The 41,469-nt window shown below is 62.8% G+C and carries 39 protein-coding genes and 1 pseudogene; 16 read left to right on the top strand and 24 right to left on the bottom strand.

What is annotated here, in order from left to right:
• Positions 1 to 951 precede the first annotated feature (951 nt).
• From ACIP6G_RS11155 to ACIP6G_RS11140, 4 genes are all read left to right on the top strand, one after another.
• Positions 952 to 1,188 (top strand): hypothetical protein, encoded by a 237-nt coding sequence (locus ACIP6G_RS11155; RefSeq protein ID WP_105658704.1) that lies wholly within the window; start codon positions 952 to 954, stop codon positions 1,186 to 1,188.
• Positions 1,189 to 1,334: 146 nt separating this feature from the next.
• Entirely contained in the window at positions 1,335 to 2,432 is a 1,098-nt protein-coding gene (locus ACIP6G_RS11150) for a fatty acid desaturase family protein (RefSeq protein ID WP_400290078.1), read from the top strand.
• Between the two features lie 464 nt (positions 2,433 to 2,896).
• Positions 2,897 to 3,100, top strand: coding sequence for a cold-shock protein (locus tag ACIP6G_RS11145; RefSeq protein ID WP_105658961.1), 204 nt, complete (start codon positions 2,897 to 2,899; stop codon positions 3,098 to 3,100).
• Positions 3,101 to 3,808: 708 nt separating this feature from the next.
• Positions 3,809 to 4,243 (top strand): hypothetical protein, encoded by a 435-nt coding sequence (locus tag ACIP6G_RS11140; protein ID WP_400290076.1) that lies wholly within the window; start codon positions 3,809 to 3,811, stop codon positions 4,241 to 4,243.
• A gap of 107 nt (positions 4,244 to 4,350) precedes the next feature.
• Here the strand turns inward: ACIP6G_RS11140 and ACIP6G_RS11135 are convergent, their stop codons facing one another.
• The gene (locus ACIP6G_RS11135; protein WP_365946669.1) at positions 4,351 to 5,313 is read right to left on the bottom strand and encodes a cation diffusion facilitator family transporter; all 963 of its coding nucleotides are present in this window, start codon (positions 5,311 to 5,313) and stop codon (positions 4,351 to 4,353) included.
• Entirely contained in the window at positions 5,310 to 5,741 is a 432-nt protein-coding gene (locus tag ACIP6G_RS11130) for a transporter substrate-binding domain-containing protein (protein ID WP_365946668.1), read from the bottom strand. The genes ACIP6G_RS11135 and ACIP6G_RS11130 overlap by 4 nt, the downstream gene beginning before the upstream one ends.
• A gap of 350 nt (positions 5,742 to 6,091) precedes the next feature.
• Between ACIP6G_RS11130 and ACIP6G_RS11125 the strand changes: the two genes are divergently transcribed.
• Positions 6,092 to 7,312, top strand: a complete 1,221-nt coding sequence (locus ACIP6G_RS11125; RefSeq protein WP_400290073.1) for a CynX/NimT family MFS transporter — start codon at positions 6,092 to 6,094, stop codon at positions 7,310 to 7,312.
• Between the two features lie 75 nt (positions 7,313 to 7,387).
• Here ACIP6G_RS11125 and ACIP6G_RS11120 read toward each other — a convergent pair whose 3' ends face one another.
• The 3 genes from ACIP6G_RS11120 to ACIP6G_RS11110 form a co-directional block, all read right to left on the bottom strand.
• Positions 7,388 to 8,431: a hemolysin family protein gene (locus ACIP6G_RS11120; RefSeq protein ID WP_400290071.1), complete on the bottom strand. Its 1,044-nt coding sequence runs from the start codon at positions 8,429 to 8,431 to the stop codon at positions 7,388 to 7,390.
• Positions 8,428 to 9,774, bottom strand: a complete 1,347-nt coding sequence (locus ACIP6G_RS11115; RefSeq protein ID WP_332502756.1) for a hemolysin family protein — start codon at positions 9,772 to 9,774, stop codon at positions 8,428 to 8,430. The genes ACIP6G_RS11120 and ACIP6G_RS11115 overlap by 4 nt, the downstream gene beginning before the upstream one ends.
• Before the next feature lie 139 nt (positions 9,775 to 9,913).
• Positions 9,914 to 10,429: a hypothetical protein gene (locus ACIP6G_RS11110; protein WP_400290069.1), complete on the bottom strand. Its 516-nt coding sequence runs from the start codon at positions 10,427 to 10,429 to the stop codon at positions 9,914 to 9,916.
• Positions 10,430 to 10,454: 25 nt separating this feature from the next.
• Between ACIP6G_RS11110 and ACIP6G_RS11105 the strand changes: the two genes are divergently transcribed.
• Complete coding sequence (locus ACIP6G_RS11105) at positions 10,455 to 11,687, top strand: glutaminase (RefSeq protein WP_332595309.1); 1,233 nt, start codon at positions 10,455 to 10,457, stop codon at positions 11,685 to 11,687.
• Positions 11,688 to 11,697: 10 nt separating this feature from the next.
• On the opposite strand, the gene ACIP6G_RS11100 is transcribed toward ACIP6G_RS11105, so the two are convergent.
• Complete coding sequence (locus ACIP6G_RS11100; protein WP_400290067.1) at positions 11,698 to 13,584, bottom strand: glycerophosphoryl diester phosphodiesterase membrane domain-containing protein; 1,887 nt, start codon at positions 13,582 to 13,584, stop codon at positions 11,698 to 11,700.
• A gap of 178 nt (positions 13,585 to 13,762) precedes the next feature.
• On the opposite strand from ACIP6G_RS11100, the pseudogene ACIP6G_RS11095 reads away from it, so the two are divergent.
• Positions 13,763 to 14,023: pseudogene (locus ACIP6G_RS11095) on the top strand (GlsB/YeaQ/YmgE family stress response membrane protein).
• Positions 14,024 to 14,111: 88 nt separating this feature from the next.
• Here ACIP6G_RS11095 and ACIP6G_RS11090 read toward each other — a convergent pair.
• Together ACIP6G_RS11090 and ACIP6G_RS11085 are read right to left on the bottom strand one after the other, a co-directional pair.
• A complete protein-coding gene (locus tag ACIP6G_RS11090) occupies positions 14,112 to 14,411 on the bottom strand; it encodes a hypothetical protein (protein WP_133833959.1) in 300 nt (99 codons plus the stop codon).
• Positions 14,412 to 14,695: 284 nt separating this feature from the next.
• Positions 14,696 to 15,244, bottom strand: a complete 549-nt coding sequence (locus tag ACIP6G_RS11085) for a MarR family winged helix-turn-helix transcriptional regulator (RefSeq protein ID WP_400290066.1) — start codon at positions 15,242 to 15,244, stop codon at positions 14,696 to 14,698.
• A 207-nt stretch (positions 15,245 to 15,451) separates the two neighbouring features.
• Between ACIP6G_RS11085 and ACIP6G_RS11080 the strand changes: the two genes are divergently transcribed.
• Both ACIP6G_RS11080 and ACIP6G_RS11075 read left to right on the top strand, forming a co-directional pair.
• Positions 15,452 to 15,895 (top strand): hypothetical protein, encoded by a 444-nt coding sequence (locus tag ACIP6G_RS11080; protein WP_332488113.1) that lies wholly within the window; start codon positions 15,452 to 15,454, stop codon positions 15,893 to 15,895.
• Between the two features lie 135 nt (positions 15,896 to 16,030).
• Positions 16,031 to 16,513, top strand: a complete 483-nt coding sequence (locus ACIP6G_RS11075; protein ID WP_105658938.1) for a hypothetical protein — start codon at positions 16,031 to 16,033, stop codon at positions 16,511 to 16,513.
• Between the two features lie 645 nt (positions 16,514 to 17,158).
• On the opposite strand, the gene ACIP6G_RS11070 is transcribed toward ACIP6G_RS11075, so the two are convergent.
• Both ACIP6G_RS11070 and ACIP6G_RS11065 read right to left on the bottom strand, forming a co-directional pair.
• The gene (locus ACIP6G_RS11070) at positions 17,159 to 17,662 is read right to left on the bottom strand and encodes a DUF3253 domain-containing protein (protein ID WP_400290064.1); all 504 of its coding nucleotides are present in this window, start codon (positions 17,660 to 17,662) and stop codon (positions 17,159 to 17,161) included.
• Positions 17,663 to 17,969: 307 nt separating this feature from the next.
• Entirely contained in the window at positions 17,970 to 18,470 is a 501-nt protein-coding gene (locus tag ACIP6G_RS11065; protein WP_400290062.1) for a hypothetical protein, read from the bottom strand.
• A gap of 284 nt (positions 18,471 to 18,754) precedes the next feature.
• On the opposite strand from ACIP6G_RS11065, the gene ACIP6G_RS11060 reads away from it, so the two are divergent.
• A complete protein-coding gene (locus ACIP6G_RS11060) occupies positions 18,755 to 19,144 on the top strand; it encodes an LLM class flavin-dependent oxidoreductase (protein WP_400290060.1) in 390 nt (129 codons plus the stop codon).
• Between the two features lie 98 nt (positions 19,145 to 19,242).
• On the opposite strand, the gene ACIP6G_RS11055 is transcribed toward ACIP6G_RS11060, so the two are convergent.
• The 4 genes from ACIP6G_RS11055 to purU form a co-directional block, all read right to left on the bottom strand.
• Positions 19,243 to 19,737, bottom strand: a complete 495-nt coding sequence (locus tag ACIP6G_RS11055; RefSeq protein ID WP_400290058.1) for a hypothetical protein — start codon at positions 19,735 to 19,737, stop codon at positions 19,243 to 19,245.
• A complete protein-coding gene (locus ACIP6G_RS11050; protein ID WP_400290055.1) occupies positions 19,730 to 21,277 on the bottom strand; it encodes a sodium/proline symporter in 1,548 nt (515 codons plus the stop codon). The genes ACIP6G_RS11055 and ACIP6G_RS11050 overlap by 8 nt, the downstream gene beginning before the upstream one ends.
• Entirely contained in the window at positions 21,274 to 21,402 is a 129-nt protein-coding gene (locus ACIP6G_RS11045) for a hypothetical protein (protein WP_286134668.1), read from the bottom strand. The genes ACIP6G_RS11050 and ACIP6G_RS11045 overlap by 4 nt, the downstream gene beginning before the upstream one ends.
• Positions 21,403 to 21,697: 295 nt before the next feature.
• On the bottom strand, positions 21,698 to 22,570 hold the full coding sequence (gene purU / locus ACIP6G_RS11040; RefSeq protein ID WP_400290052.1) for a formyltetrahydrofolate deformylase: 873 nt from the start codon (positions 22,568 to 22,570) through the stop codon (positions 21,698 to 21,700).
• Between the two features lie 450 nt (positions 22,571 to 23,020).
• Here purU and ACIP6G_RS11035 point away from each other — a divergent pair, with 450 nt between their 5' ends.
• Positions 23,021 to 23,689, top strand: a complete 669-nt coding sequence (locus ACIP6G_RS11035) for a GntR family transcriptional regulator (RefSeq protein ID WP_105658922.1) — start codon at positions 23,021 to 23,023, stop codon at positions 23,687 to 23,689.
• A gap of 27 nt (positions 23,690 to 23,716) precedes the next feature.
• On the opposite strand, the gene ACIP6G_RS11030 is transcribed toward ACIP6G_RS11035, so the two are convergent.
• The 3 genes from ACIP6G_RS11030 to ACIP6G_RS11020 form a co-directional block, all read right to left on the bottom strand.
• On the bottom strand, positions 23,717 to 25,588 hold the full coding sequence (locus tag ACIP6G_RS11030; protein WP_400290049.1) for a BCCT family transporter: 1,872 nt from the start codon (positions 25,586 to 25,588) through the stop codon (positions 23,717 to 23,719).
• 210 nt (positions 25,589 to 25,798) lie between these two features.
• Positions 25,799 to 27,013, bottom strand: coding sequence for a formaldehyde dehydrogenase, glutathione-independent (fdhA, locus tag ACIP6G_RS11025; protein ID WP_133833949.1), 1,215 nt, complete (start codon positions 27,011 to 27,013; stop codon positions 25,799 to 25,801).
• 128 nt (positions 27,014 to 27,141) lie between these two features.
• Entirely contained in the window at positions 27,142 to 28,080 is a 939-nt protein-coding gene (locus ACIP6G_RS11020; protein WP_400290047.1) for a LysR family transcriptional regulator, read from the bottom strand.
• Between the two features lie 151 nt (positions 28,081 to 28,231).
• On the opposite strand from ACIP6G_RS11020, the gene ACIP6G_RS11015 reads away from it, so the two are divergent.
• The 3 genes from ACIP6G_RS11015 to ACIP6G_RS11005 are packed head-to-tail and all read left to right on the top strand — an operon-like array spanning position 28,232 to position 33,486.
• Entirely contained in the window at positions 28,232 to 29,536 is a 1,305-nt protein-coding gene (locus tag ACIP6G_RS11015; protein WP_105658918.1) for an SRPBCC family protein, read from the top strand.
• Entirely contained in the window at positions 29,533 to 30,924 is a 1,392-nt protein-coding gene (locus ACIP6G_RS11010) for a flavin reductase family protein (RefSeq protein WP_400290045.1), read from the top strand. The genes ACIP6G_RS11015 and ACIP6G_RS11010 overlap by 4 nt, the downstream gene beginning before the upstream one ends.
• A 42-nt stretch (positions 30,925 to 30,966) precedes the next feature.
• A complete protein-coding gene (locus ACIP6G_RS11005) occupies positions 30,967 to 33,486 on the top strand; it encodes an FAD-dependent oxidoreductase (protein ID WP_400290044.1) in 2,520 nt (839 codons plus the stop codon).
• A 180-nt stretch (positions 33,487 to 33,666) separates the two neighbouring features.
• Here ACIP6G_RS11005 and ACIP6G_RS11000 read toward each other — a convergent pair whose 3' ends face one another.
• From ACIP6G_RS11000 to ACIP6G_RS10985, 4 genes are all read right to left on the bottom strand, one after another.
• Positions 33,667 to 34,383 carry an NADPH-dependent F420 reductase gene (locus ACIP6G_RS11000; RefSeq protein WP_400290042.1) on the bottom strand — a complete coding sequence of 239 codons (717 nt, stop codon included), beginning with the start codon at positions 34,381 to 34,383 and terminating at the stop codon, positions 33,667 to 33,669.
• Between the two features lie 243 nt (positions 34,384 to 34,626).
• Positions 34,627 to 35,334: an aldolase/citrate lyase family protein gene (locus tag ACIP6G_RS10995; protein ID WP_400290040.1), complete on the bottom strand. Its 708-nt coding sequence runs from the start codon at positions 35,332 to 35,334 to the stop codon at positions 34,627 to 34,629.
• A gap of 645 nt (positions 35,335 to 35,979) precedes the next feature.
• Positions 35,980 to 36,867 carry a bifunctional 5,10-methylenetetrahydrofolate dehydrogenase/5,10-methenyltetrahydrofolate cyclohydrolase gene (locus ACIP6G_RS10990; RefSeq protein WP_400290039.1) on the bottom strand — a complete coding sequence of 296 codons (888 nt, stop codon included), beginning with the start codon at positions 36,865 to 36,867 and terminating at the stop codon, positions 35,980 to 35,982.
• Positions 36,864 to 37,514, bottom strand: a complete 651-nt coding sequence (locus ACIP6G_RS10985) for a cyclodeaminase/cyclohydrolase family protein (RefSeq protein ID WP_400290037.1) — start codon at positions 37,512 to 37,514, stop codon at positions 36,864 to 36,866. The genes ACIP6G_RS10990 and ACIP6G_RS10985 overlap by 4 nt, the downstream gene beginning before the upstream one ends.
• Before the next feature lie 472 nt (positions 37,515 to 37,986).
• Between ACIP6G_RS10985 and ACIP6G_RS10980 the strand changes: the two genes are divergently transcribed.
• Both ACIP6G_RS10980 and ACIP6G_RS10975 read left to right on the top strand, forming a co-directional pair.
• The gene (locus ACIP6G_RS10980) at positions 37,987 to 38,421 is read left to right on the top strand and encodes a MarR family winged helix-turn-helix transcriptional regulator (protein WP_105658912.1); all 435 of its coding nucleotides are present in this window, start codon (positions 37,987 to 37,989) and stop codon (positions 38,419 to 38,421) included.
• Positions 38,418 to 39,815: an MFS transporter gene (locus ACIP6G_RS10975; protein WP_400290035.1), complete on the top strand. Its 1,398-nt coding sequence runs from the start codon at positions 38,418 to 38,420 to the stop codon at positions 39,813 to 39,815. Before ACIP6G_RS10980 ends, ACIP6G_RS10975 begins: the two co-directional genes overlap by 4 nt.
• 74 nt (positions 39,816 to 39,889) lie before the next feature.
• Here ACIP6G_RS10975 and ACIP6G_RS10970 read toward each other — a convergent pair whose 3' ends face one another.
• From ACIP6G_RS10970 to ACIP6G_RS10960, 3 genes are all read right to left on the bottom strand, one after another.
• Entirely contained in the window at positions 39,890 to 40,186 is a 297-nt protein-coding gene (locus tag ACIP6G_RS10970; protein ID WP_105662322.1) for an antibiotic biosynthesis monooxygenase, read from the bottom strand.
• A 102-nt stretch (positions 40,187 to 40,288) separates the two neighbouring features.
• Positions 40,289 to 40,819: an ASCH domain-containing protein gene (locus ACIP6G_RS10965; protein ID WP_400290031.1), complete on the bottom strand. Its 531-nt coding sequence runs from the start codon at positions 40,817 to 40,819 to the stop codon at positions 40,289 to 40,291.
• 71 nt (positions 40,820 to 40,890) lie between these two features.
• Positions 40,891 to 41,469, bottom strand: a 579-nt coding sequence (locus ACIP6G_RS10960; protein ID WP_400290030.1) for a PT domain-containing protein, incomplete at its 5' end; no start/stop codon positions are given.

Here is a 41,469-nt window from a genome sequence, read left to right as displayed (position 1 = left end):
GACAGGTCTCCGCGGGGTACGGGCAGATGCATGATGCTCCTTCGTTCACACTGATCGCACGGTCAGCACTAGTGGCCTGAGGATGATCGTGCCAGCATCCCCGGGATATAACCACCATTGGGAGGAAAAGCCAAGGTAGCCCTTGATCGTGCTCCCCAGCTATGTTCTCGACAGCACCTTATCCCTGAGGAACATAGGGCTGTCGGCCGGCCAATCTCGACATGATGTCTTGTCCCAGCTTTTCCATAGCCAGTGGGAGCTGCGACCGGGATTGGGTTGGGATCATGATGGCAACCGATTAGAGGCAGAACTTACCGGAGTCGTCAGGGAGCACCTGTCGCCGCCCACTCTTATTGGCACATTCAATCTGGCAAGTAAGCAGGTCATGCCGTGTAAAACTGCCGACAATACTGGCGCCCAGAAGTTGCTCGCACCACTGATAACAAACCCGGTCCAGAATCTTTTGCTCCATGTCCACACCCAACGGCTAGGTGTCGACTCGTTCATTTCCCCAAGATGAAAAACAGGTTCCCTAGGGCTGTCGCGTTGCCACTTTAGTATCGAGTAGGCCCGTCTGCTACTCCAGCAAGGGACCAATTACTTGGCATCAATCACTCGCTCGCACTTTCGAATAACGAACTTTCAGGGCCGCACTGGTCGTCAGGTCCGTGCTCGCTAATCAAGGAGAGCCATGCCCTAAGCCACTAATATCACAGCTTTGAAGCAGTGGGCCCGGGCACTTCAGAGGCACTGGAAGTATCACGAGTTACTACAGTTGCTCCATGAGCCCTACTGCGATCGATTCTTCGGGCTCCAGCGCTGAGCGCTTGGCAGGCACTGTATAACGAGAAGCTGCTCCCTCAATACCCTGCTAGGCTCAAGATGCTGCCGACGTTGCGCCGCGTGTACGGAAGAAACATCCGAATTTATCTTCATCGATGGGAATATCTCATGGGCAACAGCCCTGAAGCAGCACTAGGTATCGCACTACTGACATCACTGGTCCGCCAAGACCGAGAAGCCTTCCTGATCATCGCCTCCGAGCTGGAAGGAGGCAACACGCAAGCCGTGGCGATCCTTGCACGGCTAGGTGAAGCAATGGTCGCGATGATCGCTGAGCTGCTGCAGATCGGCAACGAGGAAGCGCTCACACGCATCGCAGCGTCACTGGCCCTCAAAGCTGGATAGAACTCAAAGAAATATGTGAAAGAGCAGAATCTGACAGCGGAAGAACAGCGAGAGCGGCCGTGAACCTGAGTAGAATGGGGGTAATAGGCTCGGTCGGGTAATTTATTGTTCACGACGCAGCGAGCTCTTTCAATCAAGGATTATATTTGCCTCGCAGTTCTCTGCTGGACGTTCCAGCACCCACCGTTAAACCCGGTGATCCTCAAAGTTTCTTCCATATCAAAAAGTTGGTCACCGAAGCTGGACTGGTCGGACGCCGCCGCGGGCACTATCTCGGGTTGGGCATCGTGCTGACGGTGCTGCTAGCCGGCACCGTTACCGGTTTCATCCTCCTGGGCGACAGCTGGTTCCAGTTGCTGATGGCCGCAGCCTTGGGCCTGCTGCTCACCCAATTCGCGTTCCTGGCGCACGAGGCGGCACACCGCCAGATCCTGGCTTCGCACAAGCGCAATGACAAACTGGGCCAGTTCCTGGCCAATATCGTCGTGGGCATCAGCTACCAGTGGTGGATGAACAAGCACAACAAGCACCACGCCACCCCCAATACCGTGGGCAAGGATCCGGACATCGAGTGGGACACCATCTCCTTCCAGACCGAGGACGCCAAGCGCCAGCGCGGCCTGCTCAAGTGGATCACCAACCGCCAGGGCTACCTGTTCTTCCCGCTGCTCACCCTTGAGGGCTTGAACCTGCATATGCATTCGATCAAGTACCTATTCAAGGCCGGCCGGGTCAAGAACCGCAAGCGCGAAATGACCGGCATTGCACTGCGCATCGCCATCTACCTGGCGATCGTGTTCTACTTCCTGCCAGTGGGCATGGCTTTCGCCTTCCTCGGCGTGCAGCTGGCAGTCTTCGGCATCTACATGGGTGCCTCCTTCGCCCCGAACCACAAGGGCATGCCGATGGTTCCCCAGGACGCCCGCATCGACTTCTTCTCCCGCCAGGTACTCACCGGACGCAATGTCATGGCCAAGTCCAGCTGGGGAAACCGCGTGCTCTCCCACGTCTACGGCGGATTGAACTACCAGGTAGAGCACCACCTGTTCCCGTCCATGCCGCGCGCCAACCTGGCCGGCGTCTCGCGCATCGTGCGCCAGTACTGCGACGAGCACCAGGTCCCGTATACCGTGGCCAGTGTCCGCGAATCCTACGCACAGGTGATCACCTACCTGAACAAGGTCGGGCTATCGGCCCGGGATCCTTTCGAGTGCCCGATGATCTCCGGATACCGAATCCCATAACGGTCTTGCTGCAGGCACAGAACAACGAAATCAGCTCCCCTAGCAGGACTTCGGCTTCCCCTCACAGCAAACCGGCGAGATTAAGCGAGCTCCTCATGGTAGTCTAGATATTAGAGCCAATAAGGAAAATTGAAAATTCTTATTGTTCCTCCCTTGGATTTTTAATAAGCGTTTCCTCGGAATTTTTCCCATGAGAGCGAATCGCATCACTTGAAATATTCGTCCCCACTTCCGTGGTGGGGCAGTCGGTTTGAAACTGCGTTTCTATAGAACCTCTTCGACCGCTATTACATGCGTCTCCAGTGAATTCTTACCCCAGAACTCAGAATTCGATGTTCTGGCTCTCCAAGCTATTCATGCTTGATTAAGTGTCACGGGATGCAACAAAAATAATGGCTTCAGTGCTGCTACGGTGGCACAAGCTCAAATCGCGGCATGCCGCGAATTACGATTTAGGAATACACATGGCTACTGGCACTGTAAAGTGGTTCAACTCCGAAAAGGGCTTCGGTTTCATTGAGCCTTCTGATGGATCCGCTGACGTTTTCGCGCATTACAGCGCAATTCAGAGTTTCGGATTCAAGAATCTTGAAGAAGGACAATCGGTCGAATACAAGCTTGAATCCGGCCCAAAGGGCCCTCAGGCTGCAGACATCCAGGCACGCTAAGCGCGTTTAGGTCGATCATCCCAAAAGCGGGGCAGGCGGTCGACGGGTTCTAACGGTCGTTGCAACATCCTGAACAATCAGGCGTTGCAACGACCGTACCTTTTTACGCCAAAGATCAGCACCCAGCAACCCGACACGGTCCTGAAGAGCAAGACCAACACCGGGCTAGACGCAACGCGTCGATCAGGAGCCGGACTAACGAAAGATTTCAAGCCAAGCAAGACCAACGAGGGTTATATAGTCTACAGTTATATTCCTTCCAAGCACTTGACCGGCTCGTTGATACGCGCCGCCTCAGGCATCTGAAGCTTTTTCCGGGACCTGCGCGGCCCAAAACGCTCTGGGTATTGAGTGCAGAATTACTTCGATCCACAGCTTTAAGAGGCGAAACAGGAAAGTGCCCATTCGCTGGTCATTCAATTCTTCGACTCTAGTTATCCGGCCAATATAGTCCTACCAAACGCATATTTCTACCACGGCTTGCGCAGGGACATGCTATTTGAAACCCTGCGAATTGCACCGCCTCGGGCATGTGCCAACATGAGTCTCCGCCCGGCGGTTGGAAACGGGATGTATTATTTGAAGAACACTCCACGATGATCACCGAGCGCCAAAGGCGAAACCCGGGGAATTCCGCGGCTCAACGCCGCAGGACTTCGTGGGCGGTCACTTTTCGGAGAGCTGCCATCAGCGGAGGATCACATGAACATGCCTGAACGACATATGCGCGCCATGCAACGCGTCGAAAAACTTTTGCATTGCCCCGAGGCCAGAACCCATCTCACTGCGTACGGCTGGATGGAGGGCATGCCCGTGGTATTCGCGCAACGAGCTGATCCAGTGGATGAAGTCATGGGCTTTGTATCTGTCCATGGCCGGGCTGTACTCATGGTCCTTGACGATGACCAAACCGATGACCTGCAGCTATGGCACATCACGGTACCCAGCCCGCTGTTTCCCAAGGTTCCCCATTTGCCAGCTGGAACCACCATCAGCGAACTCTGCTCCCGGCAGCACACGGAGAAAATGATGCCCTTTCGCGTCGCTTTCTGGTCCCATAGCGCGGCAATCCATGAGATTCCCTGCTTCGTGCGCAGTGACTGGCCTGGCCAAGTAGCCACGTCACCCACCGATATCGGCTAGTCCGGCGGGGCAGCCAAGGCGGGCTGCTAGCTCCAGCGCCAGCACCCTGCCTCGCCGGATCGCCGTGCTTCCACTGCGCTTCAAGCGAAGGGCCCGGGCCTCGGTTTTCAGTCCTGCTTGAGGAACTCAGGCAGCTCGGGAACTATCGTCACCACCACGTCATACGCTTTCCAGTCGGTTCCCTCTAGCACTTTCCGCGCTTCCTCGGATTGGGCAAGCGTCACGGTGTCGGATTCCGGAACGATGAACGCTTCCGTGTGCTGGACCTGGCCGAGTTCGCGGACCCTCAATCCCGCAGTGCGAACCCAATCCAGGGCATGGAGCTGTTCCTCCATGGCCGGGATCAGCGGGTGCGGATCCGTGCCGTCGACACCTTTGGAACGGCGATCCAGCAAATCCGAGGTTGCGGACTTCGTGCTGTCCCAGCCGTCCTTGAGAATGCCGGCAGCGATCACCAGCGCCGCGGTGGAATCCAGCCACCACAACCCAACGCCGATTCCGGCGACACCGACGATCGAAGCAGCATTGGTCTGCCAGTCGGCCTTGGCCATCTTGGAGTCGGCGTAGAGCAGCTTATTGTGCAGCGGTTGGGCAATCTTGATTTTCAACCGTCCCAGCACCACGGCCGGTGCCGCGATCAGCGCCATGACCGCCATCATGATCCATCCTTGCCATACCGTATGGCCAAACAGGTTCATGGTTCCGATGGTCGGGTGCTCCAGTTTAACCAGAGCCGATACCGATTCGTACGCGAGCATCGCTCCGACGACGAGCAACGCCACTCCTGCGACCAGATGCCCGGCTCCCATGGACCGGTGGTAGCCGTAGGGGTGCGAGCGCCGACGAGCCCTCCGGGTGAACTGCAGTGATGCCAAGAAGGCCAGCTGCGGCAGGACTGAGAGCATGTCTTCGATCCACGCTGTGCGCATGGCCTGCGAATTTCCCACCACTAGTGCCACAAGGGTAATGGTGAGCGCCGTGTATCCGATGCTGATCCACTCGAGCTTCGCAGCGCGCGCCATGAGTTCGCGTTGCGCGGGAGGCAAGTGCGTTCCGGCAGCGTTTTTCATGGCATCTCCTGCGTCTGGTCCAGGAAGTACTCCAGCTCGGACAGGAAAGCATTTTCGCCTGGAGGCACGAGCAGGACTATTTTCCTTTCCTTGCCCTTGGCGTCAATGGCGGTCGTGTAGGGACGAGTGACTCCAGCCTTTTCCGACCACGGCGTCTTGGAGGTGATGCCTCCCGCCACCAAATCCAGCTGGCCTGCTTCCAGCTGCTTCACTAGCTGTTCTTCGCCACCAATGGTCCATTGGATTTCGGCACCTGCATGCTGGGCAAAGTCTTCTATGAGCGCTGGTTCGGCGCCCTGGGGTACTCCATCCCGGATTTCCACGAAATCCGAAGCAGGAGATACTCCGGCCCGAAGTGTCCCGGAACGAACCGTGTCCAGGGTTCCTTCGGGGTCCACCGGCACCGCTGGGAGGCAGGCTGTCGCCATGAAGACGCATCCAAGAGCCGCTGCTGCCTTCACTTGCCGGGTGCGGGACGAACTGTGCCGGAACATCATTCCTCCTGAGCTTGATCGGCCGGGTTGGCCTCCAAACTACTCCGAGGACTCGTGCTGCAATGCAACGCCCGGGAAATATCGGCGAACTCTCAGCTCGCACCTGCAACCTGCCGAAGGAGAATTCGCCCTGGGCAAGTGGATCCAGCCCGGAGTGCCGCCGGCAGGGATTCCCGTTCAATGACACGAATGCCGGATCGCTGCCCGGCCCGTGCCACAATCCGAAGTGGACAGTAGCGCCGAGCACCAGTTGGCGCGTCCTATGCGAGGAGGCATCGGCGGCAGTGCAAGCCAAAATGGAACAGGTCCAGCAACGGACCAATGCGGCCTGGATCATCATCGTGGCCTCCGGCGTGGTGGCCGGCCTGCACATCTGGAAGCTCGCCCCCGCGCTGACCGTGATCCAGGACGAACTGGGCTTCTCGCTGATTTTCTCCGGCGTGCTGCTGGGCGTGGTGCAGGTAGCCGGCATGGCCGGCGGCCTGGCCGTTTCCCTGCTTTCGGAAGTCATCTCCCAGCGCCGAACGCTGGTCCTCGGCTTGCTGCTGCTGGTGCTGGGCAGCACGCTGGGCGCCGTGTCCCCCAGCGCGCCGCTGCTGCTGGCCACCCGCGTCCTGGAAGGGGCGGGCGTGATCATGGCTACCGTCATGGGGCCGGGGCTGGTGCGCCTCCATGCCCCCATCCGGAACCTGAACATGGCCGTGGGGTGGTGGGCCGCCTACATGGGCATGGCCACCTTCATCGGGGTCTTCTGCACTGCGCTGGTGCTCCAGCACCTGTCATGGCACCTGTGGTGGGGCATTCTCGCGTTCATCACCCTGCTGCCGATTCCGCTGATCTTCAAGTTCGTGGGCGCGGATGAACCCGCCGGATCGGCGGCCCTGCGCGAGGCCGCCCGGCGCATCGCCATCACCGCCCGGGCATCGCGCGTGTGGATCAGCGGCCTGATTTTCGGCTGCTACACGGTGCAATGGATGGCAGTAGTGGGGTTCCTGCCCACCATCTACGATGAATTCGGCCTGGATCCGGTGGCCGGTGGTTTGGCCTCGGCCGTGGTGGGCGGGCTGAACGCGGTGGGCGCGATCATCTGCGGAGGGCTGCTCCAGCGTGGCGCCAATGGGCGCACGCTGCTGCTAGCCGGCTTCGCGCTGATGTCCCTGGCATCGTTTTGCACCTTCGCCTTCGACTACCCGTCTGGGTTGCTGTGGATCCAGATGATCTGCGTTGGCTTCTTCTCGCTGGCCGGAGCGGCCATCCCGACCACCATGACCCGCGTGGTGGTCGATCTGGCTCCGCCCGGCGGTTCGGCCCCTGCCTCGATGGGCTTGACCCAGCAGATCTTCAACATCGGCAATTTCACCGGTCCGATGCTGCTGGCATCCATGGCGACACTCACCGGCGGCTGGAATGCCACCTGGTTGCTGACCACAGGCTTCGCGCTGATCGGGGCAATGCTGACCTTGCTGCTTTCGCGCAAGAACTCGCCCTTCGCCACGGCGGATTAGTTCCCGGTGCCAGAAAGGGCCGAAGCCAGGACGGAATCCCGTCCTGGCTTCGACCCGTGCATTGCGCGGCTGCGGCTAGCTTGCGCTGCGGTGCTCGTCCCTGATCTGGCCGACCAGCTCTGCGAGCATGTCTTCCAAGGTCACCATGCCGGTGGCCTTGCCCGTTTCGCCATCACGCACCAGGGCCAAATGGGCTCCGGAGAGCTGCATTTCCTGCAGCGCGGTGCGCACGCTCTGCTGCTGCCCGAAGGACGGCAACTCGCGGATGCCGCTGGGCTGCAGCGGCCGCGTCCGGGCTTGCGCGTCGGCGCCCAGCACGTCCTTGACGTGGACATAGCCCACCGGGGTGCCGCCGGCGTCCACCAGCGGGAAGCGCGAGAAGCCATGCGCGGCCGCCGCCTCGATCTGCTCTATCGTGGCATCCACCGGCAAGGTCTGCACCTCATCGAAGCTGATCGCCACGGACTCGATGCTCCGGGCATCGAAGTGCAAGGCGCCCAGCAGCAGCTGCTCGTCATGCGCATCGAGCAGGCCTCCCTCCCGGGATTCGGCCACCATGGAAGAGACCTCGTCGCGGGTAAAAGTGCTGGCCACTTCGTTCTTCGGAACGACGCCGAAGATCCGCAGCACCAGGTTGCCCATGGCATTCATCAGCCACAGCACCGGGCGCAGCACCTTGACCAGGATGACCATGCTCGGGCCCAGGATCAGCGCCATGCGCTCGGGTCCGGCCAAGGCCATGTTCTTGGGCACCATCTCGGCGAGCACCACGTGCAGGTAGGTCACCGCGATCAGCGCAATCGCGTAGGACAGCGCGTCGATCATGCCTGCCGGAACGCCGATGGCTTCGAAGGGCCCGGCCACCGCGTACTTCACCAGCGGCTTGGTGACATAGCCCAGCGCCAGCGAGCAGACGGTGATGCCCAGCTGGGCGCCGGCCATGACCAGCGAGACGTTCTCGATGGCCCACAGCGTCATCTTGGCGCTGCGGCTGCCTTCCATGGCCTTGGGCTCGATGATGCTCCGGCGTGCGGAGATCAGCGCGAATTCGGCGCCGACAAAGTAGAAGTTCGCTGCCAGCAGCCCGATCGTCACCAGAATTCCCATAAGGTCGCTCATCGCGCGTCCTCCCCTTCTGCCTGCTCGGACACCGTCACATCGACACTGGCGATCCGCTGCCCATCGGTGGCGTGGATGGTGAATTCAAGTTCCTTATGCGGTCCACCGGGCTCGCCCGGGACCACGAGGCGCACGACATCGCCCACCTCGCCGAACTTGCCCAGCTGCACGGTCAGCAGTCCTGCCAAGGTCTCGTAGTCCGAGTCCTCGGGGATCTGGCAGCCCAGCAGCTCATTGGCCTCATCCGGCCGCAGTGCCGCATCCAGCCGCCAGGAGTTCCCGGAGAGCACCTGGATGGTGGAATCCTCCGGGTCGTGCTCGTCGCGCACTTCGCCGACGATTTCCTCCACGAGGTCTTCCAGCGTGAGCATCCCGGCGACGTCGCCGGTTTCGTCGATCAGTACCGCCAGTTGCAGCCCGCCGTTGCGCATCTGGTCCATCAGCTCATCGAGCTCGATGGTATCCGGGACCAGGAAGGCATCTTCTGCACTGTCCCCGGCCGCGGACTGCTGCCGCTGCGCGTAGGGGATGGCGAGCAAGGCGCGGATGTGCACCATGCCCAGCACGCGGTGCCCGCCCTCGTCCACCAGCGGGAAGCGGGAATGCCCGGTCCGCGCGGCAAGCTCCAGCACTTCGTGCACCGTCTCCTGGGCGGTTACGGTGATCATTCGCGATCGGGCGGTCATCACATCATGGGCCCGGCGGTTGCCGAAGGCCACGGTCCGGCGCAGCATTTCGGCAGTTTCCGAGGGAAGCAGTCCCTCGCGGGCCGAGTGCCCCACCAAGGCCACCAGTTCCTCGGCCGAACGGGTCGAGGCCAGCTCTTCTTGCGGCTCGATGCCGAAGCGGCGGACAATCCAGTTGGCGTTGCCGTTGAAGAATGAAAGGAAGGGCTTGGTCACGACGCTGAAGCCGCGCTGGAACCCCACCACGGCCTTGGCTGTTTCGAAAGGCTTGGCAATGGCCAAGTTCTTGGGAACCAATTCGCCGAAGACCATGGTCAAGATGGTGGCCAGGATCAGCGCAATGGCAATGGAGACCGAGCGGGCCAGGGTTTCGTCGAGACCGAAGTCCTGCAGCGGCCCGACGACCAGGGCCGCGATGGCCGGTTCAGCGAGGAAGCCGATGCCGAGGTTGGTCAACGTGATGCCCAGCTGGGCGCCCGAAAGCTGGGTGGACAATGTTTCCATGCCCTTGAGAACACCGGAGGCACGGCGGTCGCCGTTCGCGGCGGCCTGCTTGACCTGGTTCCGGTTTACCGTGATCAGCGCGAATTCAGCGGCAACGAATAATCCGCAACCGAGAATGAGGAGAAGCGCTATGAGTAGCGAGATCCATTCCAATTACATGTACCCCCTGACCTGCGGAGCCTGGCCGGCATGCCTTCCGGGCAGAGGGTTGGAACTATGAGATCTACTGTCGCCTGAAGCGTCCATCATTCCCTTCCGACCGGAGTATCTTCCTCCGGCCTGCTGTGTTCCATCAATTATCCGGCATGCTGCGCGCCAAATTGGTTGAACCGTACAATTGTTTGCCCAATCCCCTGCTCTTGCATAGAGATTTCACAAGATTGCCAGTTGCCTCTTGCGCGGTCAAGACACCGAGTTCCCCGTACTTCGCAAGCCATTGGAAATTGGGTTCCTCCGTGGAATGGCGTCCGGGAACCAAGTTCAGCATCGAGTGGAATCCCGGGTCGCCTGCGCTCCCCTTGCGGGAGCGGGCGGTCTCTCCGCCAGCCCCCGGCTGCGTTGCTTTCATCCTGGATGAGACCTCGATAATCCAGAATCCGCCGAACAACTCCCTGGTCTCGCCGCAGGAGACGCCAGTGACCAGCGGTTCTTCGGACATTAAATCGATGGCAAAGCCCTGCGCGGCTGAACGTCCCAGAATTCCAGCAACTTCTGCAGGCACTTCCTGACCAACCGTAAGCATGGGTACACGGCATAGGGCGCTCTTGCCGATAGGGTGGGCCATAACCGGAACAATGGCAGAATCCACCCGAGATCCAAGAGGAAATGGCACCATGAAGAATCCGATTCCCGATTACCTCCACGAAGTGCTCGATGCGCTGCGCGACGACACCGCCGGGCAGCGCGCCGGCTACATTCCCGAGCTGGCCGACGCCAATCCGGATTTCTTCGCCCTGGCCGTGACCACCGCCATGGGCAGCACCTACACCGCCGGGGATGCCGGGATCGAGTTCACCATCCAGTCCATTTCCAAGCCCTTCGCCTATGCGGCGGCCATCATGGACCGCGGGCTGGAGCATGTGCTGGAACATATCGGGGTGGAGCCTTCGGGCGAGGCCTTCAACGAGCTGTCGCTGGAGGATGGCACCAATCGGCCGAAGAACCCGATGATCAATGCCGGGGCCATCGCCGCCCACGGCCTGATGGTCGGCGCCGACGCCACCGGCGAGCAGCGCGTTGACCGGGCACTGGATTTGTTCTCCGCACTGGCCGGGCGCCGGCTGCGCATCGACGAAGCGGTCTTCAACTCGGAGCTGGGCACCGCGGACCACAATCTGTCCATGGCCCACATGCTGCGCAAGCACGGGATCATCGACGATGACCCGCATGAGGTGGTCACCGGCTACACCCGCCAGTGCTCCATCCTGGTCACCGTGGCGGATCTGTCGGCGATGGCCGCCACCTTGGCCAATGGCGGGGTGCAGCCGTGCACGCACGAGCGGATCATGGACGAGGCCACGGCCCGCCAGGTGATGTCGGTAATGGCGGTGGCCGGAATGTACGACGGGGCCGGCGACTGGCTGACCCGCGTCGGGATCCCCGCCAAGAGCGGGGTGGCCGGCGGGCTGGTGGGCGTGCTGCCGGACCAGGTGGGCATCGGCGCGTTCTCGCCGCGGCTGGATTCGCACGGCAACAGCCAGCGGGCGCGGCGGGCCTTCGAGCGGCTGTCCACGGACATGGGCATGCACCTGCTGGCCCCGAGCCATGGCCGGCTCGATGTCATCGACGTGCAGCGCGGCGGCACGCGCGAGACCTTCTCGCTGCAGGGCAACGTGCAGTTCACCGCAGCTGCCGAACTGCTCGATATCATGTCCGAGTCGCGTTTCGACGGAGACGTGCACGTGGATATTTCCCGGGTCTTCTCCTTCACCGATGTGGCCCGGCGAATGACCTTGGAAGGGCTGCGCCGGCTGCGCAATGAAGGGCGTCGGGTGTTCTTGCATGATCCGTTGCAGTCGCTGGCAAATCCGGATTTGGGCGATGGCACCTATCCGGAGACGCCCTGAGCGCCGGAATCTAGCGGAAGATGTCCAGGTACGCCAGCGCGGAACCCACCCGATACTCCGCGGCGGGGTTGTTGGCCACCAGGTAGCGGTCCCGGATGGCCAGTTCCACGTTGTCCGTGACGATGCCGTCCACGCCGAGGCCCAGCAGCTCGCGGATGGTGGACTCGTCATTAACGGTCCAGGCATACACCTCCCGGTCCAGCGCGTGGGCCTGCTCCAGGAATTCGCGGGTGAAGGAGGCCTGCTCCAGGGTGTAGAAATCGGCGTTCGCCTTCGGCAGCCCGCCCACGCTCATGGCCGCGGTCAGCCCGACCCGCAGCTCGGGGCGCTGCGCCTTGATTTCCTTGACTGCCCGGGGGCTGAGCGAATGGTAGATGTTCTGCGTGGTGGTCCCGGTCGCGTCCAGCTGCGCCAGGAAGCGCTCCAGGTAGCCCTTGGATTCGTGGCCGGTGACCTTCAGCTCTACGAGCACCGGGATGCCCAGCTCATCGGCGTGCTCCAGGTACTCCTGCATGGTGGGGATGCGGTCGGCGAAGCCGCCTTCGCGCACGGTGACCTTCCGGACTTCGGCCAGGGTCATCTCGTGGATGTTCCGGTTCACCCCGGCGACCACCAGCAGGTTGGTATCGTGGCTGGCTACGAAATGCCCGTCCGCGGTTTCCTGGAAATCGGCCTCGACGATGTCGGCCTGATGCGTTGCCGCGGCTTCCAGGGCTCCCAAGGTGTTTTCCACCCCGCCCGCCGAGTAGCCGCGGTGGGCCAGGATCTGCGCGTTCCCGGCTCCCGTTGCGGTCTGCCCCAAGGCAGGGGATGCGGCAAAGCTCGCTGAAAGCACCAAGGCCGCGGCCGCGGTCCCGGCGGTGGCCTTCAGTGCGCGCGACTGCGCGCTGCGATGCCGCTGCGAGCGCTCCTGCAGGGTGACGGGCAGTGCCAGGTGCTCGCGGCTCAGGGCCACCACAATCTGGATCGCCACCACGGTCGCGGCTCCGATCAGCAGGAAACCGAGCGTGTGTCCCACGCCGATGCACAGGGTCGCCACCAGCGCGGAGTTCTGCACGCCGAGCAGGCTGGCGGCCAGATCCGAGGTCCATACCAGCGCCTCGACCAGCAGCGAGGCGCACAGGGCGCAGACTCCCAGCGGGATCCCGATCAGCAGCAGGTAGCGCAGGCTGTTGCGGTGCGTGGCCTTCAGGCTGGCGCCCAAGGCAGCCAGCGGCCGCTTCGGCCCGACAGCCAGCAGCGGCAAGGTGAGCACCAGGCGGAGGTTGGCGTAGATGATCGCCCCGATCATCAGCAGGTAGATCCCCGTGCTCAGCGGCGCCTTGAGGTACTCGCGGGTCACGAAGGGCGGGATCCCCACACCCTGGATCAGCACCGAAGACAGGCCCAAGCCGCCCAGCGGCAGGGCGAGGAAAAAGTACACCATCATCAGCGGCGAGGGGTAGGACAGCATCCGGCCAAGGCAGGCGGCGGTCTCGCGGCACTCGGCCCGCAGGTTGGGAGGCTTCCCGGATTGCTGGCGGTTGACCATCACGATCAGTGCCACGAACTGCACGCTCACCGCGCCCAGTGCCAGCACCGCGATGGCCAGCAGGAGCAGCACCGAGACCGGATGGGCCAGCAGCACGGTGTAGGTCCGGTCGGTGACGTTGTTCAGCTTGCTGTTGTCCAGCGCCAGGCCGAAGAGGTACTTGATCGCAGGGATGACCAGCAAGCCATTAGCTGTCTGCAAGGTGGTGATCACCGCCAGGTAGCGGAAAACGCGCACGTGCCCAAGCTTCAGCACGCGCAGCAGGAAACCGAGGATCTGCCTCAGGGCAGGCAGGCCGCGGCCCGAGGGCAGCGCAGCGGCAGGATAGTTCTGCCTGTCCTTGCGCGATGAAATCCTTGGGTCCACTGCTTTGCTATGCCTTCCCGCCCGCCGGGTACACCTCGGCGGCTCCTTGCAATCCTATCGCCGCCACGGGCCGTTCGCTGAGCGCCTGCTGGATGGCACCTGCGGGTAGCTTGCTGGACAAGGGGCGAGTGTCGCCGCCAACGGGCAAGACCCAATACGAACTAGTCGAGAAGAACCCATGGATATTTTAAGTTGGATCGTTTTGGGACTGATCGCCGGTGCTATTGCCAAGGCCATCAAACCCGGAGAGCAGGGCGGCGGATGGTTCGCTACTTTGCTGCTGGGCGTCGTCGGCGCAATCGTAGGTGGCTGGATCGGCTAAGCAGTCTTCGGCGAAGGCGTGGACCAGTTCTGGTCCCTGTCCAGCTGGGTCCTGGCCATTGGCGGTTCGCTGATCGTACTAGTCATTAGGGGATTGCTCACGCGCAAGCGTGCCTAACTGCACCTGCAGAGCAACGGTCCACCACGGAATAGTGGTGGACCGTTGCCGTGTGAAGAAGTGTCTCTCGCATGCCTGCGCCGGATGCTCACTGGCGAGAATCGGATTCAAAGTCCCGATCCCGAGCCGAATCAACCTCGGGGCCAGTGTCCGCTTCTCTGGTGGAAGACTCAAACTGTTCCAGTTCATCAGTACTGTGCTCGTGAATCGTCTCGCGTAGACCCTCGACTTCCTGGGCCCGTCCTTCCCAGTAGGCCGGCTCTAAGCCGAAGCCATTAGTCGCTTCTTCGGCCATCTTCTTGAAACCATCTCGATGGTCCTCCAGAGCGTTATTCAGATCCTCGAACTCAGCATGACTGACACTTACATCAACGTGCTTTCGTGGCATTTGCATCATCCTAACTTGTTAGAAAGGCTAAATACTTTCTGGTTTCCTCTAACTTACGCGTCCAAGTTGCCTGCGACAGCTACCACAAGGTTTTCCTCAGAAACCTGCCTTCAGAAACACAGGAACTAGGCCCCTCGCGCGTCAGACGATCACTCAACTAGAGCACGTGGAGAATCAAAATCACTGAAGGAAACTAAACGGGCAACTATCCCTTGGTCGGTCTGCTAACTAAGGTATCGGTCAGATCTTCCAGCGTGGATAAAGCGGTGCTATGCGCTCTGCACCTACCGGGAAGACGCGGTGCTCTCCGCCATCTGAGATTTCCCCCTGGAAGGCTGGCTTGGCTCGTCCTCGACCTCGACGCTGCGGATCATGGCCTTCAGGAACTTGGCAACCGCAACCCTCTCGGCCTTGGAGAGCGTGCCTACGGCATCCATCATCTGCTCATGCATCCGATGCAGCGTTCCTCGAACGTCCGTATCACTGTAGTCAGTGGGCACAATTCCCACAGACCGCCGATCTGCAGGATGCACAACACGCTCGGCATACCCATCGCGGCATAACCGGTCGATCAATACCGACACCGAAGCATTGGAGATCCCCAGTTCCTCAGCAAAATCCCGCTGGCGGGGAACCAACCCCTTACGGTGCGCAGCGAGCAGGAAGCGCAGCGCCGACATATCGGTCTCATTCATTCCCATCGAACCGCGGGTCGCAGCTCGCATCTTGCGCTCCGCCTCACGGTACTTGCGCATCAGATTCAACAAATCCACCGCCTCGGGCACCGAACGGCCCTCGCCGTACCAATACCCACTGGCTTGATACCTACTCATGAAAACTCCTTCCGCCGGATGCGCACGCCATGCCCGCAACCCCTGGGGTTCCAATACCCTTCTTCGCGAGGTCCAGCTTGCTCAACACAGAAAAAATCATGTAACCTATCTAATAGTTAGCTTGTCTAAAGATATTCTACTGCGAAACAGCTATCAGTACCGGAGTGAAAGATGAAAGAATCCTTAGCAGTTCCCGTAGAAACAACGATGCATGACACCAATTCGTGGACCACGCGAATCCACAAGATCGCCGCCTTCGCCTCTGAAGAGTGTCGGAGCCGGGACGCGGTGCATTCAGCAATATGCACCATTACCGGGTCCCCGGAGCAGCTGGTCGTGAATTTGGCCTGCACCGCGAAGAGTGAACGGGACGTATCCTCGCTGATGCAATATGTCAACGACACCCTCATGCCGCAGATGGAGACAGCGCTCGGTGTCCGATTCGAGGTGAAGAATCTGCAGTTCGCCGTCGCCGGCAAGGAGAGCCTGCTCGCAGCACCAGAGCACGCGCCCGAAGCTGGACTCCCAGCACATTGGCTCGATCAGCCTTCCACCGCACCTTCGCTGGCCCCCACCACTGGTTTAGGGTTCGAACCTACCAGTTTGGGAAGTGAATCAGATGGATCCCATGCAGATTTGAGCATGGCCTAGGATCTGCAGCACCCGCCGCACGCCAAGAGCGGCACCACCAAAACGACGGGACCTTTCCGAAGCGCATCTCACTGCGGAGAATTACGTCCACATCGATATTTTTCATGAGCAGTGCACGAAAGGGAAGTATCTAAAATGCCAGGTCGAATCGCACGAACCCGAACCGCAGTCAGAGTCGCTGATTTTCTCGCCACCCGTGAAGGCAAGTCCCACCTGTCCGACTACGGCTGGGCGCAGGGAATGCCGATCGTCATGACGCAGCCTGCCGAATCGCTCAACGATGCCATGGGCATGGCATCAATCCATGGCCGTGCAGTGCTGGTGGCCATGCTCGATCCGCAAACCGAAGAACTGCACATGATGCATGTCACCGTCCCCCAAGCAGCACTGAAAGTCACCAGGGCCTGCGCTGATCGACTCACCATGGAAGAGTTCTTCGAACGCCTGGCGACCGAGCTCATTGCTGAGTTCCGTGTGAAATTCTGGAAGAACACTGCCGTCGCCCACAAGATCCCAGCCTGCCCCGCTATGCAGTCGCGAACCACCTCACCGGCTCGATATCCTCTCCCGGAACGCTGCCACGCAGAAGCGCCCGTCGCGGCGGGCGCCAGCCAGTAAGCCCTTCAGCCCAGCGGTCCTGGCTCATTCTCATGGCTGGTCAATACCCATGTTGGGTTGGACCGCTAATGGGCCAGAACCGGGCTTCTTCTGCGGGCTAGTTGTTGGCCTCGGTCCTCTATCCAGGGTTGCGGATACCAGGATCCAGAACAGCCACTAAGCCACAACAAAGTGCACAAAGCGTGATGGCATTACCCATGAAGCGATGATGCTCCCCTTTCGTAGCCTTCGAACCGGGATCTTCTGCCTGCCAGTTCCCTTTCAATGACGCCTTTTCGTGAAAATCATTAAGAAATGCTCACCATCAGCACGTAAAGTTACCTGGGACGCAGCGTCCACTTCAGTCAACTGCCTCCTTTCGTTGGAACTTCGGCAGTTAAACATTTGAGGACGGATTCCAGGAGCTCAGCGAAAAAGTTCATCCCCTACCGAGTTATGCTCGATATTGACCGCGAAGACGACAGCTACTGCCTCTTTAAAGCGCTCCAGCATTACGGTCGATAGCTTAGCGACCACAGCCGGCTCATGGTCACCGAGCACGGCGTCTAGAGGGTCGACTCCTTGCCCGAAGCACTCCCTCTTCACCGGGCATGAAGACCTCGGTGCCAGCATATTCTCGGTTCTTCCCCTAGAGATCGGGCAATTTTATTCGCCTGGGTGTCGGCGTCTAATCCGAATTGGCCCTTTGACACCGTCAGCTTCCACGGGCTCGCCATTTTGAGTTGCAACGACTTCACCTTGCACGGCCAATGCCGCGGCAATCTGGCGCACTTGGCCCATGTACTTACGCCACCCTTCGTCCGGCCCGCCCACTATGCGTGCAACATCACTCGGGCAGATTGACGTGTTTGCCCTATGGCTCAGCAAGCTGCGAATGGTCGCGCGGATTCGCTCTCCCATTGAATCCGATTCCGGCTCCTCCCACCACGGCTGTCCACGTTCGCCCAGTGCGAGCTTGGCATTATTCACACGCTTGCTAGCGCCGATTTCGCCTTGCTTGACTGCCCGGCGGGCTGACATCAGCTCGTTGACCAGCTCTTGTCGTAATTTCGCAGGAATCGAGGGATCACTGGCTCTCCACCGCCGCCCCTTGATTATCAGGAAGCGCCCGTCGGTGGTGGTTTGTACTGGCTTCTCTGAAGGTGCCATCCTATACCCCATCTCCATTCAAAGTCCGACTCCCGAAGCGCACCGTCGCGCTAATCGCATCCTATGGCGAATGAGTCAACTACTAGAGAATTTGCTTTCTATAAATCGTCGAAAATTAACTTGATGAAGGGCAATTGCATTCGCGGACTGCCGCAGGGTTACAGCTGTTTGATAGCTGCAGAGCTTCGGCATTTTATCTTCGTGGCTAGTGCCAGATAGGCGCTGGCACTCCCCCGACCTCTGGGGATGCTCGCTTGGTTTCGGAGCACGCCAACTACTCATCAAATGCTTCCGATACCCGCTCCGATCATGGTTTGGCTGATGCCGGGTTCAATTTTTCCCCGAAGGCAGGGGTCGTTACGGCGCATTCCACGCGTTCGCCGGGCTTGCCGGTTTGCGCCGCGATCTCCTTTACCTTGTCGAGCAGGATCCGGCAGGTGGCGGTGCTGCCTGCGGCAGGCGTAGCCGCGATGGCTGCATCCTTTTCGGCCGTGATGACGCTCTGCGCAGTCCAGATTGATTCGCTGTTCTTGCCAGCACCGCTGGTCGTGGCCACCGCTTGCTCGGTCACTTCGGCCGAGTCTTCGCCGCGGCTGGGCGAGTCCAGGTAGGACACATCACTCAGCGCATCGGCGGCTTCCCCGCTCACGGTGATCTCGTAGGTCACCGCCCAGGCATCCGCAGTCGATTTGTCGAAGCTTTCAATGGCGCCGCATCCAGTCAGGCCCATGCCGAGGACAAGCGCTGCGGAACTGGCCGCCAGCCAGGTCGAAGTGCGGTTGGATGCTGAACGCGAAGTGCCGTGCATGGGATTCCTTTTCTCAGGTGGACGCAGCTGCTGCTTTCTCTACGTGTCAACACTAGTTCCGCGCGCCGGCGATGTCCTCCCGACTGGGAATGATATCCGTTGCCCCGCCTCCCCCCCCCTCAGGGTGGAGGCAAGGATCGCCAGCGCTCCCCTGCTTGCCGCGTCTTGGATGCCCCGCTGCCCTGCGCAACGCGGTAAGCTCACTGACTGGACCCTCGCCGTTGAAAGGACATGATCATGCAGCTGCAGCTTGCCCCGGAGAATCGCAAAGCAGGCCTGCCTGCATGAGGCTTTCCATACTTGACCAGGTCCCGCTCACCGAGCATGCCCCCACCGCAGGCCAGGTCTTGTCCAGCGGCCTGCAATTGGCTCAGGATGCGGAAGCGCTGGGCTACCACCGCATCTGCTTTGCCGAGCACCACCACTCGAAATCCTTCGCCAGTGCCGCCCCGGAAATGATGACCGCGCTGGCTTTGGAACGCACGGAAACCATTCGGGTCGGCACTGGTGCCATCTTGCTACCGTACTACCAGGCGCAGAAGGTCTCCGAAGCCATGGGCCTGCTGGCCGCCGTGCACCCAGACCGGGTGGACATCGGCGTGGGCCGGGACAAGCCCCAGCCGAGGAACAGTGCCGAGCCGGCAACGATGCAGGAGCCCTTCTTCAGCAACTGAGCGGTGAACTGCTTTGGCATATTCTTCATTGAATCTCCGATGTCTTCCTGTGATGGGATGGATCTTGGTCATTGCGCCGTCCTCCGGCGTTTCCAGTCTCAGCTGCCGATGATGAAGTAGCCGCCGTTCAGTCCGTCCACCATGACGCGGTAGGACTTTTTCTCCAGGCTCGCTTCGATCATCCAGTTGGGTTTCCAGACCTTTGCGACACTGCTCTTTTCCCGGACCCCGCCGCGCCAGGCCAGCCGGGCCCGGCGCAGTGCCGCGGTGGATAGCAGGGCCTTGGCCCGCCAGCGTGCGGTGTCGAAATCGATGGTGTTCCATTGCGGATCAGCCACCCGGTCCAGCACTTGGCCGGTCTCCGCATCTTCGGCTTGCCACGGATCGCAGACGAAGGCCTTGCCCGAGTAGTAGTCCACCAAGGCGTACGCCTGCCCTGACCGACCGGCCACCTGCGGCACCTCGAAGATGAACCCCGCAAAGGGATGATGGCGCAGCTTGGCCGACTCGACTCTCAGCCCTGGCGCCTTGGCGGCAAGGATGCGTTGCGCGTCCTGGTCATCGACCAAGGTTTTCAGCACCAGTTCATTCACCGCGGGCCGCCATTTCCGCCTGGCTGGCCAGCAGTGCATCCTGGCCCATGAGCATCTTCTTCGGGATCGGGCCGATCTTCGCAGTCTCATCCAGGGCACGGCCAATATGCTCCGGCACGGGATGCGACTTCTGGCTGGCCAGGCTGCCGATGACCATGGCCGCGGTGGAGGCCAGGATGCCGGTGACCATCGGATCAATGCCGGTGGCATCCGGCGCGCCGGAAACCTGCCAGAGCACCGAGACCAGTGTGCCGGCGGCCATCGAGGAGATCGCGCCAACGGTATTGGCCTTCTTCCACCACACCGCGCAGATATAGGAAGGGACAAAGGCGCTGCCCAGCACGGTCGTTGAGAAGATCACCACGGCGGCCACCGCGGGAGGATCAAAAGCGGCAATGCCATAGCCGATGATGGCCAGGGCCAGCACGGTGATCCGCGAGACCCAGACCATCTGCGCATCGCTCATCTTCTTGTTGATGAACCGGGCGTAGATGTCCTGGCTGGCGATGGTGCCGGCCTGCAGCAGCAGGGCATCGGCGGTGGACATGATGGCTGCCATGATCGCTGCCATGACGATGCCCACGGCGAAGGTCGGCAGCACCGCGTCGGCGACCTCGAAGATCGCGGTTTCCGGGTTGGCCAGGTTGGGCAGCAGGATCAGCGCGAACAGGCCCACCAGGTAGGGGCCGGGGATGAACAGCAAGTTGAATACCAATGAGTAGACCCCTGCGGTACGTGCCACCGAAGGCTTCTTCATGGCCATGTGGCTGACCACCACGTGCGGCCAGCCCATGTAGCCGATGGAGAAGACCAGCAGCGCACCGAGAATGACTCCCCACTGTCCCTGGTAGCCCAGGTCCGCTCCCCACATGGTCAGCAGGTTGGGGTTGATCCCGCCCACGGCTTCATTGCCCTTGGTGAAACCGCCCACGGCCATCAGCGTGGCAACCAGGATCCAGACCATGCCGACCACCATGATGATGGCCTGCACGAAGTCGGTGTAGGCCACAGCCAGGTAGCCGCCCAGGAAGGTATAGAGGACAATCACGCCGATGGCGATCGCCAAGGCCACCGGGAAGGAAACCCCGGAGACCATTGCCAATCCGCGGCCGCCGGCGATGAACTGGGCCAGCACGTAGAAGAACATGCAGAACAGCGCCACGGGAGCGGCGATGAGCCGGATCCACTTCGAGGGGTAGCGGTGCTCCAGGTACTCGATGGAGGTGATGGACCCCAGGATCTGGGATAGCTTGCGCATGCGCCGGCCCAGGACCGAGAGGTTCAGGATGCCGCCGCCCAGGTCGCCCAGCGCGTACCACATGCTGAAATAGCCTTGGGTGTAGCCCATGGATCCGGCACCCATGAACATGTAGCCGGACATGGAAGAACTCTGCAGCCGCAGCGCGGTGACACCGGGGCCGAGGCTGCGTCCGCCGAGCAGGAACCCTTCGGCATCTTGCTTGCCTCGCTTCATCGCCCAGAAGCCGATGGCGGCCATGGCGATGAAATAGATGACCAGGAACAGGATTTCGATGCTCACTGCTGCTCCTTCGCATCCTCGCGCTTCCAGCCGCGGCTGAGCCACAGGAAAACAGCTGTGTAGATCACCCAGAGGGCCGGAACCCCGATGATGACCATGGTCGTGAACGCCGGTAGTCCAAACATCGACACATTCCTTCTGGGAGCCGCTGGTTCTTATTTCATGAGCTGGGTCACAAGCACCCGCTTGATCCATAGCCTTGCATAGCCCCCGTGGCCAAGACAAGGATAATTCCTAGGTTAACTTGGGAAAACTTCCGTGTCCCTGCATTCGACCGCTCTGTCTTCCCGGCCTTTTCGCCACCGGTCGAGCGCCTCCGGGCCCAAACGGCGGGCAACAGCAAAGGCCCCGGCCGGGTTCGACGGGCATCGTCATATGATGTCCGTCGAATCCCCGCCGGGGCCTTTGGCCCGGAGGGTGCTAGCGCAGCACCACGGTGCGCGAGCCGCTGAGGAAGACCCGGTCTTCGCAGTGCCAGCGCACCGCATCGGACAGGGCTTTGCACTCGGTATCGCGTCCGGCGGCCACCAGGTGCTCGGGCGCGTAGCTGTGGTCCACTTCCTGGACGCGCTGGGTGATGATCGGCCCCTCGTCCAGCTCCGAATTCACGTAGTGCGCCGTGGCGCCCACGGTCTTCACCCCGCGTTCGAAGGCCTGGTGGTAGGGCTTGGCCCCCTTGAAGGAGGGCAGGAACGAATGGTGGATGTTGATGGCCCGGCCGGTGAGCTTGCGGGTGAGATCATCGGAGAGCACCTGCATGTAGCGGGCCAGCACCACCAGATCCACCTCGAAGCGCTCCACCAGGTCCATCAGCTTGGACTCGGCCTCGGGCTTGGTCTCAGGGGTGACAGGAATATGGAAGAACGGAATCCCATTCCACTCGACCTGCTGCCGGTGGTCCGGGTGGTTGGAGACTACTGCCGCGATCTCCACCGGCAGCTCCCCCATCCGGGCGCGGAACAGCAGGTCGTGCAGGCAGTGGCCGAACTTGGAGACCATCACCACCACGCGCTTCTTGTTGCCGGCCGGGCGCAAACCCCAGGTCGCCTGGTGCTCATCGGCGAGCTGGCCGAGGCTCGACTCGAGTTCGGCGATCTCGGCGGGGATATCCTCCGCCGCGGCGACCTCGAATTCGATGCGCATGAAGAGCGTCCCGGAAAGCTGGTCGTCATGCTGCTTGAGCTCCCGGATGTCGCCATGGTGCTTGAGCAGCAACCCGGTGACCGCATGCACGATGCCCGGGCGCTCGGCGCAGGTGAGGGTCAGGACATACTTGTTGTTCGGTTCGGTCATCGTGCCGCTCCTTGGTTTCGCCGAGATGGCATTAGCTTCGCCATGGCTCGTAGTGGTTTTTCGGGGGATTTTCATGCGGTTGCACCTGGCTTCCGCGCAGTGCTCTGCGCCGCGGATTCAAAGCCGTCCGGCCTGAGTTTTCCCAGCGGAACTGCGCGCCGCCCCTGCCTTCGGAAGCAGCTGCGGGCAGACTCGCCAACCTCTGGCCGGATACTGATATATCAATTGATGATCACAATACTATGTGTGCTTCAGCACAGCGTCAACAACTTTTCCGGCGGTTCTTCCTGGCGCCTTTCCCAGCGCCCCCAGTACGGTTTTCCGCTCTGCCGCTGGCCGGCAAGCCAAGGGCTGTTGAGCGCATCGGCACAGGAAAAGCGCCCAAATCGAAGCCGGGGCGATACTCTTTGTGTGTCGGCAATTGATTTTTGAACAGTGATAGAGAGCGATATGCCAAGGCCCACCGAACTGACCAGCGCCGCCACCGAGCAAGGCTCGATGGCTGATCGAGCCTACAACGCATTGCGCGACCGGCTGGTGCTGCTCGAAATCGCTCCGACGCACCCGATCCACGAGCCGCAGCTGGCCGAAGAACTGGGCATTGGGCGCACCCCGATGCGCGAGGCTCTCAAGCGGCTGGAAACCGACCATCTGGTGGTGTCCTATCCGCGCCGCGGCACCTTCGCCACGGCCGTGGATTTCCATGAGCTGAACTACATCTCCGAAATGCGCCAGGTGCTCGAGCCGCTGGCCGCGCGCAACGCGGCCGCGAACAAGGACCCGCAGATCCGCGAGCAGCTGGCCAGTTACCTGCAGCAGATCGATGCCCTGGATCCCGCCCTGGACCAGCGTTCGCTGCTGCTGCTGGATGTGCGCATCCACCGGCTCATCTACAAAGCGGCGGCCAACAAGTACCTGGAGGAAACCCTGGTGCGCCTGGATAATCTGGTGACCCGGATCTGGTGCCTGGTCATCGACCAGATGCCTCCGATCGCAGAGCATATTTCCGAGCATTCGGCCCTGCTGCGCGCCATCCTCGACGGCGACGCGCAGCTGGCAGCGCGGCTGGTCTCCGAGCATGTGGCCCACTTCGAGCAGGCCCTGCGCCGCGCCCCCTAGCTGGATGCCGGGGACGCGAACCGGCCGCTAGCGGCCGGCGCCCTCGGGTTCCAGATCAGTTTCGGGCCGCGGCTGCGGTTCGCGCACCGGGGCTTCCAGCTCCTGGGCCACCGGCTCCGGCCGGTCTCCAGCCGGCAGGCCCGACGCGGCCACAATGGAGTTCTCCCTGGTCATCAGGCTGAACTGCTCGCCTTCGTGGCGGTCGATTCCGTCATCCACCGCCTGCTCCAGCACCTCCATGGCCACCTTGCCGCGCAGCACCAGCGGATCACGGCTCAGGTCCTTCCACAGCGCCACGCACAGCAGCAGCATCACCAGCACGAAGGGCAGCGCCGAGACGATGGTGATGTTCTTCAGCCCGTTCAGGGCGGCCGCCGGATGGTCCCCGCCGGCCAGCAGCATGACCGCGGCCACCGCTCCCACCGAGACGCCCCAGAAGACCACCGATTTCTTCGAGGGTTCCTGCGCGCCGCGTTCGCTCAGGGCGCCCATCACGATCGAGGCGGAGTCCGCCCCGGTGACGAAGAAGATGGCAATCAGCACCACGGCCAGGGCCATCAGCGCGATGGAGAACCATTCGGGGAATGGCAGTGCGCCCAGCAGCTCGAAGAGCACCGAGTTGAAGTCGATGTCCGGGGCCCCGTCCACCATCTGGGCCAGCGCCTGGCCCATGTCCCCGTTGCGCTCGGCCCGTTCCTGCAGGCCGATGGCGCCGCCGCCGAAGATGGCGAACCAGAACAGCGTGACGGTGGAAGGTACCAGCAGCACTCCGGTGACGAACTGGCGGATGCTGCGCCCGCGCGAGATCCGCGCGATGAACAGGCCCACGAACGGGGTCCAGGAAACCCACCAGGCCCAGTAGAAGATGGTCCAGGAGGAAAGCCAGGCGGCCATGTCGCCGTCCCCGGAAGCCGCGGTCCGCGAGGCCATTTCCGGCAGGTCCGCGATGAAGGAGCCCACCGCATTGGGGATCACGTTCAGGATGAACAGCGTCGGACCGCCGATGAACACGATCAGCGCCAGGATCACCGCCAGCACCATGTTGATATTGGACAGCCACTGGATGCCGCGCTCGATTCCGGAGACGGCCGAGGCCACGAACAAGGCGGTGAGCACCGCAATGATCAGCACCAGGACCCCGGAACCCACCGAGGACAGCAGCCCGGCGGACTGGATGCCTCCGCCGATCTGCAGCGCGCCGAGCCCCAGCGAGCAGGCCGAGCCGAAGAGCGTGGCCAGGATGGCCAGGATGTTGATCGTCTTCCCGCCCCAGCCGTGGACGACCCTTTCGCCGAAGATCGAGGTGAACATCGAGGAGAACAGCTGCGGGCGGCCCAGCCGGAAGCTGCCGTAGGCCATGCCCAGCCCGACAATCGCGTACATGGCCCAGGGGAACAGCGTCCAGTGGAACATGGTGGTGCCCATGGCCGTGCCCACCGCGGCCGAGGTCTGCCCGCCCACGGTTTCCGGCGGCGGAGACATGTAGAAGTACAGCGGTTCGCCCACCCCGTAGAAGACCAGGCCGATGCCCATGCCGGTGGCGAACATCATCGAGATCCAGGAAACCGTGCTGAACTGCGGCTTCTCCCCGTCCTTGCCCAGCGGGATGCGCCCGAAGCTCTTGGCCGCGACCACCAGCACGAACAGGGTGAAAACGGTCGCGGCGATCACGAAGACCCAGCCGGTGTTCGTAATCACCCAGTCCAGGGCCTTCCCGGCCGCGGAGCCCAGCCCTTCGGGCGAGGCGAAGCCCCAGGCGATGAACGCCAGGGCGAGGAGTCCGGCAATGCCGAAGACCCAGTAGTCGGTGCCGGAGGACAGGTATCTTCTGGGCCGGCGCCGGCGAGCCGAGTGCAGCTCGCTGACCAGGTCGTTCACGGGTTGCTCAGTGCGTTTCATTTCGGTTTCCTTCAATAAAGGCAATAGGTGGCGGGCCGGCAGGGGAATGCGGGCGCGCCGAATCAGCCGGGGTCCCGGGGCTGCTCGTGAGTGGTGGCCGGGGCCGGCAAATCGGCCGGGCTCAAGAGCCGGCCGGAAGTGCGCCGTGCAGGCCGGGAATTGTTCCCGGCCGGCACGGCGGTCAGCGGTTAATTGCGCGTCAAGCGCGGATCAGGCGCTGATCAGCCCGTGCGGGTCGAGCACGAACTTCTGCGCGGCGCCTTCGTCGAAGGCCGCGTAGCCCTGCGGGGCCCGGTCCAAGCCAATGGCCGTGGCGTTGACGTTCTTGGCAATCGAGACCTTGTCCGAGAGGATCGCCTGCATCAGCCCGCGGTGGTACTTCATCACCGGGCACTGGCCCGTGACGAAGGTGTGGGACTTGGCGAAGCCCAGGCCGAAGCGCATGGACAGCGAACCGACCTTGGCCGCTTCGTCCTCGGCGCCCGGATCCCCGGTGACATAGAGTCCCGGGATGCCCAGGCTGCCGCCGGCACGGGTGATTTCCATCAGCGAATTGAGCACCGTGGCAGGCTGCTCCTTGCCAGCGTCGTGCCCGTGCCCGCGCGCCTCGAAGCCCACCGCGTCGATGCCGCAGTCGACCTCGGGCACGCCCAGGATCTGGGCGATCTGCTCGGCCGGGTCGCCCTGCGAGACGTCCACGGTCTCGCAGCCGAAGCTGCGCGCCTGGGCCAGCCGGTCGGCGTTCAGGTCCCCGACAATCACGGTGGCCGCACCCAGCAGCTGCGCGGAGGTGGCCGCGGCCAGGCCCACCGGGCCGGCGCCGGCGACATAGACGGTGGAGCCGACGGTGACCCCGGCGCCGATGGCTCCGTGGTAGCCGGTCGGGAAGATGTCCGAGAGCATGGCCAGGTCCAGGATCTTCTCCATGGCCTGGTCGCGGTCGGGGAATTTCAGGGCGTTCCAGTCAGCGTAGGGCACCAGCACGTATTCGGCCTGGCCGCCCACCCAGCCGCCCATGTCCACGTAGCCGTAGGCGGAACCGGGGCGGTCGGGATTGACGTTCAGGCAGATGCCGGTTTGCCCGACCTTGCAGTTGCGGCAGCGGCCGCAGGAGATGTTGAAGGGCACCGAGACGACGTCGCCGACCTTGAGGAATTCCACATCGCGGCCTACTTCCACCACTTCGCCGGTGATCTCGTGGCCCAGCACCAACCCGACGGGCGCGGTGGTGCGGCCGCGGACCATGTGCTGGTCCGAACCGCAGATGTTGGTGGCGATGGTGCGCAGGATGACCCCGTGGTGCACCTGCCGCCCGACGTTTGCCGGGTGGACCCCGGGCCCGTCCTTCAATTCGAATTCGGGGTACGGGGTGTCGATCAGCTCGACCTTGCCTGCCCCGGCGTAGCTTACTGCCAAGTTGCCCATAGCGGACCACTTCCTTGAAATATCAGTTGGATACCAAATCGGATGTGCCCAAGTCTGACCACTGGATGTGATCCGTGTCAATAGCCCGGCCTGAAATCCGCCGGGTCCGGCAGCCCGCCAGCGGCCGGCTACCCGTCCAGTTCCTCGGCCGAGCGCAGGGAAATGATGTCCTTGGCGGTGCGCTGCAGGATATCCAGGGATTCCTCGATCAGCGGCGAGCCGCGGCTGCCCTTGCGGGTCACCGCCACGATGCGCCGCGAGGGCTTGGCCGCCCCGGAAATCCGGCGGCGCACCACGTTCTGCGCATCGCCCAGGGTGGCCAGCCGGGGCAGCAGCCCCACGCCCAGGCCCGCCCCGATGAACGCGATCATGGTTTCCCACTCCACCGCCTCGTGGGCGATGTGCGGGGTGACCCCCAGCGAAGTGAAGGCGGCAACGAACAGCGCCCGGTAGACCGACTGCCCGGATTCGGAGATCCACGGGTCATCGGCCAGGTCCTCCAGGGCCACGGACTTGTGCTGCGCCAGCCGGTGCGTGGCGGGCAGCACCACATCCAGCGGGTCATCGAGCAGCACGGTCTGCTCGAACCGGTCCCTGGCGGCAGAACCCGCGGACGTCTGGCTGGCCACGATCACGGCCAGGTCGATCCGCTCCGCGAGCAGCAAGTCCAGGCAGCGCTGCGGCTGCGCTTCGATCAGCTGCACTTCGGTATCGGGCCGGGTGGCTCGCAGGTTCGCGGCCAGCGGGGCAAGCAGCTGCGCGGCAGCGGTGGAGAAACCGCCCAGGCCGAACTGCCCCTGCACCTGCCCGGAGGCGTTGCGCGCGGACGCCGCGAGCAGCTCCCATTGCGTCACAATCCCGTCCAGGCCCGCAACGAAATGCCGGCCCGCGGAGGTCAGCCGCACCCCGCGGCCCTCCTTGGTGATCAGCTTGATGCCCAGGGTGCGCTGCAGTTCGCGCAGCTGCGCGGAGACCGCCGAGGCCGAGTAGCCGGTCAGTTCCGCGGTGCGCGCTACCGAGCCCGTGGAGGAGAAGACCCGCAGGGTGGCGAAGCGTGGATCAATCATGCACCAATTGTGCACGGTTCCGTTCAATTTCTTGCGCTTTTCTTGCCGACTATTTCTTCCTAGTCTCGATTCATGCGGTGACCGGCCTCACATCGGCCCGCGCAACCACAGCCCGAGGACGCCAGCCGCGTCGTGTTCCAAGGAGTAACAGATGACCGCTTCGGTAAGCGCACCGCGCACTACGCGTGGGAAGCTCGCTACGTCGGTGAACCAAGAACAGCTCGCCGAGATCACCGAACTCTTCCGCAACCGGCGCAAGGGCTACTCGCTCGAAGCCCCGCTGTACACCGACCCCTCAGTATTCGATGTCGAAATGCAGGCCATCTTCGGGACCCACTGGCTGTTCGCCGCGAGCATTGCCGAGATCCCCGAGCCCGGGGACTACGTGACCGTGGACTACGGTCCGCATTCGCTGATCGTGCTGCGCACCGAGGAGGGCGGGGTCAACGTGCTGCACAACGTCTGCCGGCACCGCGGCGCCCGCGTGCTCACCGAAGCTTCGGGCAGCACCGGGAACCTGGTCTGCGGCTACCACTCGTGGACCTACTCCCCCGAAGGGGACCTGATCCACGCCTCCGCCCCGGGCGAAGGCAAGTTCGACAAGAGCTGCTTCGCGCTCAAGCGCGCCCACGGCCGGGTCCATGCCGGGCTGGTCTTCGTTTCCCTGGCCCAGGACCCGCCGGCGGACTTCGACGAGGTCGCCGGCATCTTCGAGCCCTACCTGGCCCCGCACGATATCGCCCGCGCCAAGGTCGCCTACCAGCAGGACATCATCGAGGAGGGCAACTGGAAGCTGGTGATGGAGAACAACCGCGAGTGCTACCACTGCGACGGGCACCCCGAGCTGGCCTGCTCGCTGTTCCCCACCTGGGGGCTGAGCGACGACACCGTTCCGCCGCACCTGGAAGAGGTATGGGAACGCAACCAGCAAGCCCAGGCGGCCCTGGAGGAACGCTGCCGCCGCTACGGATTGCCCTACGAGGTCGTGGAGCAGCTGGACACCCGCATCGCCGGCATCCGAATCTCCCGCGAATCCCTGGACGGCGACGGGGAATCCTTCTCCGCCGACGGGCACCGCCTGTCCAAGAAGCTGCTCGGCGAGCTGCGCGACTTCCGGCTGGGCCGCTGCTCCATGCACCTGCAGCCCAACAGCTGGTTCCATTTCCAGTCCGACCACGTGATCACCTTCGCGGCCTTCCCGATCAACGAGCACCAGACCCTGGTGCGCACCACCTGGCTGGTGGCCGATGACGCGGTCGAAGGAGACGACTACGATCTGGAGAAGCTCACCCACACCTGGAAGCAGACCAACCTGCAGGACAAGGCCTTCGTCGAGCTGTGCCAGAAGGGCGCAGCCAGCCCCGCCTACCAGCCGGGCCCGTACATGAAGAGCGAATACCAGGTCGAGGCGTTCATCAACTGGTACACCCAGCGCGTGCTGGAGCACCTGGCATGAGCGCAGGCGCCCAGCTGGCATCGAGCGTAGCGGCCCAGCGCATCCGCGGGCTGGAAATGCCGTGGAACCGGGTCCTCAGTTCCCAGGAAGGCCCGGCGAGCGCGGCCCGCGCTCTGGGACCCTGGCACCCCCAGGAGTTCCTGGCCGAATGCGTGCAGACCATCGAGGAAGCCGGCGGGCTGATGACCTTCGTCTTCCGCCGCGCCGATGGCGCCCCGCTGGCCTTCCGCGCCGGGCAGTACCTGAATATCGCCTTCCCGGTGCATGGCGAAGACCAGGGCCCGGTGGACCGCAGCTACTCGATTTCCAGCGCGCCCACCGTGCCCTGGACCTTCAATGTCAGCATCAAGCGCGATCCCAAGGGCCTGGTCTCCTCCTGGGCGCATGAGAACCTGCGCCCCGGCATGGTGCTGGAGATGCTCGGCCCGGTGGGCGCCTTCCACCTGGGCGATTCCGACCGGCGCGCCCGCTACCTGTTCCTTGCGGCCGGAGCCGGGATCACCCCGATCATGTCGATGGTGCGCACCATCCACTCGCTGCCCGGCCAGGCCGATGTGGTGGTGCTCTGCCACGGCACCGTGCCCGGGGACTTCGCCTTCTGGCCCGAGCTGGAATACATCGCGCAGGTCGATTCGCGGATCAAGGTGTTCTACTCGCTGGGCGACCGGGCCAAGCCCAAGAGCTGGAAGGGCTTTGCCGGGCGGCTGACCACGGCGATGATCGATGCGGTGGCCCCGGATGCCAATGGCCGCAAGGTGTTCGCCTGCGGGCCGGAAGGCTACCTGAATTCGGCCACCCAATTGCTGCGCGAGGCCGGGGTGGATGACACCTCGGTGTTCATGGAGTTCTTCTCCGGGGACCGCAAGACGCTGCTCGAGTACCAGGAGGAAATCGCCCTGGCCGGGTCCATCGCCGAGGAGGTGGCCGAATCCGTGGAGGAGTTCTACGAGAGCCAGCCGCCGGAGCTGGGGATGTACGAACCGGAGTACGACCAGAGCGGCACCATCGAGGCCAGCGGCCAGAAGCTGGTGGCGGTCGATTCCAATGCCCCGCTGCCGCCGGCCTCACCGCTGGTTCCCGCGCAGGACTCGCCGGATACCGCTTCCTTCCCCACCGTGGGCGAAGGCGAGCTGACCATGACCTTCCTGCGCACCGCGGTGAATGTCCGGATCAGTTCCCAGGAGCACATCCTGGGTGTCGCCCAGCGGGCCGGGGTGCGCATCGGCGCCAACTGCCAGGAGGGCATGTGCGGCTCGTGCAAGGTCGTCAAGCTCGAAGGCGAGGTGGCGATGAACCACCAGGGCGGCATCCGCGCCCGTGAAATCGCGGCCGGGAAATTCCTGCCCTGCTGCTCCACCGCCCAATCGGATCTGGTCATCGACGCCTAGCGCGCCGGCCACCACCACACCATCAGCTTTCAAGGAGTCCCCATGTCCCGTCTTTCCCCTCGGATCCTCATCATCGGCGCCGGCATCGTCGGCGCCAACCTCGCAGACGAACTGGCCGCGCTGGGCCACACCAATACCCTGGTCATCGAGCAGGGTCCGCTGGATCTTCCCGGCGGCTCCACCTCGCACGCCCCGGGCCTGGTCTTCTCGTCCAACCCGTCCAAGTCCATGACCGAATTCGCGCAGTACACCATCGAGAAGCTCACCGGCCTGGTGGGCGCCGACGGGCGCGGCTCCTTCCTTCCGGTGGGCGGGCTGGAAATCGCCACCACCGGTGAGCGCCTGGCCGACCTGCATCGCCGTGCCGGCTGGAACCGCTCCTACGGGGTCGACGCCGAAGTCATCGACGCCGCCGCCTGCCTGGCGAAGTTCCCGATGCTCAACCCGGAGAAGGTCCTGGGCGGCCTGTTCACCCCGGGCGACGGGCTGGCCCTGGCCACCAAGGGCACCGCGCTGGTCATGGAACGCGCCAAGGCCGCGGGAGTCGAGTTCCGCGACCGCACCATCGTCACCGATATCGAGGTCTCCGGCGGCAAGGTCACCGCGGTGATCTGCGGCGAGGAGCGCTTCGCGGCGGACATCGTGGTCTCCTGCGCAGGCTTCTGGGGACCGAATATCGGCAAGATGGTGGGCACCTCGATCCCGCTGCTGCCGCTGGGCCACCAGTTCGCCTGGAGCACCCCGGCCCCGTCGCTGGCCGGAGTGAACGAGCTGCCGGCCGGTGCCAGCCGCCCGATCCTGCGCTACCAGGACCGCGACCTCTACTACCGCGAGTGGGGAGATCGCATCGGCATCGGCTCCTACGCCCACCGTCCGATGCCGGTGGATCTGGACACCTTGCGGGCCTACCGCCCGGAAGAGATCACCCACGAGCGGATGCCTTCCTCGCTGGACTTCACCCCGCAGGACTTCGCCGCCGAATGGGAAGCCAGCCAGGAGCTGCTGCCGGATCTGCGCAATACCCGGATCCAGCGCGGCTTCAACGGCATCTTCTCCTTCACCCCGGACGGCGGCTCGCTGGTAGGCCAGTCCAGGGAAGTGGACGGCTTCTACGCGGCCGAGGCCGTGTGGGTCACCCACGCGCCGGGCATCGCCAAGGCCGTGGCCGAGCTGATCACCACCGGCACCTCCACGACGGACCTGAGCGACTGCGACCTGAACCGCTTCGAGGACGTGCAAACCACCAAGGAGTACGTCAGCGAGACCTCGCAGCAGAACTTCGTGGAAATCTACGATGTCCGCCACCCGCTGGAACCGCGCACCAAGCCCCGCGCCGTGCGCACCAGCCCGTTCTACTCCCGCCAGCAGAAGCTGGGCGCCTTCTTCCTGGAGGGCACCGGCTGGGAGCGCCCGCACTGGTACGAGGCCAACGCCGCGCTGCTCGATGAATTGCCGGCGGAGTGGGCGGCCCCGGAGCGCGACAGCTGGTCAAGCAAGTTCCACTCGCCGATTGCCGCGGTGGAAGCCTGGAAGACCCGCACCGCGGTGGCCATGTTCGACATGACCCCGCTCAAGCGCGTGGAAGTCACCGGCCCCGGTGCCGGGCCGATGCTCCAGGGCTTGACCACGGCGAATATGCTGCGTGCCCCGGGCATGGTCAGCTACACCCTGCTGCTGGACCATGCCGGCGGCATCACCAGCGACATCACTGTGGCCCGGCTCTCCGAGCAGGTCTACCAAGCCGGCATCAACTCCAACTTGGATGTCGCCTACCTGGACCGCGAAGCGCGCAAGTTCAATGAGGCCAACCCGGGCCAGTGGGTGGCAGTTCGCGATATCACCGCCGGGACTTCCTGCATCGGCCTGTGGGGGCCGCTGGCTCCACAGGTCATGGCCAAGATCAGCGGCGATGATATGGGCAACGAGGGGCTGAAGTACTTCCGCACCAAGCAGATCTCCATCGCCGGCATCCCGGTCACCGCGATGCGCCTGTCCTACGTGGGCGAATTCGGCTGGGAGCTCTACGCCTCGGCGGATGTCAGCGCCAAGCTCTGGGATGCGATCTTCGAAGCCGGGCAGGAGCACGGCATCATTGCCGGCGGGCGCGAGGCGTTCAACTCCATGCGACTGGAGAAGGGCTTCCGTTCCTTCGGCACCGATATGACCAGCGAGCACGAACCGGAACAGGCCGGTTTGGGCTTCGCGGTGAAGGCCGCCAAGACCGCGGACTTCGTGGGCAAGTCGGCGCTGGCCGAACGTGCCGCGGCGGCCACCAAGCGCCTGCGCTGCCTGACCGTGGATGATGGCGTGTCCATGGTCCTGGGCAAGGAACCGGTCTACGTGGATGGCAAGCCTTCCGGCTACGTCACCAGCGCCGCCTACGGATACACGGTCCGCAAGCCGATCGCCTACGCGTGGCTGCCGATCTCGGTGGAAACCGGTGACCCGGTGGCGATCGAGTACTTCGGCAAGCAGATTGCCGCCACCGTGGTCGATGATCCGCTGTACGATCCGCAGATGGACCGCTTGCGCGGAGTTTCGCTGGCCACTTCGGCCAGCTAGCGGCTAGACGCACGTACCCGGGGCCGGGCACCGCTCATGCGAGCGGCGCCCGGCCTGTCGTCGTTAACCTGCGTGGCTGCCTGCACACCGAGGCGGTACGCCATGCATTCATGCCTCTTAATAGGGGTGCCCTGCCGATAGCGGCCGCGGATGGCCTTCCGCTGGAGGGCAACGGGCCGCTCAGAAGGCGCGTTCGGCAACATTCACGCGAGCCGCGGAATCCAGTGCTGCCTTGACCTGGTCCGCTGGTGTTGGCGCTGGAATCGAGGAAAGCAGCTGGTCATCCGGGGTCTTGGAATCCGCCAGGTAGATGCGCGTATATCCGGCGGATTCGGGCTCGAATTTCCACGTTTCCGCGAGCGCGCCCGCGTCCAGCGTATCGAAGCCGAGGCGTTCGATGATTGCCGCTGCTTGCTCCTTCGCTTGGGAATCATCGGAGGCAATGGGAAGCGCAGAGCGGCCAGCAGCCTCGGCGGGACGGGCCAGCAGCGGAATGTGGTGGGCCAGGATGTTGCCGAAGGCTTTGACATAGCGAGCACCATCGAGCCAGCTCGCCACCAGTTCGCTGGTCATCATCGTCCCGCTGTCGAGTTCGGCAATGCGTCCATCCCTGGATGGATAGTAGTTGCTGGTGTCCAGCACTGTCTTGCCGCGCAGCAACCCGGCTGGCAGCTCACGTACCGCAGCGAGCGGAATGGACAGCACTACGGCTTCGCCCGCTTCGGCCACCTCTTGAACCGTGCCGGCTGCGGCCAGCGGCCCCAGCTCGGCCACGAGTTCCTGCAGCGATTGAACTCCACGGGAATTCGCAATCACCACGTTCACATTCGCGGCAACGGCCAATCGGGCGATTGCAGATCCGATATTCCCGCTTCCGATGATTCCCAGCGTTGGCATTCCATTTCCCTTCAGCAAAGTCCGGCATTGCGGGTGCCTGCCGCTCTTCGCAGCAGCTATCCCCTTTGGTTGAACTGCCTTCCGGGCACCAAAATTCCCTACGCACCATGCTGGTCTTCGTGCGCCTCGCGGAAAGCAGGTGCCGGACCGGCAACCGGTGGCATTGGCAGGAACCGCCCGGCACCAAAACACCCTGCGTGCCCTCAGGCGAAGACGCTTCGAAGCAGGAACTTCAGTGACCGCTCAGCTCTCCAGTGCTTGCGCGGCACCGGCTTTCAGCAGGCCCATATCCGTGGCGGTGGCTACCCAGTCGTAGCCCAGGGCTTCGAAAGCACTGGCTCTTGATGGTGAACCGGCGAAGGCGCCCACTTCAATTCGGCGGTCATGGCAGGTTTTTGCTATGAATGCCAGGGGCGAGTCCTTGGCAGCAAGCAGTGAATCCACGTCGGTGCCAAGACTCATCGCCAAGTCGACCGGCCCAACGAATACGGAGTTGATACCGGCGACTCCAAGGATTGCCTCAAGGTTTTCCAATCCTTCAGCGGATTCAATCATCACCGACAGATGAAGCCGGTCGTTCGCTTCCTGCGGGGTCAGCACCGGTTCACCGAACAGTGCGCTCATCGGCCCCCAGCTTCTGGCACCATGTGGCGCGTACCTTGCCGCGTCGGCTGCTTCCCGGGCCTCCTCGGCCGTGTTCACCATGGGAACTATAATGTGAGCAGCACCCGCGTCGAGGGCAAACCCGATGTCCGCGTAGCTTCCGCTGCGGAGCCGAACTGCGATGTTTCCACCTGGCGCAGTAGCAAGAACAGAAATTATCCGGGCCTCGCTCCACAATCCATGCTGCATGTCCAGCCCATGCCAGCCAAAACCCAACTTCGATGTCGTTGCAAGAATTTCCGGTGAATCAAGAAAATGCCAAAGTCCGCGGGCTGAATACAGTGCCAAGTTGTTCTCCTAGGTTGCCAAACGCTGAAAGCAAGCAGTCCCTAGAGAACTTACTCCGTTTCCGCGGGCACCACGATTCTGCATGACGTGCGCGCTTCATCCCTGATGCCGTAGCGCTGCCTGCTTCCAGCACTGCTGCACTGTGTTGAACTGTATTGAACTGCATCGGAGCCTAGCGCGCAGAACCGATCCCTGGACCGAGCATTCACCCGAACGGGTGCAGTTGTTTTCATGAACTCTCGATTCAACAAGGCCGGACCAGCACATCGCCGAGGCCTTTGTGGCGCACTGCGAATTGACCGCCCCGCGATGGTCGGAAACCCCGCGGAACTGCGAAGTCGACAGCCCTGTCCCAGGTCCTTGCTCGAAGCCCCGGCAACCGGTTTCGAGCGCGGGAAGATGCAAGGGAGCCGCCGGGGAAGTTGCCGGGCGGGCAGCAGAAAGCCGCCGCATCATCAACCTCCCAATCGATGATGCGGCGGCGGCACGTGGTGCATCCGGCCGGCGGCAGATCCCAGTTCATGTTCCCCGCCGGCGTGCACCGTACCCGTGGTTCGCTTCGCCCTGGCAATTGCGGTCCCGGCGTTCCGGTTTCCGCTGCATGCTGGCTCGCCCGCAGCGGCACCCGGAACACCGGCCAGCCAGCTACCGGCGTCCGGCCATGCGCGCTCCCTTCGCCGGGGCCGCCTGCTGGCTTGCCGCCGCGGCCTGCGCGGCATGCAAGACCAGCAACGCCGTCGTCACCGTGCCCACGCCGCCGGGAACCGGACTCAGGGCCCGTACCAGCGGACGCACCGATGCCGCATGGACGTCCCCCACCAGCTTTCCTTCGGCGTTGACGTTGGTTCCGACATCGATCACCACAGTGCTTTCCTGCGCGTCATTGCCGGTGAGCAGGTTCGCCTTGCCCACGGCCATGACGACCACCGAGGCGGACTTCGTGAAATGGGCCAGATCGGCGGTCCTCGAATGGCAGATGCTCACCGTGGCATCGCGCTGCAGCAGCAGCTGGGCCAACGGTTTGCCCACCACCGCAGAGCGCCCGACCACCGCGACATGCTGCCCGGACAGCGGGATCCGGTAGTGCTCCAGGATCTCGATGACCGAGCGTGCGGTAGCCGGGGCGAAGGCCGGCTGGCCGACACTGAGCCGTCCCAGGCTCAGCGGATTGGCCCCGTCAATGTCCTTGGCCGGGTCGATCAGCGCCACCAGCGCCGCGGCATCCACCCCTGGCGGCAACGGGGTCTGCAAGATGATTCCGTGCACCGAACTGTCCTCGTTCAAGGCGGTGATCGCTTCGGACAGCTGCTCCTGGCCGGACCCGGTCAGGTCCACGACCTGGCAGTCCACCCCGAGCTGCGCGGCGGCCCGTTCGATCGAGCGCACATACCAGGCGGTGGCCTCGTTATCGGTGGCCAGCACGACCGCGATCCGGACACTGGTGCCCTCGCTGGCCATGCGCACCACCAGTTCTGCGGTGCGGGCGCGGATCGCTTCAGCCACCGGCTGCCCGGCTAGATTGCGTGCCGTCATGCTGCCACCACCGCACGGGCGTGCGCGCTGAGCTCTTCGGCGTGGGCGATCGCCTCGCTGGCCTGGCTGGCGGTCTGGACCAGCCGGTCGCGCTGGGCGATGTCCTTGATTGAGCAGATGTTCATTTCCAGGGTGGCCAGCGCGGTAGCCAAGGCCGCCCGGGCAGCTTCGGCCGCGGCGGCCACGTCGCTGAGAACCGATCGGTTGCCAATGGGCAGCAGGCGCTGGCCCAGCTTGATGACCTCAATGGAGGCCTCGACGGTAGAGACCAGCGGTGCGGCAGCGGCGATGGTGGCGTTTTGAATGGCCGCGCTGCGCTCCGACTTCTGCTCGCTGCTTTCCTTGGGCAGCTTGTACGCGGCACCCAGGGCGCCGAACAGCCTTTCGTCTTCCTGAGCGGCGAAGAGCCCCTGGCGCATCAGCAGCCGGGCATGCTCGGAAATCTGCTGGGCCTGCTCCTGGACGTCCGCGTACCGCGGTCCGGAAGTGAATTCGGCAACCATGGACACCAATGCCGCGGCCTGCGCCGCGTGCAGGCCCGCGGCCGCGCCCCCTCCTGGCGTCGGGGCGCCCGAGGCAAGCCGCTCAAGGTAGCTGCTGACAGTTTCATTGGAGATCAATGGAGTTTCCCCTCGTTCGGGACGCATGGAAGTTGATCCCTGCACCGTTCGGCGGGATTTCCGGCGCGCAGGACCACGGTCCAAGCCGCCGAAACCCCTTAGTATCCGACTGGTATATCAGGTTATCTTGAAGCCTAGAGCACCTACCGAACGCTGGTCAAGGGTTTTCTGGCGCCCGGAACACCCCCGGCATCCAAGCGCCACGCGACCGGATCCCCCGCTAGTCCATCCAGGTCTTGCACATGCCGGCCAACAGGGTCCGGAAGGCATTTTCCCTGCGGCGCACACGCGGTCCCGGCGCAGGGCCAGGAGTGCGCGGCACGAGCCGGAATCCATCAGGAGCGCACCAAAACGACAACCACTTACTACGGCGACATGCCTGCGAGCCACGGGGCCAAGCGAGCGAGTACCACCTTCTCGCGCCCGATGGATCGGGGCAGTGTGCAGCCTCACGAGCATTCCACAAGAAGCTTGTACAAGTTAATTGTATTCTATAGCTATGGAAATTGATCCCGAGCCCGCAGACCTTCCCCAGCAAATGCTCGAGGTGCTTTCGCCATTGCTGAGCCTGATACGCACGGCACGATCCATCTCCCCGGGCAAACTGGGAATCCTGCACACCTTGGCCACCGAAGGCCGGGCCAGTGCCGCCCGGATGAGCCAGGCCATCGGGGTCAGCCAGCAGGCCATCTCGCTGACGACCAAGGAATTGGAAGGCCTCGGACTGATCGAGCGGCACCGGGACGAGGCCGACCGCCGCAAGCTCTGGTTCCAGCTCACCGATGACGGCCGCCAAAAGCTGGACCAGGAAATCCTGCTCGGCCGGACCGCGCTGCTCCAAGCCATGGGCGAGAACCTGAGCGAGGAGGACCGTTCCCTGATCCGCTCCGCCTTGCCCGCGCTCAAGAAAATCAATACCGCGGTCCGCCCATGAGCCGCAACGCATCCAACCAGAGCCCGCTGGTGCCCACGCTGGTCTTCGCCGCGCTTGCCACGGCAATCGTCTCCTCGCTGGGCATGCTGCTGGTCCCCTCGATTTCCTTGCGGTTCAATGTCGATATTGCCGCCGCCCAGTGGATGCTCACCGTGAATCTGCTGGCCGGCGCCGTGGCAACACCCATCATGGGACGCCTCAGCGATGGACCGCATAAGAAGCGGCTGCTGCTCGTCTCTCTGGCGGCCATGTTCGTAGGCTCTGTCATGGCAGCGTCCGCACCGAGCTTTGGCGTGTTCCTTGCCGGACGCGTGCTCCAGGGATTGTCCTACGGCATTGTTCCGGTCACCATCGCCATCGCCAGGCGCTATGTAGCGGCCGAGCACCTGCAGAACACCATCTCCACCTTGTCGGTGACGGTTGCTTCCGGAATCGGCATCGGCTATCCATTGACCGGCATCATCGCTGGCATTTTCGACTACTCCTACGCGTTCTGGTTCGGTGCGCTATTCGTGCTGGCCACCATCTGCGTGGTGTGGAAAGTTGTTCCTGCAGGCCCCGATACCCAGGCCGAGCAACGTCCCTTCGACTACACCGGCTCCGGCTTGCTGGCCCTGGGGCTCACCTCCCTGCTGCTGGCCATATCCGAGGGGCCCAAGTGGGGCTGGGCTTCACCTGCAACGCTTGCTTTGGGCGCTTTCTCGGTCATCGTGCTGATCATCTGGGTGAGGGTGGAAAACAGCCTTGGCCACCCGCTGATTAATCTGCGCACGCTCAAGCAGGGCGAAGTCCTCTTGGCCAATATCTCGGCCATCGCCCTGGGCGCCGCACTGTATATCGGCATGTCCGTATCATCACTGGTAGCCCAGGCAGATGCGGCAACTGGCTACGGGCTGAGCCTGCCGGTCTTCTGGGCAGGATTTGTCATCTTCCCGCTCTCGGTCGGCAGCTTGGCTGCCAACCGCGTGGTGCGCATACTTGCCAAACGCGTTGGCATCCAGGTCATGCTTCCCATTGGAGCGATCATCATGGCCGCAGCAGGCACCATGCTCTGGCTGCTCCACTCGGCGCTCTGGGAGATCTTGCTGAGCATGCTGGTCTTCGGCATCGGCATGGGCGCAAGCTATGCGGCCATGCCGGCATTGATCGCCCGCAGCGTAGCGACCAAGGAGCTAGGCAGCTCGGTAAGTTTCAACCAGGTGCTGCGTACTGTAGGTTCTTCTTTCGGCACGGCGATTTCCGCGGCCATTATCGCCACCCACCCCGGACTCAATGGCGAGGCCAGTCCGGAAGGCATCGACATGACCTTCTTGATCGGCGCACTGCTTTGCATCGCCTTGGGTGCTGCGTTGCTGGCCGATTCGGCACGGCGCAAGTTCAAGGGACGCAGGTAGGCAAAAAGGTCCTGGATGCAGATAACGCCCCGATACCACGAAGGCATCGGGGCGTTGCCAGCAGGCTGCAGCGCCTAGAATTCCACGATCTCGAATTCCAGAAGTTCAGCGCCGCTGGCCACTGGCTTCTTGGCATCGCTGCCAGCATGGGCCGCATCAGCGCGCTGGGTACGCCAGTTCTCGAAGTCCTCGCGGGTTGCCCACTGGGTGTACACGAAGTACTTGTCTCCACCATTGACCGGACGCAGCAACTTGAACCCTTCGAACCCCGGTGAAGAATCCACCGAATGCTTGCGAGCAGCAAAACGCTTCTCCAGTTCCGGTCCAGCTTCGCCGGGAACCGATAGGGCATTGATGACGACAATCGACATGTTCAACCTTTCTTTTCCGGGCTTCTTTCACGGGAAACCCTCTGTCTCCACCCTACGCCCGCGCGTTCTCGACCGCAGGCCAGCGTGACGAAGTTCGGCCGGCTAGTCGGCATACTCCTGTGGCCAGCAAATTTCAAAGCGTTCCAAGACCAACTCTCCCCCGGCTTTGGCGGTGTCTTCAGGTTTCCAATCGATTCCTATGGATTTCTGCGTACGGCGCCAGAATTTCTCATGTTCTGCGCGCCAGTATTCCAACGAGAGATCCCCTTCTCCCTCGGCCGCGGCAAACTCCGCGCCTACCTCGAAGAACGTGGAGCGCTCGACGGAAAGCACGCGCAAAATTGCTCGCGGCTGCCCTTGGCCATCGCAGACAATGCAGTGGTCTTCAGGTTGCGGGACACGTTCGTTGTAATAGACGTAGTCGCTAGCCAGAGACGAAGTCGCTCGCTTGGTTCCGTGCAGCATTTCATTCAGCAGCTCATCGGCAAGCGCGGGATGATCACCGAACGATTCGGCGACACGGTGCGGTGCATCGTCCCGCAGAATCCCCTTGCTCTCCAGATACTCAAACCACATCTGTTCGGCAGCTTCTGCATTGACGGGAGGCAGCTCAGGAACACAATTTTCTGTCATGTGTCGATCCTAGCCGCGACGCAGATTCCGCATGGCCCTGGAATGGCTATGGGAGGACGGTTGGGCTGCGCCTAGAGTCCTGGAATCTTGAATTCGAACTTCTCCTTCGAATTCCCTTGGCTTTCAAATGCAATAGTCCGGCCCCCAAGGAGGTAAAACTGCTTCAGCTTTATAGTCACTGGACCTTCGCAGCTAAGCCTGAACGAATTAGCTCGCATGCTCGAGGGAACGCAGTTCCCCTCGTACGTCATGTTATCCACCCAAAGCCAGTTGAGCCGCACCTCGAAACTTATTGGATCGCTTTCAGAAGCTCCGCTGATATCGAAGGTGTAATTCGCAAAGAATCCACCTTCCTCTTGTGCCATGATGACCTGGAATCCAGATCCGTCTTGGTCGTCTTCCGGCTCAACCGTTGGTTCCGAGGTTGGTTCCGCAGTCGGCTCCGGGGTCGGTTCTGCAGTCGGCTCGACTGAAGGCTCCACCGTAGGATCCACCGTTGGTTCCGGGGTCGGTTCTGGGGTCGGCTCCACCGTTGGTTCAGGAGTTGGTTCAGGGGTTGGTTCAGGAGTCAGTTCCGGAGTTGGTTCAGGAGTCAGTTCCGGAGTTGGTTCAGGAGTCAGTTCCGGAGTTGGTTCAGGAGTCAGTTCCGG

Source organism: Glutamicibacter sp. NPDC088483 (genome assembly GCF_044753145.1).
GTDB lineage: Bacteria > Actinomycetota > Actinomycetes > Actinomycetales > Micrococcaceae > Glutamicibacter.
Note: the sequence above shows the minus strand (reverse complement) of the source record. Positions and strands in the feature narration are given on the sequence as shown.

Excerpts from the sequence above, each read along its gene's own strand:
- ACIP6G_RS10975 (WP_400290035.1), top strand. The coding sequence starts at position 38,418 with ATGAGCCGCAACGCATCCAACCAGAGCCCGCTGGTGCCCACGCTGGTC.
- ACIP6G_RS11065 (WP_400290062.1), bottom strand. The coding sequence starts at position 18,470 with ATGCACGGCACTTCGCGTTCAGCATCCAACCGCACTTCGACCTGGCTG.
- ACIP6G_RS11015 (WP_105658918.1), top strand. The coding sequence starts at position 28,232 with ATGACCGCTTCGGTAAGCGCACCGCGCACTACGCGTGGGAAGCTCGCT.
- ACIP6G_RS11070 (WP_400290064.1), bottom strand. The coding sequence starts at position 17,662 with ATGGCACCTTCAGAGAAGCCAGTACAAACCACCACCGACGGGCGCTTC.
- ACIP6G_RS10980 (WP_105658912.1), top strand. The coding sequence starts at position 37,987 with ATGGAAATTGATCCCGAGCCCGCAGACCTTCCCCAGCAAATGCTCGAG.
- ACIP6G_RS11120 (WP_400290071.1), bottom strand. The coding sequence starts at position 8,431 with ATGAGCGACCTTATGGGAATTCTGGTGACGATCGGGCTGCTGGCAGCG.
- ACIP6G_RS11030 (WP_400290049.1), bottom strand. The coding sequence starts at position 25,588 with ATGAAACGCACTGAGCAACCCGTGAACGACCTGGTCAGCGAGCTGCAC.
- ACIP6G_RS10990 (WP_400290039.1), bottom strand. The coding sequence starts at position 36,867 with ATGACGGCACGCAATCTAGCCGGGCAGCCGGTGGCTGAAGCGATCCGC.
- ACIP6G_RS11075 (WP_105658938.1), top strand. The coding sequence starts at position 16,031 with ATGCCAGGTCGAATCGCACGAACCCGAACCGCAGTCAGAGTCGCTGAT.
- ACIP6G_RS11090 (WP_133833959.1), bottom strand. The coding sequence starts at position 14,411 with ATGCCACGAAAGCACGTTGATGTAAGTGTCAGTCATGCTGAGTTCGAG.
- ACIP6G_RS11010 (WP_400290045.1), top strand. The coding sequence starts at position 29,533 with ATGAGCGCAGGCGCCCAGCTGGCATCGAGCGTAGCGGCCCAGCGCATC.
- ACIP6G_RS10965 (WP_400290031.1), bottom strand. The coding sequence starts at position 40,819 with ATGACAGAAAATTGTGTTCCTGAGCTGCCTCCCGTCAATGCAGAAGCT.
- ACIP6G_RS11130 (WP_365946668.1), bottom strand. The coding sequence starts at position 5,741 with ATGGCGACAGCCTGCCTCCCAGCGGTGCCGGTGGACCCCGAAGGAACC.
- ACIP6G_RS10970 (WP_105662322.1), bottom strand. The coding sequence starts at position 40,186 with ATGTCGATTGTCGTCATCAATGCCCTATCGGTTCCCGGCGAAGCTGGA.
- ACIP6G_RS11000 (WP_400290042.1), bottom strand. The coding sequence starts at position 34,383 with ATGCCAACGCTGGGAATCATCGGAAGCGGGAATATCGGATCTGCAATC.
- ACIP6G_RS11005 (WP_400290044.1), top strand. The coding sequence starts at position 30,967 with ATGTCCCGTCTTTCCCCTCGGATCCTCATCATCGGCGCCGGCATCGTC.
- ACIP6G_RS11145 (WP_105658961.1), top strand. The coding sequence starts at position 2,897 with ATGGCTACTGGCACTGTAAAGTGGTTCAACTCCGAAAAGGGCTTCGGT.
- purU (WP_400290052.1), bottom strand. The coding sequence starts at position 22,570 with ATGACCGAACCGAACAACAAGTATGTCCTGACCCTCACCTGCGCCGAG.
- ACIP6G_RS11135 (WP_365946669.1), bottom strand. The coding sequence starts at position 5,313 with ATGAAAAACGCTGCCGGAACGCACTTGCCTCCCGCGCAACGCGAACTC.
- ACIP6G_RS11155 (WP_105658704.1), top strand. The coding sequence starts at position 952 with ATGGGCAACAGCCCTGAAGCAGCACTAGGTATCGCACTACTGACATCA.
- ACIP6G_RS11140 (WP_400290076.1), top strand. The coding sequence starts at position 3,809 with ATGCCTGAACGACATATGCGCGCCATGCAACGCGTCGAAAAACTTTTG.
- ACIP6G_RS11060 (WP_400290060.1), top strand. The coding sequence starts at position 18,755 with ATGAGGCTTTCCATACTTGACCAGGTCCCGCTCACCGAGCATGCCCCC.
- ACIP6G_RS11105 (WP_332595309.1), top strand. The coding sequence starts at position 10,455 with ATGAAGAATCCGATTCCCGATTACCTCCACGAAGTGCTCGATGCGCTG.
- ACIP6G_RS11085 (WP_400290066.1), bottom strand. The coding sequence starts at position 15,244 with ATGAGTAGGTATCAAGCCAGTGGGTATTGGTACGGCGAGGGCCGTTCG.
- ACIP6G_RS10985 (WP_400290037.1), bottom strand. The coding sequence starts at position 37,514 with ATGCGTCCCGAACGAGGGGAAACTCCATTGATCTCCAATGAAACTGTC.
- fdhA (WP_133833949.1), bottom strand. The coding sequence starts at position 27,013 with ATGGGCAACTTGGCAGTAAGCTACGCCGGGGCAGGCAAGGTCGAGCTG.
- ACIP6G_RS11045 (WP_286134668.1), bottom strand. The coding sequence starts at position 21,402 with ATGTTTGGACTACCGGCGTTCACGACCATGGTCATCATCGGGGTTCCG.
- ACIP6G_RS11020 (WP_400290047.1), bottom strand. The coding sequence starts at position 28,080 with ATGATTGATCCACGCTTCGCCACCCTGCGGGTCTTCTCCTCCACGGGC.
- ACIP6G_RS11035 (WP_105658922.1), top strand. The coding sequence starts at position 23,021 with ATGCCAAGGCCCACCGAACTGACCAGCGCCGCCACCGAGCAAGGCTCG.
- ACIP6G_RS11080 (WP_332488113.1), top strand. The coding sequence starts at position 15,452 with ATGCATGACACCAATTCGTGGACCACGCGAATCCACAAGATCGCCGCC.